The sequence below is a fragment of the Pseudomonas sp. Arb-4-2C genome, assembly GCF_055755015.1.
This window is the reverse complement of sequence record NZ_CM146899.1, coordinates 3,735,016-3,792,204: the sequence shown is the minus strand read 5'-3', so window position 1 is coordinate 3,792,204 and position 57,189 is coordinate 3,735,016. Positions and strand designations below refer to the sequence as shown.

General features: G+C 59.9%; 49 protein-coding genes (2 of these 49 cut by a window edge). 30 read left to right on the top strand and 19 right to left on the bottom strand.

Annotated features, from left to right (window positions below; all coding sequences use genetic code 11):
* Positions 1–799, bottom strand: the 5' portion of a protein-coding gene (locus AC0J41_RS17080) for an MATE family efflux transporter (RefSeq protein WP_473013118.1). 611 nt of this gene lie to the left of the window's left edge; 799 of the gene's 1,410 nt are visible here — the first part of the coding sequence; its start codon is at positions 797–799; its stop codon lies beyond the left edge, outside the window.
* Between the two features lie 158 nt (positions 800–957).
* Here AC0J41_RS17080 and pdxB point away from each other — a divergent pair, with 158 nt between their 5' ends.
* On the top strand, positions 958–2,100 hold the full coding sequence (gene pdxB, locus AC0J41_RS17075; RefSeq protein ID WP_473013117.1) for a 4-phosphoerythronate dehydrogenase PdxB: 1,143 nt from the start codon (positions 958–960) through the stop codon (positions 2,098–2,100).
* A 158-nt stretch (positions 2,101–2,258) separates the two neighbouring features.
* Here pdxB and AC0J41_RS17070 read toward each other — a convergent pair whose 3' ends face one another.
* Entirely contained in the window at positions 2,259–2,438 is a 180-nt protein-coding gene (locus AC0J41_RS17070) for a PA1571 family protein (protein ID WP_025111047.1), read from the bottom strand.
* Between the two features lie 256 nt (positions 2,439–2,694).
* On the opposite strand from AC0J41_RS17070, the gene AC0J41_RS17065 reads away from it, so the two are divergent.
* Positions 2,695–4,500, top strand: a complete 1,806-nt coding sequence (locus AC0J41_RS17065; protein ID WP_473013116.1) for an ABC transporter transmembrane domain-containing protein — start codon at positions 2,695–2,697, stop codon at positions 4,498–4,500.
* A gap of 82 nt (positions 4,501–4,582) precedes the next feature.
* Here AC0J41_RS17065 and AC0J41_RS17060 read toward each other — a convergent pair whose 3' ends face one another.
* Positions 4,583–6,511 carry a transglycosylase SLT domain-containing protein gene (locus tag AC0J41_RS17060; RefSeq protein WP_025111049.1) on the bottom strand — a complete coding sequence of 643 codons (1,929 nt, stop codon included), beginning with the start codon at positions 6,509–6,511 and terminating at the stop codon, positions 4,583–4,585.
* Between the two features lie 214 nt (positions 6,512–6,725).
* On the opposite strand from AC0J41_RS17060, the gene AC0J41_RS17055 reads away from it, so the two are divergent.
* Positions 6,726–8,645, top strand: coding sequence for an ATP-binding cassette domain-containing protein (locus AC0J41_RS17055; protein ID WP_025111050.1), 1,920 nt, complete (start codon positions 6,726–6,728; stop codon positions 8,643–8,645).
* A 189-nt stretch (positions 8,646–8,834) separates the two neighbouring features.
* Here AC0J41_RS17055 and AC0J41_RS17050 read toward each other — a convergent pair whose 3' ends face one another.
* Entirely contained in the window at positions 8,835–9,272 is a 438-nt protein-coding gene (locus AC0J41_RS17050; RefSeq protein WP_025111051.1) for a universal stress protein, read from the bottom strand.
* 104 nt (positions 9,273–9,376) lie between these two features.
* Here AC0J41_RS17050 and AC0J41_RS17045 point away from each other — a divergent pair, with 104 nt between their 5' ends.
* The 7 genes from AC0J41_RS17045 (at position 9,377) to AC0J41_RS17015 (ending at position 17,784) form a co-directional block, all read left to right on the top strand.
* Positions 9,377–9,814 (top strand): hypothetical protein, encoded by a 438-nt coding sequence (locus AC0J41_RS17045; RefSeq protein WP_025111052.1) that lies wholly within the window; start codon positions 9,377–9,379, stop codon positions 9,812–9,814.
* A 527-nt stretch (positions 9,815–10,341) separates the two neighbouring features.
* Positions 10,342–12,489, top strand: a complete 2,148-nt coding sequence (gene fadB, locus AC0J41_RS17040) for a fatty acid oxidation complex subunit alpha FadB (protein WP_473013115.1) — start codon at positions 10,342–10,344, stop codon at positions 12,487–12,489.
* A gap of 29 nt (positions 12,490–12,518) precedes the next feature.
* Positions 12,519–13,694, top strand: a complete 1,176-nt coding sequence (gene fadA, locus AC0J41_RS17035; RefSeq protein WP_025111054.1) for an acetyl-CoA C-acyltransferase FadA — start codon at positions 12,519–12,521, stop codon at positions 13,692–13,694.
* A gap of 99 nt (positions 13,695–13,793) precedes the next feature.
* Positions 13,794–14,030 (top strand): DUF1653 domain-containing protein, encoded by a 237-nt coding sequence (locus AC0J41_RS17030; protein ID WP_007961814.1) that lies wholly within the window; start codon positions 13,794–13,796, stop codon positions 14,028–14,030.
* Between the two features lie 114 nt (positions 14,031–14,144).
* Positions 14,145–16,775: a type I DNA topoisomerase gene (gene topA, locus AC0J41_RS17025; protein WP_473013114.1), complete on the top strand. Its 2,631-nt coding sequence runs from the start codon at positions 14,145–14,147 to the stop codon at positions 16,773–16,775.
* Positions 16,776–16,919: 144 nt separating this feature from the next.
* Positions 16,920–17,444, top strand: coding sequence for a DUF6586 family protein (locus AC0J41_RS17020; RefSeq protein WP_473013113.1), 525 nt, complete (start codon positions 16,920–16,922; stop codon positions 17,442–17,444).
* 106 nt (positions 17,445–17,550) lie between these two features.
* Complete coding sequence (locus AC0J41_RS17015) at positions 17,551–17,784, top strand: hypothetical protein (protein WP_003226592.1); 234 nt, start codon at positions 17,551–17,553, stop codon at positions 17,782–17,784.
* Between the two features lie 95 nt (positions 17,785–17,879).
* Here the strand turns inward: AC0J41_RS17015 and sulA are convergent, their stop codons facing one another.
* Both sulA and lexA read right to left on the bottom strand, forming a co-directional pair.
* Complete coding sequence (gene sulA, locus AC0J41_RS17010; RefSeq protein ID WP_473013112.1) at positions 17,880–18,353, bottom strand: SOS-induced cell division inhibitor SulA; 474 nt, start codon at positions 18,351–18,353, stop codon at positions 17,880–17,882.
* A gap of 10 nt (positions 18,354–18,363) precedes the next feature.
* Entirely contained in the window at positions 18,364–18,972 is a 609-nt protein-coding gene (gene lexA, locus AC0J41_RS17005) for a transcriptional repressor LexA (protein ID WP_003226590.1), read from the bottom strand.
* Between the two features lie 229 nt (positions 18,973–19,201).
* On the opposite strand from lexA, the gene AC0J41_RS17000 reads away from it, so the two are divergent.
* From AC0J41_RS17000 to AC0J41_RS16990, 3 genes are all read left to right on the top strand, one after another.
* Positions 19,202–19,909, top strand: a complete 708-nt coding sequence (locus tag AC0J41_RS17000) for a TetR/AcrR family transcriptional regulator (RefSeq protein WP_007961819.1) — start codon at positions 19,202–19,204, stop codon at positions 19,907–19,909.
* A 158-nt stretch (positions 19,910–20,067) separates the two neighbouring features.
* The gene (gene nagZ, locus AC0J41_RS16995; RefSeq protein ID WP_025111059.1) at positions 20,068–21,078 is read left to right on the top strand and encodes a beta-N-acetylhexosaminidase; all 1,011 of its coding nucleotides are present in this window, start codon (positions 20,068–20,070) and stop codon (positions 21,076–21,078) included.
* 13 nt (positions 21,079–21,091) lie between these two features.
* The gene (locus AC0J41_RS16990) at positions 21,092–21,829 is read left to right on the top strand and encodes an S-methyl-5'-thioinosine phosphorylase (RefSeq protein WP_473013111.1); all 738 of its coding nucleotides are present in this window, start codon (positions 21,092–21,094) and stop codon (positions 21,827–21,829) included.
* Between the two features lie 126 nt (positions 21,830–21,955).
* On the opposite strand, the gene AC0J41_RS16985 is transcribed toward AC0J41_RS16990, so the two are convergent.
* The 3 genes from AC0J41_RS16985 to mfd are packed head-to-tail and all read right to left on the bottom strand — an operon-like array spanning position 21,956 to position 28,684.
* Positions 21,956–24,646, bottom strand: a complete 2,691-nt coding sequence (locus AC0J41_RS16985) for an SNF2-related protein (protein WP_473013110.1) — start codon at positions 24,644–24,646, stop codon at positions 21,956–21,958.
* Between the two features lie 11 nt (positions 24,647–24,657).
* On the bottom strand, positions 24,658–25,224 hold the full coding sequence (locus tag AC0J41_RS16980; RefSeq protein ID WP_473013109.1) for a CsiV family protein: 567 nt from the start codon (positions 25,222–25,224) through the stop codon (positions 24,658–24,660).
* Between the two features lie 10 nt (positions 25,225–25,234).
* On the bottom strand, positions 25,235–28,684 hold the full coding sequence (gene mfd, locus AC0J41_RS16975; RefSeq protein WP_025111063.1) for a transcription-repair coupling factor: 3,450 nt from the start codon (positions 28,682–28,684) through the stop codon (positions 25,235–25,237).
* A 354-nt stretch (positions 28,685–29,038) separates the two neighbouring features.
* On the opposite strand from mfd, the gene AC0J41_RS16970 reads away from it, so the two are divergent.
* Positions 29,039–30,502, top strand: a complete 1,464-nt coding sequence (locus tag AC0J41_RS16970; protein ID WP_025111064.1) for a glyceraldehyde-3-phosphate dehydrogenase — start codon at positions 29,039–29,041, stop codon at positions 30,500–30,502.
* A gap of 185 nt (positions 30,503–30,687) precedes the next feature.
* Here the strand turns inward: AC0J41_RS16970 and tcuC are convergent, their stop codons facing one another.
* The gene (tcuC, locus tag AC0J41_RS16965) at positions 30,688–31,989 is read right to left on the bottom strand and encodes an MFS transporter (protein ID WP_025111065.1); all 1,302 of its coding nucleotides are present in this window, start codon (positions 31,987–31,989) and stop codon (positions 30,688–30,690) included.
* Positions 31,990–32,349: 360 nt separating this feature from the next.
* Here tcuC and AC0J41_RS16960 point away from each other — a divergent pair, with 360 nt between their 5' ends.
* Positions 32,350–33,366, top strand: a complete 1,017-nt coding sequence (locus AC0J41_RS16960) for an FAD:protein FMN transferase (protein ID WP_473013108.1) — start codon at positions 32,350–32,352, stop codon at positions 33,364–33,366.
* Between the two features lie 197 nt (positions 33,367–33,563).
* Positions 33,564–34,958, top strand: a complete 1,395-nt coding sequence (gene sthA / locus AC0J41_RS16955) for a Si-specific NAD(P)(+) transhydrogenase (RefSeq protein WP_007984277.1) — start codon at positions 33,564–33,566, stop codon at positions 34,956–34,958.
* 42 nt (positions 34,959–35,000) lie between these two features.
* Here sthA and AC0J41_RS16950 read toward each other — a convergent pair whose 3' ends face one another.
* Both AC0J41_RS16950 and AC0J41_RS16945 read right to left on the bottom strand, forming a co-directional pair.
* Positions 35,001–35,723, bottom strand: coding sequence for a glycerophosphodiester phosphodiesterase (locus AC0J41_RS16950; RefSeq protein WP_473013107.1), 723 nt, complete (start codon positions 35,721–35,723; stop codon positions 35,001–35,003).
* A gap of 14 nt (positions 35,724–35,737) precedes the next feature.
* Positions 35,738–36,319 (bottom strand): PilZ domain-containing protein, encoded by a 582-nt coding sequence (locus tag AC0J41_RS16945; RefSeq protein WP_003226578.1) that lies wholly within the window; start codon positions 36,317–36,319, stop codon positions 35,738–35,740.
* A gap of 94 nt (positions 36,320–36,413) precedes the next feature.
* Here AC0J41_RS16945 and AC0J41_RS16940 point away from each other — a divergent pair, with 94 nt between their 5' ends.
* From AC0J41_RS16940 to AC0J41_RS16930, 3 genes are all read left to right on the top strand, one after another.
* On the top strand, positions 36,414–37,664 hold the full coding sequence (locus AC0J41_RS16940) for a lipoprotein-releasing ABC transporter permease subunit (protein WP_025111069.1): 1,251 nt from the start codon (positions 36,414–36,416) through the stop codon (positions 37,662–37,664).
* Between the two features lie 7 nt (positions 37,665–37,671).
* Positions 37,672–38,355, top strand: coding sequence for a lipoprotein-releasing ABC transporter ATP-binding protein LolD (gene lolD, locus AC0J41_RS16935; protein WP_473013106.1), 684 nt, complete (start codon positions 37,672–37,674; stop codon positions 38,353–38,355).
* 63 nt (positions 38,356–38,418) lie between these two features.
* Positions 38,419–39,663, top strand: a complete 1,245-nt coding sequence (locus tag AC0J41_RS16930) for a lipoprotein-releasing ABC transporter permease subunit (RefSeq protein ID WP_473013105.1) — start codon at positions 38,419–38,421, stop codon at positions 39,661–39,663.
* A 108-nt stretch (positions 39,664–39,771) separates the two neighbouring features.
* Here AC0J41_RS16930 and AC0J41_RS16925 read toward each other — a convergent pair whose 3' ends face one another.
* Positions 39,772–41,121: a heavy metal sensor histidine kinase gene (locus tag AC0J41_RS16925; RefSeq protein WP_473013104.1), complete on the bottom strand. Its 1,350-nt coding sequence runs from the start codon at positions 41,119–41,121 to the stop codon at positions 39,772–39,774.
* Positions 41,121–41,801, bottom strand: coding sequence for a heavy metal response regulator transcription factor (locus AC0J41_RS16920; protein WP_473013103.1), 681 nt, complete (start codon positions 41,799–41,801; stop codon positions 41,121–41,123). Before AC0J41_RS16920 ends, AC0J41_RS16925 begins: the two co-directional genes overlap by 1 nt.
* 173 nt (positions 41,802–41,974) lie before the next feature.
* Between AC0J41_RS16920 and copI the strand changes: the two genes are divergently transcribed.
* The gene (gene copI, locus AC0J41_RS16915; protein WP_473013102.1) at positions 41,975–42,508 is read left to right on the top strand and encodes a copper-resistant cuproprotein CopI; all 534 of its coding nucleotides are present in this window, start codon (positions 41,975–41,977) and stop codon (positions 42,506–42,508) included.
* A 61-nt stretch (positions 42,509–42,569) separates the two neighbouring features.
* A complete protein-coding gene (queF, locus tag AC0J41_RS16910; RefSeq protein WP_473013101.1) occupies positions 42,570–43,400 on the top strand; it encodes an NADPH-dependent 7-cyano-7-deazaguanine reductase QueF in 831 nt (276 codons plus the stop codon).
* A 193-nt stretch (positions 43,401–43,593) separates the two neighbouring features.
* Here the strand turns inward: queF and AC0J41_RS16905 are convergent, their stop codons facing one another.
* Complete coding sequence (locus AC0J41_RS16905; RefSeq protein ID WP_473013100.1) at positions 43,594–43,857, bottom strand: DUF4404 family protein; 264 nt, start codon at positions 43,855–43,857, stop codon at positions 43,594–43,596.
* A 109-nt stretch (positions 43,858–43,966) separates the two neighbouring features.
* The gene (locus AC0J41_RS16900) at positions 43,967–44,587 is read right to left on the bottom strand and encodes a hypothetical protein (RefSeq protein WP_025111077.1); all 621 of its coding nucleotides are present in this window, start codon (positions 44,585–44,587) and stop codon (positions 43,967–43,969) included.
* A 198-nt stretch (positions 44,588–44,785) separates the two neighbouring features.
* On the opposite strand from AC0J41_RS16900, the gene AC0J41_RS16895 reads away from it, so the two are divergent.
* The gene (locus AC0J41_RS16895; RefSeq protein WP_025111078.1) at positions 44,786–45,475 is read left to right on the top strand and encodes an MlaA family lipoprotein; all 690 of its coding nucleotides are present in this window, start codon (positions 44,786–44,788) and stop codon (positions 45,473–45,475) included.
* Positions 45,476–45,527: 52 nt separating this feature from the next.
* Here the strand turns inward: AC0J41_RS16895 and AC0J41_RS16890 are convergent, their stop codons facing one another.
* Positions 45,528–45,827, bottom strand: coding sequence for a PilZ domain-containing protein (locus AC0J41_RS16890; protein WP_025111079.1), 300 nt, complete (start codon positions 45,825–45,827; stop codon positions 45,528–45,530).
* 274 nt (positions 45,828–46,101) lie between these two features.
* Between AC0J41_RS16890 and rssB the strand changes: the two genes are divergently transcribed.
* Together rssB and rssC are read left to right on the top strand one after the other, a co-directional pair.
* Positions 46,102–47,286 (top strand): two-component system response regulator RssB, encoded by a 1,185-nt coding sequence (rssB, locus tag AC0J41_RS16885; RefSeq protein ID WP_025111080.1) that lies wholly within the window; start codon positions 46,102–46,104, stop codon positions 47,284–47,286.
* Entirely contained in the window at positions 47,283–47,765 is a 483-nt protein-coding gene (gene rssC, locus AC0J41_RS16880; RefSeq protein WP_003226553.1) for an anti-sigma factor antagonist RssC, read from the top strand. Before rssB ends, rssC begins: the two co-directional genes overlap by 4 nt.
* Before the next feature lie 190 nt (positions 47,766–47,955).
* Here the strand turns inward: rssC and tal are convergent, their stop codons facing one another.
* Positions 47,956–48,882: a transaldolase gene (tal, locus tag AC0J41_RS16875; RefSeq protein ID WP_025111081.1), complete on the bottom strand. Its 927-nt coding sequence runs from the start codon at positions 48,880–48,882 to the stop codon at positions 47,956–47,958.
* 206 nt (positions 48,883–49,088) lie between these two features.
* A complete protein-coding gene (locus tag AC0J41_RS16870) occupies positions 49,089–50,039 on the bottom strand; it encodes a glycosyl hydrolase family 5 (protein ID WP_025111082.1) in 951 nt (316 codons plus the stop codon).
* Between the two features lie 291 nt (positions 50,040–50,330).
* On the opposite strand from AC0J41_RS16870, the gene AC0J41_RS16865 reads away from it, so the two are divergent.
* The 6 genes in view from AC0J41_RS16865 to AC0J41_RS16840 are tightly spaced (at most 40 nt apart) and all read left to right on the top strand, a layout consistent with a single transcriptional unit that may run on beyond the window.
* Complete coding sequence (locus AC0J41_RS16865; protein WP_081794885.1) at positions 50,331–50,771, top strand: low molecular weight protein-tyrosine-phosphatase; 441 nt, start codon at positions 50,331–50,333, stop codon at positions 50,769–50,771.
* Positions 50,772–50,810: 39 nt separating this feature from the next.
* Entirely contained in the window at positions 50,811–53,039 is a 2,229-nt protein-coding gene (locus AC0J41_RS16860) for a polysaccharide biosynthesis tyrosine autokinase (RefSeq protein ID WP_473013099.1), read from the top strand.
* A 40-nt stretch (positions 53,040–53,079) separates the two neighbouring features.
* Positions 53,080–54,162, top strand: a complete 1,083-nt coding sequence (locus tag AC0J41_RS16855; RefSeq protein WP_473013098.1) for a glycosyltransferase — start codon at positions 53,080–53,082, stop codon at positions 54,160–54,162.
* 14 nt (positions 54,163–54,176) lie between these two features.
* Positions 54,177–55,289 carry a polysaccharide pyruvyl transferase family protein gene (locus AC0J41_RS16850; protein WP_473013097.1) on the top strand — a complete coding sequence of 371 codons (1,113 nt, stop codon included), beginning with the start codon at positions 54,177–54,179 and terminating at the stop codon, positions 55,287–55,289.
* Complete coding sequence (locus AC0J41_RS16845) at positions 55,286–56,515, top strand: MATE family efflux transporter (protein WP_473013096.1); 1,230 nt, start codon at positions 55,286–55,288, stop codon at positions 56,513–56,515. The genes AC0J41_RS16850 and AC0J41_RS16845 overlap by 4 nt, the downstream gene beginning before the upstream one ends.
* On the top strand, positions 56,506–57,189 hold the 5' portion of the coding sequence (locus AC0J41_RS16840; protein ID WP_025111088.1) for a hypothetical protein. The gene runs 420 nt beyond the window's last position; only the first 684 of its 1,104 coding nucleotides appear in the window; it begins with the start codon at positions 56,506–56,508; its stop codon lies beyond the right edge, outside the window. The genes AC0J41_RS16845 and AC0J41_RS16840 overlap by 10 nt, the downstream gene beginning before the upstream one ends.

Sequence of the window (57,189 nt, the reverse complement as noted above, 5' to 3'; positions counted from 1 at the left end):
ACTCGGCAAACACCGCGATGCCGATTGGCAGGCCGATCGCCAGCAAACGCTTGATTACCGCCCATTGTGGCCAGTCGAAGCGGCTGAAGATCTCACTCGAACGATAGGCTGGCGCCCAGCGCTCCCAACCGGCCAGACCCAGCGCCATGACCCACATCACGATGGCCGTGGCCCAGCCGCAGCCGACGCCGCCCATGGCCGGCACGCCGAAGTGGCCATAAATGAAGATGTAGTTCAGCGGAATGTTCAGGGCCAGACCGCACAGACCCAGCACCATCGCCGGGCGGGTACGGCCGATGCCGTCACTGGTGCAGCGCAGCACGTGATAGAACGCCACCGCCGGCAGTCCGCTGGCAATGCCGTGCAGGTACTGCATGCACGGGCCGATCAGTTCGGGATCGACCTTCATCAGGTGCAGCACCGGCTCGGCGGCCACCAGCATCGCCGTCGCGATCAGGCCGACCACCAGCGCCAGCCACAACGCCTGACGAACGATCGGGCCGATCTCGCTGTGGGTGCCGGCGCCGAAACGCTGGGCGACTTTCGGTGTGGTGGCCAGCAGGGTGCCGGTCATCAGCAGAAACACCGGGACCCAGATCGAGTTACCCAGTGCGACTGCCGCCAAATCCTTGGGCCCGACGCGCCCGGCCATCACCGCATCGACGAAGCCCATGGCTGTGGTCGCCAGCTGCGCGATGATGATCGGCAGCGCCAGGGCGAGCAGGTTCTTGAACTCCAGGCGGATACGCGCGGGGCGGGTGAGAGAGACGGCGACAGGTTGTTCAGTTACAGAGTTCACAGGCAAAGCGTCCACAGGTGTTGATGCGCAAGGCGCCGCATTCTACGCCGCTGACGTGACAGTCAGGAAAAATCCTCTGTTGCGGATTTGTAATCGCAAGGCCTCTGGCCCAACCGCCCATCTGCACCTAAACTGCCGATCCGCTATAGGAGCCCGCCATGCTGATTGTTGCCGACGAAAATATCCCGTTGCTCGATGCCTTTTTTGCCGGTTTCGGCGAGATCCGCCGGGTGCCGGGCCGTTCCATCGACCGTGCGACGGTCGAACACGCCGATGTGTTGCTGGTGCGCTCGGTGACCAACGTCAATCGGGCGTTGCTCGAAGGCAGCCGGGTACGTTTCGTGGGGACGTGCACCATCGGCACCGATCATCTGGATCTCGATTACTTCACCGAAGCGGGGATCACCTGGTCCAGCGCTCCTGGCTGCAATGCCCGCGGTGTGGTCGATTACGTGCTCGGCAGCCTGATGACCCTCGCCGAAATCGAAGGCGTCGATCTGACGCAGCGCACCTATGGCGTGGTCGGCGCCGGTGAGGTCGGTGGTCGGTTGATCAAGGTGCTCAAAGGACTGGGCTGGAACGTGAAAGTCTGCGATCCGCCGCGTCAGGCGGCCGAGGGCGGCGACTACGTCAGCCTGGAACAGATCATCGAGCAGTGCGACGTGATCAGCCTGCACACCCCGCTGACCCGCAACGGAGCAGGGGCTACCTGGCATCTGTTCGATCAGCAGCGTTTGCAACAGCTTAAACCCGGTGCCTGGCTGATCAATGCCGCGCGTGGTCCGGTGGTGGATAACGCTGCACTGCGCGAGGTGCTGCTGCAGCGCGAAGACCTGCAAGCGGTGCTCGACGTTTGGGAGGCAGAGCCCGAAGTCGATGTGGCGTTGGCCGAGCTTTGCGTGCTGGCGACGCCGCACATTGCCGGCTACAGCCTGGACGGCAAACAGCGCGGCACGGCGCAGATCTATCAGGCGTACTGTGAATTTATCGGACAGCCGGCGAGCATCCAGCTCAGTGAGTTACTGCCTGCACCGTGGCTGTCACAAGTGACCCTGCACGCAGGCAGTGATCCGGCTTGGGCGCTGGCGATGTTGTGCCGTGGAGTGTACGACCCGCGCCGCGACGATGCGGATTTTCGCCGCAGTCTTGTAGGTAATGTCGGTGAGCAGCGTGCGGCGTTCGATGTGTTGCGCAAGCAGTATCCCGTGCGACGCGAGATTGAAGGCTTGCAGGTGCGAATCGAAGGGGACTCGCCGCAGTTGCAGCAGATCGTGGCGGCGCTGGGGGCGGTGGCGGTCTAGGACCGAGTCGGCCTTTTTCGCGAGCAGGGATCTCTCATTCAATGAAAATCCCCCCCTGTGGGAGCGAGCCTGCTCGCGAAGGTCGCACCAAAAATACCGAATCGGCACACAGAAAAAACCCGGCCAAAACGGGCCGGGTCAGGAAGACGGTGGCTATATCACTTTTGTTCGGCAGGCTTGACCAATCGCTTCTCCAGTTCGCGGCATGCGTCCTGGATCATGTCTTCAGTGATCGGTACTTCACGCCCATCCTTGTCAATAATGGAGCAACCCAGAGGTTGGCCGGGCTTGGTGCGGATCACTTGAATCTTGTCTTCGCTGCTGTGTTGCAAGGACATGGCCTGTCTCCTCATCAGGTTGTACGCGTAGATTAAAACCGCCACGTGACCAGGCTGTGACAACTCCCTGAGGTCTGTCAAAAGCGGCATCTCCACTCCAACAGAAATGACCGCTTGTCTCAACCGGGACATTAGACCAATAGCAACTATGGCCTAGTCTTTGGGGGCATATTTAACCTGACTCATTGTGATTTACAGAGTTCCGCCCCATAGAAGGTTTAGGCTAGCCCTTTCACCAACACGGATGTGTACCTGAATGACCCCGAAGCTTTCTTCACGACACCGTCGCGCTCTGCGTCTGACCAGTCGATTTCTGGCCCCTTACCGCTGGCAAGTCATCGGTGCGCTGCTGGCGTTGATCGTCACCGCCGCTGTCACGTTGTCGATGGGGCAGGGGATCAAGTTGCTGGTCGATCGGGGTTTCATGACCCAGTCGCCGCACCAGTTGAACCAGAGCATCGGCATCTTCATGTTGATGGTGCTTGGCTTGGCGATCGGCACGTTCGCGCGGTTTTACTGGGTGTCCTGGATCGGTGAGCGCTGCGTGGCCGATATCCGGCGCGAGGTGTTCAACCATCTGGTGTACTTGCACCCCGGTTTCTACGAGAACAACCGCAGTTCGGAGATTCAGTCGCGGCTGACCGCCGACACCACGTTGCTGCAATCGGTGATCGGCTCTTCACTCTCGATGTTTCTGCGCAACCTGCTGATGGTCATCGGCGGCGTCGTGCTGCTGTTCGTGACCAACGCCAAACTCACCAGCATCGTGGTGATTGCGTTGCCGTTCGTGGTTGCCCCGATACTGATTTTCGGTCGGCGGGTGCGCAATCTGTCGCGGTTGAGTCAGGACCGGGTTGCCGATATCGGCAGCTATGTTTCCGAAACCCTCGGTCAGATCAAGACCGTGCAGGCCTACAACCATCAGGTGCAGGATGAGCGACGTTTCGCCGCGACGGTCGAGGATGCGTTCGATACGGCACGCAAGCGTATTTTTCAGCGCTCATGGATGATCACCATGGTGATCGTGTTGGTACTGGGCGCGGTCGCGGTGATGTTGTGGGTCGGCGGCATGGACGTGATTGCCGGCCGCATCACCGGTGGCGAACTGGCTGCGTTCGTCTTTTACAGCCTGATCGTCGGCAGTGCGATCGGCACCTTGAGCGAGGTGATCGGCGAGCTGCAACGTGCGGCGGGTGCCGCCGAGCGCATCGCCGAACTGCTGGGTTCGCAGAACATCATCCTGCCCCCGACCACCGGGCTGGTGACCTTGCCGGAGCGCATCAGGGGCGAACTGCAATTGCAGGATGTGCGCTTTTCCTACCCGTCGCGTCCGGAGGGCTACGCCGTCAACGGCTTGAATCTGACTATCAAGGCCGGCGAGACGCTGGCGCTGGTGGGGCCATCCGGTGCCGGCAAGTCCACGGTGTACGACCTGTTGTTGCGTTTCTACGACCCGATTGAGGGGCAGATCCTGATTGACGGCGTGCCACTGACCAGCCTTGACCCGCTGGATCTGCGTCGCAACTTTGCCTTGGTCTCGCAATCGCCGGCGCTGTTTTTTGGCAGTGTCGAAGAAAATATCCGTTACGGTAATGCGGGCGCAACGCTGGAGCAGGTCAAGGACGCCGCGCGGATCGCCCACGCCCATGACTTCATCGAGAAAATGCCCAACGGTTACCAGACGCATCTGGGCGATGGCGGCCTCGGCCTTTCGGGCGGCCAGCGTCAGCGCCTGGCGATTGCCCGTGCGTTGTTGGTGGATGCGCCGATCCTGTTGCTCGACGAAGCCACCAGCGCCCTCGATGCGCAGAGCGAACACTTGATCCAGGAAGCCTTGCCCAGCTTGATGCAAAACCGCACCACGCTGGTGATCGCGCATCGTCTGGCCACGGTGAAAAACGCCGACCGGATCGCAGTGATGGATCAGGGCAAACTGGTGGCAATCGGTACGCATCAGGAGCTGATCGTGAGCAACCCGCTGTATGCGCGGCTGGCGGCGTTGCAGTTCAATGATGGTCAGAGCGCTACAACGAACTCGGTCACCGAACCTGTAATCGACTAAGTAACCGACCCGATGGCGCCTATAAAAAATGCCCTTATCTTGCGATAAGGGCATTTTTTGTTACTCGGTGTCAGCCATGTAATCACTGATCATCAAAATACCGCTCATGCCAATCCACCAGCGGTTGCGGCGAGTTGAGTTTCTGCCCGTAGATCACCGAGTAAGACAGCACGTTCTGCACGTACTGACGGGTTTCGTCGAACGGGATGCTTTCCACCCACACGTCGAAACTCAGGTGATCGGCGCCGCGCAGCCACTGGCGCACGCGGCCGGGGCCGGCGTTGTAGGCGGCGGAGGCAAGTACGCGGTTGCCGTTGAACTGGCTGTGTACCTGACTCAGGTACGCGGCGCCGAGCTGGATGTTTTTGTCCGGATCGAGCACTTGCTGCGGCGAGGCCAGCGGGATGCTGAATTTGCGCGCAGTTTCCTTGGCGGTGCCCGGCATCAGTTGCATCAGGCCGCTGGCGCCGACGCCGGAGCGGGCGTCGTCCATAAAGGCGCTTTCCTGACGGGTGATGGCGAATACCCAGCTGGAATGCAGGCCACGGACCTTGGCTTCACGCACGAGGGTGTCGCGGTGCGCCATCGGGAAGCGGATGTCCAGATCGTCCCAGTATTGCGCCTGACTGATGGTGCGGATCGCCGGGAAGTACCACTTCAGGTCGTAGGCCAGTTTGGCCTGCGCAACCATTTCGTCACGGTTGAAATGACGGCTGACGTGGTACCACTCGCGGCGACCGTCGACGATCTGTCCACGGGCATGGAATTCCAGGGCGCGACGCACGCCGGGGGTGTTGCGCACCTTGTTGATGGTCGCCTGGCTGAGTACCAGCGGCTTGTTGACCAGCGAGTAGGGCAGTTGCGAGCGGTCAGCGGCGAGGAAACCGTAGAAGTCACGTTCCTTCGCCAGATTCTTGTACAGCGTCTGCGCTTCCGGGTTCTGTGGCTGCGCCAGTTCCAGGCTGCGGGCCTGCCAGTAACGCCAGCGGTTGGTGGTCGCCAGATCCTGCGGCAGGCGACGGGTCAACTGATAGGCATCGTCCCAGCGTGCCAGGCGCAACAGCAGGCGCAGGCGCCATTCGGAAACGGTGTTGTCGCGCAGTTCCGGGTCGTATTTGGTCATCACGTCCAGCGCGCGGCTGTCGAAACGCCGGGCCAGGGTCAGGCCGATTTCCCGGGCGATCGCGACTTTCTCGTCACGGGAGAAGTGCATGCTGCTGGCGTAACCGTCGAGCAGGGCCATGGCCTTGTCCGGATCCTGACGGGCGAGACGGCGCAGGCCGAGGCTGACCACGTCGGACATTGGTTCATCTGCCGGGGTGAAACGCGACGGCTGATTCAGCAACTCTGGCTTCTGCGCCACATCCACCAGCAGGCGACCGCGCGGGGCGAGGGTGGTCAGGCCGTTGACCAGGCTGTTGGCGAGTGGATAGTTGCGCGCCTGGGCGGCGAGTTTCGTGCGTTCCCAGCGTTTCTGTTCGGTCAACTGACCGTCGGCGGCCCAGATGCCGAACAGCGCGTCACAGGCTGCCGGTTGTGATTTGCCGGTCAGCCACAGTTTGTCGGCGTTGGCGTAACCCTCGGCCTTGTGGCCGCTGCTGATCTGGTATTGCGCGTTGAGGCAGTCCAGTTCGGTGAAATTGAGTTTCGGGTCGTAATACTTGACGAAGGTTGCCCAGTCGCCACGGTCGGCGAGCCAGCGCAACCAGCGCAGCTTCATCCAGTTGGCCTGGGGCAGGTCACCGTGCTCGGCGAGGAACTTCTCGATCTCGGCATTGCTCGCGGACTTCAGGCGCGCGGTCAGTTCGTCGTAAGCCAGGTAAGGCTCCAGCGGATAATCGGCCAGGGCCTGGCTGTAACGGAAGTACGGGCCGGTATCGCCCTTGGCCAGGGCGCGCTTGGCTTCATCGTAATACTGGCGTTGGGTGGACAGGTCCACCGCCTGGGCGGATTGAGCGGCAGCGGCGGTAAGTAGCAAACAGGACAAGACACTGAAAAGGCGACTGCGCATGAGACATCCGGGCAGAGAAATCATGACAAGCACCGGCCGTGGCCAGCACTGAATTGTCTGTAGCTTAGCCTTTTGCCAGCAACGGGCGAAAGCTTTGCGGGTCTCGCAGCACAAGTTCGCAACAAATGTTGTGCAGAGTGCTTCGGCAGACAAATTGCCGGCCTGTTGAGGGCCTAACTCAGGTAGAATGCGCGCCCGGTTTTTGGAGAAGCTCATGACCCTGCTCAAATTCAGCGATGTGTCCCTTGCATTCGGCGCGATGCCGTTGTTGGACAAGGTGTCCTGGCAGATCGCCCGTGGTGAGCGGGTGTGCATCATCGGCCGCAACGGCACTGGCAAGTCCAGCATGATGAAACTGGTCAAGGGCGACCAGAAGCCCGATGACGGCTCGGTGTGGCGTGCCCCCGGTCTGAAAATCGGCGAATTGCCGCAAGAATTGCCGGTGGCCGACGAGCGGACCGTGTTCGACGTGGTTGCCGAGGGCCTCGATGGCGTTGGCGCCTTGCTCGCCGAATATCATCACCTGAGCCAGAACATCGTCACCGACGCCGATCTGGACAAGCTGATGCACGTTCAGCACGACCTCGAAGCCCGTGACGGCTGGCGTTTACAGACCCTGGTCGACAGCACACTGAGCCGCCTGCAACTGCCTGCCGACAAGACCCTCGCCGAGTTGTCCGGCGGCTGGCGTCGTCGCGTGCTGCTGGCACAGGCGCTGGTGTCCGAACCGGATCTGCTGCTGCTCGACGAACCGACCAACCACCTGGACATCGGTGCGATTGCCTGGCTCGAAGAAGCGCTGAAGGATTTCCAGGGCGCCGTGCTGTTCATCACGCACGACCGTTCCTTCCTGCAAAACCTTGCCACGCGCATCCTCGAACTGGATCGCGGCGGCCTGATCGACTGGAACGGCGACTACGCCAGTTTCCTTGTGCACAAAGAAGCCGCTCTGGCCGCTGAAGAAACCGCCAACGCGCTGTTCGACAAGCGTCTGGCTCAGGAAGAAGTTTGGATCCGTCAGGGCATCAAGGCCCGTCGTACCCGTAACGAAGGCCGCGTGCGCGCCTTGAAAGCCCTGCGTGTTGAGCGCAGCGAGCGTCGCGAACGCACCGGCAAGGCCAACATTCAGCTGGAAACTGCTGACAAGTCCGGCAAGCAAGTGATGGTGTTGGAAAATGTCAGCTTCCATCACCCGGACGGCCCGTTCCTGATCAAGGACTTCTCGATGGTCCTGCAGCGCGGCGACCGTATCGGACTGCTGGGCGCTAACGGTACCGGCAAGACCACCCTGTTGAAACTGATGCTCAACGGTCTGCAACCGACCAGCGGCAAAGTGGAAGAGGGCACCCGGATTGACGTGGCCTACTTCGACCAGTTGCGCCATCAGCTGGACCTGGAAAAAACCGTGATCGATAACGTCGCCGAAGGTCGTGACTTCATCGACATCGACGGCCAGAGCCGCCACGTGCTGAGCTACCTCGGTGACTTCCTGTTCAGCCCGCAGCGTGCCCGCACGCCGGTGAAGGCGTTGTCCGGCGGCGAGCGTGCGCGCTTGCTGTTGGCGAAACTGTTCAGCAAACCGGCGAACCTGCTGGTGCTCGATGAACCGACCAACGACCTCGACGTGGAAACCCTCGAACTGCTCGAAGAAGTGCTGCTGACCTTCAACGGCACTGTGCTGATGGTCAGCCACGACCGGGCATTCCTCGACAACGTGGTCACCAGCACGCTGGTCTTCGAAGGTGAAGGCAAGGTTCGTGAATACGTCGGTGGCTATCAGGACTGGATCCGTCAGGGCGGCTCGCCGCGCCTGCTGGGCGTGACCGAGAGCAAGTCCGGCAAGGCTGACCTGAATTCGGCGGTGGTCACCGCTGAGCCTGCGCCAGTTGCTGCACCTGCTGCTGCCCCCGCCGCCAAGAAGAAGCTGAGCTACAAGCTGCAGCGCGAGTTGGAAGCGTTGCCGGGTGACATCGACGCCAAGGAGCAGCAGATTGCTGCCGTCGAGGCTGAAATGGCCGAAGCCGGCTTCTACCAGCGCCCAGCGGCCGAGACTGCCAAGGTGATTGCTTCGCTTGAGCAGTTGCAGGCTGAGCTTGATGCATTGGTGGAGCGTTGGGCCGAGCTGGATGCCTGATTGATCCGCTAACAAAAAAGCCCGGCGCTCAGTGATGAGCGCCGGGCTTTTCATATGCAATGCGATCTACAGGCCAAGGTAGATCAAATGTGGAACAGGCTTGCTCGCGAAGGCGTTGTGTCGGCCGAGATCAATGGAAGGTGCGCCGACGCTTTCGCGAGCAATCCGGCTTCCACCGGTTCATGTGTTTCAGCGTTTGACCAGGTGTACGGCGAGTACGTCGCATGGCGCTCCGTGCAGCACATCATTCGCGGTCGAACCCAGCAGCAGCGCCAAGCCGTGACGGCCATGGCTGCCGACCACGATCAGGTCACACAGTTGCTCCTTGGCGAAGTGGTGGATCTCCTGGCGTGGCTGGCCGTAGGTCAGATGGCAGTTGGCGCCTTCAAGCTCGGTGTATTTGAGTTTCAGGCGCTCAAGGCGCTCCTTGGCCTGATCGAACTGTTGCTGTTGCAGTTGTGACAGATCCATTGGCACATCGCCGCCGAACGCCATGGCCATCGGTTCGACGATATGCACCAGCGACAGCTTGGCGCCATTGCTCACCGACAGCTCTCGGGCGCGGTGGATCACTGGGTCGCACTCTTCGGTCAGATCTACGGCGACCAGGATGTGGGAGTAGGGCATGAGGTGCTCCTCGTGACAGTTCAATATTGTTAAGTATGGCTGGTTTCAAGCGCATTGGTTCCAAAGTGACACAATGCGCTTACCTATAAGTCGGGAGTAGAGATATGACGGTCTGGTTGGTGGTGTCAATCCTGCTGGTGGTTCTGAGTCCACTGGCATGGTTGCGCCCATCGCGCGTGCAGAGCGGCCGTATGGCCCTGCGCATGGAGGCGCGGCGCATCGGGCTGGCCATGCAACTGGCGCCTCAGGAGTGGCCGCACTGGCTGTCTCAGGAGCCCCCGAGCCCGTGTGCGCAATACCATCGACCGCGGCGTGGCAGTCAGCCGGCGTGCTGGACCTATTGGCAGAAATCGCCGGGGGTGTGGGTCAATCAATGGCAGGAAGTCTGCGAAGACCGGGCGCTGCTCAATCATTTCGAAAAATTGCCAGGCAATGTCTTCAAGGTCGAGGCCGACAAGCAAATGATCGCCTTGTACTGGGGCGAGAAGGGTGAGGCCACGGTCTTGCAGGATATCGACGCGACTCTGAAAGCGCTGGCATGACTCACGGACTTTTCCCACTGCAAGGGTGGGGAGCGTCCGGCAGACGAGCAATAAAAAGCCCGACATGATTCATCGGGCGGGGTGGCCAGGCAGGCCGGTAACTGTTTTTATCGCTGACTCGACTTTGCGCGGTCAGCGAATCTCCCTGTAGTCCAGCCAGCGTAGCCTGTTAAACAAGGCCCGCGGTGAATTAGGGCGACTTTTCTAACTATTGATTCTATGAATGGCTTTGCATGCAGCGCCGTGTTGCAGCTCTGTATGCGACGGAAGTGACCGCAAAGTCGCATTTCAACCCGTATTTTGGGCGATTGACAATTGCTGGAAATTCCGTGAAGGTGACGTACCCAAATCAAACGGGCGTATGAATTGAGCGTTTGTCTTACAGACTGCTCCTACAGAATCCCGACTATCGCGTTGGCGGGTGTGCCGGGTGGATTGGCGTCAGCATCGACGAAAAAGCGTCCTGCCGAGCCATTTACCTGCGTCCGACGTGTACTGTTCAGCTTCCATATCGTGGAGATCAGTTGATGATTTACGAAGGTAAAGCCATCACGGTTAAAGCTCTTGAAAGTGGCATCGTCGAATTGAAATTCGACCTCAAGGGTGAGTCCGTCAACAAGTTCAACCGTCTTACCCTGAACGAACTGCGTCAGGCCGTAGACACCATCAAGGCAGATGCTTCGATCAAGGGCGTGATCGTCAGCAGTGGCAAGGACGTATTCATCGTCGGCGCCGACATCACCGAATTTGTCGACAACTTCAAGCTGCCGGATGCCGAGCTGGTTGCTGGCAATCTCGAAGCCAACAAGATCTTCAGCGATTTCGAAGACCTCAACGTTCCGACCGTGGCCGCGATCAACGGCATTGCCCTGGGTGGCGGTCTGGAAATGTGCCTGGCAGCTGACTATCGCGTCATGTCGACCAAGGCCAAGATCGGTCTGCCGGAAGTCAAACTGGGCATCTACCCAGGCTTCGGCGGTACTGTGCGTCTGCCACGTCTGATCGGTGTCGACAACGCCATCGAATGGATTGCCGCCGGCAAGGAAAACCGCCCTGAAGACGCCCTGAAAGTCAGCGCCGTCGACGCCGTGGTTGCTCCAGAGAAGCTGCAGGAAGCTGCCCTTGAACTGATCAAACGCGCCATCTCCGGCGAGTTCGACTTCAAGGCCAAGCGTCAGCCGAAACTTGAAAAACTCAAGCTGAACGCCATTGAACAAATGATGGCTTTCGAAACCGCCAAAGGTTTCGTGGCAGGCCAGGCTGGCCCGAACTACCCGGCGCCGGTTGAAGCGATCAAAACCATCCAGAAAGCCGCGAACTTCGGTCGTGACAAAGCGCTGGAAGTCGAAGCCGCCGGTTTCGTCAAACTGGCCAAGACCTCTGCCGCGCAGAGCTTGATCGGTTTGTTCCTGAACGATCAGGAATTGAAGAAAAAGGCCAAGGCCTACGACGAAATCGCCAAAGATGTGAAACAGGCCGCTGTATTGGGCGCTGGCATCATGGGTGGCGGTATCGCTTATCAGTCGGCCTCCAAAGGTACGCCGATCCTGATGAAGGACATCAACGAGCACGGTATCGAGCAGGGTCTGGCCGAAGCCGCCAAACTGCTGGTTGGCCGCGTTGACAAGGGCCGCATGACCGCTGCGAAAATGGCTGAAGTGCTCAACGGTATTCGTCCGACCCTGTCCTACGGCGACTTCGGTCACGTCGATCTGGTTGTCGAAGCTGTGGTCGAGAACCCGAAGGTCAAGCAAGCCGTGCTGGCTGAAGTTGAAGGTCAGGTCAAAGAGGACACAATCCTCGCGTCCAACACCTCGACCATTTCCATCAGCCTGCTGGCCAAGGCCCTCAAGCGTCCGGAAAACTTCGTCGGCATGCACTTCTTCAACCCGGTGCACATGATGCCACTGGTGGAAGTGATCCGTGGCGAGAAGTCCAGCGAGCTGGCTGTTGCCACCACCGTTGCCTACGCCAAGAAAATGGGCAAGAACCCGATCGTCGTCAACGACTGCCCGGGCTTCCTGGTCAACCGTGTGCTGTTCCCGTACTTCGGCGGTTTCGCCAAACTGGTCAGCGCCGGTGTGGACTTCGTCCGTATCGACAAGGTCATGGAAAAATTCGGCTGGCCGATGGGCCCGGCGTACCTGATGGACGTGGTCGGCATCGACACCGGCCACCATGGTCGTGACGTAATGGCTGAAGGCTTCCCGGATCGTATGAAGGATGACCGTCGTTCGGCCATCGACGTGCTTTACGAAGCCAAGCGCCTGGGCCAGAAGAACGGCAAGGGCTTTTACGCCTACGAGGCTGACAAGAAAGGCAAGCAGAAGAAAGTCGCTGATCCGTCGGTGCTGGAAGTGCTCAAGCCGATCGTTTACGAGCAGCGCGAAGTCACTGACGAAGACATCATCAACTGGATGATGATCCCGCTGTGCCTGGAAACCGTGCGCTGCCTGGAAGACGGCATCGTTGAAACCGCCGCCGAAGCCGACATGGGTCTGGTCTACGGTATCGGTTTCCCTCCATTCCGTGGCGGTGCGCTGCGCTACATCGATTCGATCGGTGTTGCCGAGTTCGTTGCCCTGGCTGACCAGTACGCTGATTTGGGCGCGCTGTACCACCCGACCGCGAAGCTGCGTGAGATGGCCAAAAACGGCCAGAGCTTCTTCGGTTAAGCGCCCCCAACTAGAGTGAGAGTGAACTTATGAGCTTGAATCCTAGAGACGTCGTGATTGTCGACTTCGGTCGTACTCCGATGGGCCGCTCCAAGGGCGGCATGCACCGCAACACCCGCGCCGAAGACATGTCGGCGCACCTGATCAGCAAATTGCTGGAACGCAACACCAAGGTCGATCCTGCTGAAGTCGAGGACGTGATCTGGGGCTGCGTCAACCAGACCCTGGAGCAGGGCTGGAACATCGCGCGCATGGCGTCGCTGATGACCCAGATCCCACACACTTCGGCCGGCCAGACTGTCAGCCGCCTGTGCGGCTCGTCGATGAGTGCGCTGCACACGGCTGCGCAAGCGATCATGACCGGTAACGGTGACGTGTTCGTGGTTGGCGGCGTCGAGCATATGGGGCACGTCAGCATGATGCACGGCGTCGATCCGAACCCGCACATGTCGCTGTACGCGGCGAAAGCTTCGGGCATGATGGGCCTGACCGCAGAAATGCTGGGCAAGATGCATGGCATCACCCGTGAGCAGCAGGATGCCTTTGGCGTGCGCTCCCACCAACTCGCCCACAAAGCGACTGTGGAAGGCAAGTTCAAAGACGAAATCATCCCGATGCAGGGCTACGACGAAAACGGCTTCCTGAAGCTGTTCGACTACGACGAAACCATTCGTCCGGAAACCACCCTGGAAAGTCTGGCGGCCCTCAAGCCTGCCTTCAATCCAAAGGGCGGCACCGTGACAGCCGGTACTTCGTCGCAAATCACCGATGGTGCTTCGTGCATGATCGTGATGTCGGCGCAGCGTGCTCAGGACCTGGGGATCCAGCCGATGGCCGTGATCCGTTCGATGGCAGTGGCGGGTGTGGATCCGGCGATCATGGGCTATGGTCCAGTGCCGGCTACTCAAAAAGCCCTGAAGCGTGCGGGCCTTGGCATCAACGATATCGACTTCTTCGAGCTCAACGAAGCTTTCGCCGCACAGGCCCTGCCAGTGCTGAAAGATCTGAAAGTACTCGACAAGATGAACGAGAAGGTTAACCTGCACGGCGGCGCGATCGCCCTGGGTCACCCGTTCGGTTGCTCCGGTGCCCGTATCTCCGGCACCTTGCTGAACGTGATGAAGCAGAATAGCGGCACCTTCGGGGTGGCCACTATGTGCATTGGTCTCGGCCAAGGCATCTCCACCGTCTTCGAACGCGTTTAAGCGTCTCGTCGATGGAAGCCGGGGCCAAGTGCCCCGGTTTTTGTTTTTGTGGATTTATTTTTGTATTTATTTTGAAAAAAATTGAGTGAGGGCCAAAACATGCCGATACAACCTGGGCTCTACCAACATTACAAAGGTCCGCAGTACCGCGTATTCAGTGTCGCGCGGCATTCCGAGACCGAAGAAGAAGTGGTCTTTTACCAAGCCCTGTATGGGGATTACGGCTTTTGGGTGCGCCCTTTGAGCATGTTTGTCGAGTCGGTCGAGGTTGACGGCGAGCAGGTGCCACGCTTTGCTTTGGTGCAAGCCGAACCGAGCCTTTTTTCCAAGGCATAAGGCGAGTGCGCACAGAACCCTGTGCTTGACCTCACCTTGTATCAACTATATATAGCGGTGCCGCGTCAGGCGCCAACCGCCTTTCACTTCTAGAATTCAGGAATTTTCTGATCCATGGGCAAATCGCTGGTCATTGTGGAATCCCCGGCTAAGGCCAAGACCATCAACAAGTATCTGGGTAACCAATACGTGGTGAAGTCGAGTATCGGCCATATCCGAGACCTGCCCACCAGCGGTTCGGCTAGCGCCAGCAAAGAGCCAGCCGCCAAGCGCGGTAAGGCTGCCGCGGGCGAAGGTCCGGTGCTCTCCCCTAAAGAGAAGGCGCGCAAGCAGCTGGTCTCGCGCATGGGTGTCGATCCCGATCATGGCTGGAAAGCCAAGTACGAGATCCTCCCGGGCAAGGAGAAGGTCATCGAAGAGCTGCGCCGGCTCGCCAAAGATGCTGACACCATCTATCTCGCAACCGACTTGGATCGCGAGGGGGAAGCCATTGCCTGGCACCTGCGCGAAGCCATCGGTGGTGACGACAGCCGCTACAAGCGCGTGGTGTTCAACGAGATCACCAAGAAGGCGATTCAGGAAGCCTTCTCCGAGCCTGGCGAACTGGACATCGATCGTGTAAACGCTCAGCAGGCGCGTCGCTTCCTTGACCGCGTCGTGGGTTACATGGTTTCGCCACTGCTGTGGTCGAAAATCGCCCGTGGCCTGTCCGCCGGCCGCGTGCAATCGGTTGCCGTGAAGCTGGTAGTCGAGCGTGAGCGTGAAATCCGTGCGTTCAACCCGGAAGAGTACTGGGAAGTTCACGCTGACCTCGGCACCGCCAAAGGCTCGACCGTGCGTTTCGAAGTAGCTCGCGAGAAAGGCGAAGCCTTCAAGCCGCTCAACGAAGCTCAGGCCATGGCCGCGCTGGAGAAGCTCAAGTCTTCCAGCTACAGCATCGTCAAGCGCGAAGACAAGCCGACAAGCAGCAAGCCTTCGGCGCCGTTCATCACGTCCACCCTGCAGCAGGCCGCGAGTAACCGCCTGGGCTTCGGCGTGAAGAAAACCATGATGATGGCCCAGCGTCTGTACGAAGCCGGCTACATCACTTATATGCGTACCGACTCGACCAACCTCTCGGCCGATGCCGTGGCGATGGCGCGTACCTACATCGAAGACGAGTTCGGCAAGAAGTACCTGCCGGAAACGCCAAACGTCTACAGCAGCAAAGAAGGCGCACAGGAGGCTCACGAAGCGATTCGTCCTTCCGACGCCAACACCACACCGAGCAAGCTTGCAGGCATGGAGCGTGATGCCGAGCGCCTCTACGAGCTGATCTGGCGCCAGTTCCTCGCTTGCCAGATGCTGCCGGCGCAATACCTGTCGACCACTGTCAGCGTAGGTGCTGGCGACTTCGAGCTGCGTGCCAAGGGCCGTATTCTGAAGTTCGACGGTTACACCCGCGTGATGCCGCAGATCGCCAAGCCTGGCGATGACGACGTTCTGCCGGACATGGCGCAGGGCGACGTGATGAAGTTGATCAAGCTTGATCCGTCCCAGCACTTCACCAAGCCGCCGGCACGCTACTCCGAAGCCAGCCTGGTCAAGGAAATGGAAAAGCGCGGTATCGGTCGTCCTTCGACCTACGCTGCGATCATTTCGACCATTCAGGATCGCGGCTATGTGACCCTGCACAACCGTCGTTTTTATTCGGAAAAGATGGGTGACATCGTCACCGAGCGTTTGTCGGAGAGCTTCTCGAACCTGATGGACTACGGCTTCACTGCCGGCATGGAAGAGAACCTCGATGACGTGGCCCAGGGCGAGCGCGACTGGAAAAACGTGCTGGACGAGTTCTACGGCGATTTCAAAAAGAAACTCGAAGTAGCCGAAAACCCGGATAGCGGCATGCGTGCCAACCAGCCGGTCATGACCGACATTCCTTGCACCACGTGCGGTCGTCCGATGCAGATCCGTACTGCATCGACCGGTGTGTTCCTCGGTTGCTCGGGCTACAGCCTGCCGCCGAAAGAGCGCTGCAAGGCCACTGTCAATCTGGTGCCGGGCGACGAGATTGCCGCAGACGACGAAGGCGAGTCGGAATCGTTGGTACTGCGTGGCAAGCATCGCTGCCCGATCTGCAGCACGGCGATGGACGCTTACCTGCTCGACGAGAAGCGCAAGCTGCACATCTGCGGTAACAACCCGGATTGCGCTGGCTACGAAATCGAAGAAGGCAGCTATCGCATCAAGGGCTACGAAGGCCCGAGCCTGGAATGCGACAAGTGCGGCAGCGAGATGCAGCTCAAGACTGGCCGTTTCGGCAAGTTCTTCGGGTGCACCAACCCGACGTGCAAAAACACCCGCAAACTGCTCAAGAGCGGTGATGCGGCGCCGCCGAAGATGGACCCGGTGAAGATGCCTGAGCTGAAATGCGAAAAGGTCAACGACACCTACATCCTGCGCGACGGTGCGTCCGGTCTGTTCCTGGCAGCCAGCCAGTTCCCGAAAAATCGTGAGACCCGTGCTCCGCTGGTGATCGAAATTCTGCCGCACAAGGACGAGATCGATCCGAAGTATCACTTCCTGTGCGAAGCGCCGCAGAAGGATCCTGATGGTCTGCCAGCCGTTATCCGCTACAGCCGCAAGACCAAGGAGCAATACGTGCAGACCGAGGTCGACGGCAAGCCTACCGGCTGGAAAGCTTACTACGACGGTGGCAAGTGGACCGTTGAAGACAAGCGCACGAAAGCCAAGGCTGAGTAAGCGCTAGTCCGATACACAAAAGGCCGCATGATGACCCTCGGGTTTTCATGCGGCCTTTTTGTTTTGTGCTTGCGGTGGGATCGGCTGATCCATGACACTGTCCGGCCTGTGTGACGCAATTATTTCGTTGTGGAGACTGCCGGCATGGCGTACGAACTCTATACCCGCACCAATCAGAAGATCTATTTTGCCGGCCTGTCGCTGGAAGCCCTGGCTCGCGCCGAAGAAGGCCGGGCGATGAACTCGTTGGCGTTGATTCAGGCAGGGCGTGAATCGGCGTTGTTCCACCTTTACGGAGCGCTTTTGGGGCTGTGTCATGAGATCGCCGGTTTCTACCGTTTGCCTCAGGCTAATGCGCCGCGGGCAGAAACGCTTCTGACTCGTGAGGTTCTGGAATCGATTGCGATCCCTGAGTTGGCGGAGATGGTTGAGCTGGCCGGCAATCCTGAAACCTGGCTGGCGAAACTGTTGGCGGCACATTCGGCGCTGTTCCAGCCACCACGGGTGCCACACAAGCCAAAGGGTGATGTGACACAGCCATTGATTCAGGCCGTTAATCTGGATGAAGAGGAGGCGCCGCAGGAGTTGAGTCGCGAAGAGTTGGAGAGCTGGCGGCAGAATCTCAAGGGGCTGGCCATTCGTTTTCGCGAAGGCTTGAACGAATGCTGAAGACAATTGACACGGTGGCAATCTGAAACATGCTGCTGGTCAAGATCCCGAGCGAAGCCCGAATGATGTCTATATAATCCCTGCCTTTCGTGGAGAACAGACCTATATGCCAACGTCCTTTCTAGAAATTGTCGAGTTACCAGACGGCCGAATCGAACTGCGCAGGGCTGAGGACGAGGGTTCTCTGGTGACGCTGGATTTCTCCGAGGATGCCAAGGCGTTCCTGCAAGGCCAGCACGTGGAAATCGCCAAGGCGATGTTGAGCGTCGGCGTGCAGATGGCCGGTCGTATGGTTGAAGGCGAATTTGATAAGGAAGAGGGGCCGCGGGTTCTTCACTGATCCCCTGCCTTTCGGCGTTAGCCGGTACTGTATCAAGTCGGCTTCTCTGTCCCTGGAGAAGCCATGCGCTTCACACAGCGCGCGTTACAAGTGAATCAACCCAATCGAATGTTCAAGCTCTGCGCGTCGCCTATGCGGGCAGCGCTGATCAGTTGTTGCCGTGAGCCGGTGTTCAGCGGGTTGAGCCAGGTCACGACCGTGTGGCTGCGACCCAGGCGCAGTGCTTCACACGCCAGTTGCTGAGCGCTTTGCGCGCCCCGTGGCTGCAGCAGCAGGATGCGTTCGCGGTTCAGGCCGGCCTCGCGCAGCCAGGTCTGGGTCAGGCTGGCAGGCGGGGCTATCAGTGTCAGCCAGCGTGCGTCCTGATCCTCGCTCAGTTCGCGAAGGATCGGGGCGAGCAGGTTCAGGCAGTTCCCTGCTGCACCGCGCAGTGACAGCTCACTGAATACTTCCGGTTCGGCAATCCAGGGGCGCTCGACCGCGTCTTTCAGGGTCGGCGCCATCGGTTGTGCCAGAAACGCTTCGAATAAAGGCAGTTGTGTTTGCTGAGGTGTGTGTGGGAACTGCATAAAGCCTCCTTTAGCGGCGGATTACGCCGACACTCAAGCCTTCGATCACCAGTTCCTGATCTTTCAGGTCCACTTCAATAGGGGCGAACTCGGGGTTTTCGGCAATCAGCCAGACCTTGCTGCCTTCACGCTTGAAGCGCTTGACGGTGACTTCGTCACCGATACGTGCAACCACGACCTGGCCATTGCGTGCCTCGCGGGTGGTATGCACCGCCAGCAGGTCACCGTCGAAAATGCCGATGTCCTTCATGCTCATGCCGTGCACGCGCAGCAGATAGTCGGCGCGGGGATGGAAGAAGGCCGGGTTGATGTTGCAGGATTCTTCGATGTGCTGCTGGGCGAGGATCGGTGCGCCGGCGGCGACCCGGCCAATGATCGGCAGGGTGGAGTCGTCAGCCTTGGCTTCGAAGCCCGGGATGCGAATGCCGCGCGAGGCGCCTGGGGTCATCTCGATGGCGCCTTTGCGGGCGAGCGCCTTGAGGTGTTCTTCAGCCGCGTTCGGCGATTTGAAGCCCAGCTCCTGAGCGATTTCCGCGCGGGTTGGCGGGTAGCCGTTGTCTTCAAGGCAACGTTTGATAAAGGCCAGAATCTCGGCTTGGCGTGGCGTCAGCTTTAGCATATTGATCGCTCTGTCTTTTTATACAGTGACTGGGATTATATACAGTGAAGCGGTCTTGGCAATGCCCGTTTTTTTGCAGGCCGCCGGACGGTCGGCGGCCACGCTTATTAATGGCGCGGGTGAGTGTGGTTAAATAGCTGACCGACCATTCCCAAAACGAACTGGCAGGCTTGACAAGGCACAGGCTGAAACGTATGTTTCAAACAAGTGTTTGTCAGGCGGAGTAGCCATGGCCCAGTCGGAAACCGTTGAACGCATTCTTGATGCTGCCGAACAGTTGTTCGCGGAGAAAGGTTTCGCGGAAACCTCATTGCGTTTGATCACCAGCAAGGCCGGCGTCAACCTGGCTGCGGTGAACTATCATTTCGGCTCCAAGAAAGCCCTGATCCAGGCAGTGTTCTCGCGCTTCCTCGGGCCGTTCTGCATCAGCCTCGATAAAGAGCTGGAGCGGCGTCAGGCCAAACCTGAAAACAAGCCGACGCTTGAAGAACTGCTGGAGATCCTCGTTGAGCAGGCGCTGGTGGTGCAGCCACGCAGCGGTAATGACCTGTCGATCTTCATGCGCTTGCTGGGCCTGGCGTTCAGTCAGAGCCAGGGCCACCTGCGTCGTTATCTGGAAGACATGTACGGCAAGGTGTTCCGCCGTTACATGCTGCTGGTCAATGAGGCAGCCCCACGGATTCCGCCTATCGAGCTGTTCTGGCGCGTGCACTTCATGCTCGGTGCGGCGGCGTTCAGCATGTCGGGGATCAAGGCCTTGCGTGCGATTGCCGAGACCGATTTCGGCGTCAACACCTCGATCGAGCAGGTGATGCGCCTGATGGTGCCGTTCCTCGCTGCCGGCATGCGCGCCGAAACCGGTGTCACCGACCCTGCGATGGCGACAGCCCAACTTCGCCCCCGCAGCAAATCGACCCCGGTGGCCGCCAAGGTTTAACCGCGCACGGGTGGGCGCGGCAGTTTACATCCGCTAAGCTAGCCGCCCATGTCGACTCTCGTTCTGAACCCGTTTCCCATGACCATCGCCAACCTGCCGGGCACTGCCCTCGGTGGCGATGTCGTGCGGGACGGGTTTTTCGTTTTCAAGGAATCTCTATGACTGCTGGCCTGCAAGGCTCGTTGATGGTGGACGTCGCCGGTACCTGGCTGACGGCCGAGGATCGCCAATTGTTGCGCCAGCCCGAAGTGGGCGGCCTGATCATTTTTGCCCGTAATATCGAGCATCCGCGCCAGGTGCGGGAGTTGAGCGCCGCGATTCGCGCCATTCGCCCGGACCTGTTGCTGGCGGTGGACCAGGAGGGTGGTCGTGTGCAGCGCTTGCGTCAGGGCTTTGTGCGCTTGCCGGCGATGCGCGCCATTGCTGACAATCCGAATGCCGAATACCTCGCCGAGCAATGCGGCTGGATCATGGCCACTGAGGTGCTGGCGGTCGGCCTCGACCTGAGTTTCGCCCCGGTGCTGGACCTGGACTACCAGCGCAGCGCCGTGGTCGGCACCCGGTCGTTCGAGGGTGACCCCGAGCGCGCCGCATTGCTTGCCGGAGCGTTTATCCGCGGCATGAACAGCGCCGGCATGGCTGCCACCGGAAAGCATTTCCCCGGTCATGGCTGGGCTGAAGCCGACTCCCACGTGGCCATCCCGAACGACGAGCGCAGTCTCGACGAAATCCGCGCCAACGACCTCGTGCCGTTCGCCAGGCTCAGCAAGCAACTGGCGGCGGTGATGCCGGCGCATGTGATTTATCCGCAAGTCGATTCGCAGCCTGCCGGTTTCTCCCGCCGCTGGTTGCAGGACATCCTGCGCGGCGAGTTGCAATTTGACGGTGTGATCTTCAGCGACGACCTGTCGATGGCCGGCGCCCACGTGGTCGGTGACGCCGCCAGCCGTATCGAGGCCGCGCTCAGCGCTGGTTGCGACATGGGCCTGGTGTGCAACGACCGTGCTGCGGCCGAACTGGCCCTGAGCGCTGCACAACGGATGAAGGTCAAACCGTCCGCGCGCATTGCGCGGATGCGCGGACAGGCGTTTGCCAGCACCGACTATCGTCAGGATCCGCGTTGGCTCACTGCCATCGGCGCGCTCAAAGACGCTCAATTGATCGATTAAGGACTCATTCGTTATGACGGTTTACGCAATCATCGGTGGCACCGGCCTGACTCAGCTTGAAGGCTTGAGCATTCGTCAGTCGTTGGCGGTGGATACGCCTTATGGTGCGCCGTCGGCTGAAGTGCAGGTCGGCGAGTACGCTGGCAAGGAAGTGCTGTTCCTCGCCCGTCACGGCCATCCGCACCGCTTCCCGCCACACAAGGTCAACTACCGCGCCAACCTGTGGGCCCTGAAGCAGGCCGGCGCCGAGGCGATCATCGCGGTCAACGCGGTGGGTGGGATTCATCCCGCCATGGGCACTGGACACTTCTGCGTTCCGCATCAGATCGTCGACTACACCAGCGGTCGCGAGCACACGTTTTTCGCCGATGATCTGGAACACGTCACTCACATCGACTTCAGCTTCCCCTACAGCGAGCCGTTGCGTCAGCAATTGATCGCCGCGCTGGCTGCTGAAGGCTGCGAGTACAGCGATCAAGGCGTGTATGCCTGCACCCAGGGCCCGCGCCTGGAAACGGTGGCGGAGATCGTGCGTCTGGAGCGCGACGGCTGCGACATCGTTGGCATGACCGGCATGCCGGAAGCGGCATTGGCCCGTGAGCTGGACCTTGATTACGCCTGCCTGTCGCTGGTGGTGAACCCGGCAGCGGGCAAGACCACGGCGGTGATCACCATGGCCGAGATCGAGCAGGCGCTGCATGACGGGATGGGCCAGGTGAAGTCGACGTTGGCGCGGGTGCTCAAGGGCTGAGTCTGGCTTCGGACCGAGTCGACCCATTCGCGAGCAGGCTCGCTCCCACACTGGATCTGTGGCAATCACAAATCCCCTGTGGGAGCGAGCCTGCTCGCGAAAGCTTTCTGACCAACACTGCAACGCTCAACGCTTGTCGAACTTGTCCGGCAGCGGCGCAAACAGCGCTTCAATATCATCACTCTGCAGTTTCCAGTCCCCGGCCTTGCGCCCATCCAGCACGCCCGCTGCCAAGTCGGATTTTTCCTTCTGCAGGTGCTGAATCTTCTCTTCCACTGTGCCCCGGGCAATCATCTTGTAGACGAACACCGGTTTTTCCTGGCCGATCCGATACGCGCGATCAGTCGCCTGATTCTCGGTTGCCGGGTTCCACCACGGATCGTAATGAATCACCGTATCCGCTTCGGTCAGGTTCAAGCCGACGCCGCCGGCCTTCAGGCTGATCAGAAAGATCTGACGCTTGCCGCTCTGAAATTCCTTCACCGGCGTGCGTCGATCACGGGTCTGCCCGGTCAGCAGTGCGTAGGCGACATTGCGCTTTTTCAGTTCGTCTTCGATCAGCGTCAGCATCGAGGTGAACTGCGAAAACAGCAAAATCCGTCGACCTTCCTCGAACAGCTCCTCGAGCATTTCCATCAGGCTGTCGAGCTTGCCTGAGCTGCTGCCACGAGCGGGCAGGGTGGCGTCGTTGACCAGGCGCAAGTCGCAGCACACCTGACGCAGCTTGAGCAATGCTTCCAGAATGATGATCTGGCTGCGCGCGACACCCTTGCGGGTGATTTCGTCACGGACTTTCTTGTCCATCGCCAGGCGCATGGTCTCGTAGACATCACGCTGGGCTTCGTTGAGTTCGACCCAGTGGATGATCTCGGTCTTGGGCGGCAGCTCGGTGGCCACCTGTTCCTTGGTACGGCGCAGCAGAAACGGTTTTATCCGACCATTGAGGTGCTGAAGTCTGACTTCGCTGGCGCGCTTTTCGATGGGCACGCGGTAGTCGGCATTGAAGCTTTTTATATCGCCGAGCCAGCCGGGCAGCAGAAAGTGGAACAGCGACCACAACTCACCGAGGTGGTTTTCCAGCGGTGTACCGCTCAGGCACAGGCGTTGGCGCGCGTTGAGTTCGCGGGCGGCCTGCGCTGCTTTGCTATTGGGATTCTTGATGTACTGCGCTTCATCCAGCACCAGCACGTGCAGCGGCTGTTGCGCCAGACGCTCGACGTCCTTGGGCAGCAGTGCGTAGGTGGTCAGGATCAGGTCGAAGTCAGCCAGATTATCGAAATGCTTTTTCCGGTTGGCGCCATACAGCGCGACCACTTTCAGTTGCGGCGTGAAGTGTGCAGCCTCATCGAGCCAGTTCGGGATCAGGCTGGTGGGCATGACCACCATGCATGGTCGATCCAGGCGTCCGGCGTTTTTCTCGCTGAGAATGTGCGCCAGGGTCTGCAGGGTTTTACCCAGACCCATGTCGTCCGCAAGAATCCCGCCTACCTCAAGCTGACGCAAGGACTGCATCCAGCTCAACCCTTCGAGCTGATAAGGGCGCAGCGTCGCATTCAAGCCCTTCGGTGCCTTGGCTGTGTAATCACGGATGTCGCGCAGGCGTTGGGCGAAGCTGCGGATCTGTTCGCCACCCTCCCACAGCAGTGGAATGCCTTCCAGCGAGTTGAGCCGTGTGGCGTCGGCCTTGCTCAGGCGCAGGGTGGTTTCGCCCGGCTCCTGCAAGTAAAACTCGCCCAGCGTCGCCAGTACCGGTTTCAGTCGGCCAAGGGGCAGGGCCACTTGCAGCGGTCCATGTTCACTGTTGCGTTGCGGAATATTGACCAGAATCAGCTCGTCATCGCGGCGGCGCGCCAGACGTTCCGGGTTGAGGATTTCCGTGTGCGAACGCATCAGATTGAGCAGGATCGGCAGCAGGCTCAGGCGTTCGCCATTGACGATGATCCCCAGTTCCAGATCGAACCAGTCGCGTTCCGGTGTCTGTTCGACCTTGGCGTACCAATCGTCGACAGCAGTCAGATCGAAGCCGAATTCCTCATCGATCTGCAATTCCCAGCCTTGGGTGCGCAGCTTCGGCAGTTCGTTGAGGGTGAACGTCAGCCAGGCGCTGTCGTTGACCATCTCGTACAGCTCGCCGGCGCTTTCCGGCAGGGCTTTGCTCTGGCGGGTGGCGATACGAAAGCCGAGGATGCGTAACTGTTCGCGGTAGGACTGTTCCACTTCGGGGTGGCGTTTTATCCGCAGGGTCTGTGCTTCCTGGCGGATCAGGATGTCGCTGTTTTTCTGTCCGCTGACGTATTCATCCAGATAGCTGAACGACAGCGCCGCCCGGTGCTGGATGTACCGCTGCATCTTGCCGTTGCGCGGCTCGAACGCGCTGAATTCGACGCTTGCCAGCCACAGGCGCGGCACCGGTTGCACATTGTCCACCAGCACTTGCGGCGGCGCCTTGGGGCTGCGGTTTTCGAGGACGGCCTGGAGCTTTTCCAGCAGTTCGGCGTCTTTCGCGGCGGCAGGGTATTCGAGGGTTTCCTGCACTTGCAGCAGCACCGCTGCGCAATGTTTGCAGTTGCTGCGCACCGGGCAGGTGCAAGCGGCGTCAACCAGCAGCAGGGTGCCTTTGGCTGACTCGCGCAGGTGAATGGTCTGACGGTAGACATTGCCGCCAGAGCCTTCGCAGCTGGCGGTGATGGTGGCATCGCCCACTTGGGCTATGCGTACTCGATTCTCCAGGGCGTAGCGGCGGCCACGCTCCAGGCTCTGTTCCTTGAATCGGCTGACCCAGGAGGGTGCCAACGGTTTACTCAGGGGCGGGGACATAAGGACTTCGATCAGTCCGGAATGGCTTCAGGCGCTTCCCGTGGCGCAGGCGCCGTCAGGGAAGTGATCTTGATCAGCAGGGCCAGATGGCCGTTGTCGAGATAGTTGAGTTGGCCGTTTTTGGTGTGGCTGTCCTGCTTCAGGCGTTCGCTGGCGGTGACCATGCCGTTGGTGTCGATCTGGTTGACCCAGAAGTCGGCGTTCACATCGGTGAAGCGTCCCAGTTTCAGTTCCAGGGTGCCCTCGATCGGGAATTGGCCGAACTGTTCCTTGCCGTCGCTGACCGCCACCTTGGTCGGCGCCTCGCCGAGGGTCTGCTGCCAAGCCTTGTGCAGCAGTACGCTGTACTCGCCGCTGGCGGTGAGTTTGCTGGCAACCTCACCCAGTGCAGGCGTGCGCTGGCTGGCAGCGTCCAGTCGTTGAGCGCCGGCGGCCCAGTCTTCCGGGGCGGCACGGCTGACGATCGCCGGTACAGCGTTCTGCCGGACCAGAATCATTTCGACCTGATACAGGTCATCGGCAAACGCCATCGGTGCTACGAAGGTCAGTAGCAAAGTCAGTGAGCGAAACAGGCGCATGCGGCGTCCTTCAAACAGTTTTCGGGAGGAGACGCTCGAACAGCGCCTCTACAGTATTAAAGCGCTCTTCCGGGCGCTCCATCGGCACCTGGAACTTGAACATCGTGGCGCCTTCGAATTTGTAGCGTTTTGGCTGAGTCTGGATCAGTTTGATCAAGGTCATCGGGTCGACCGGCGTTTGGGCGGCGAACTCGATGCGTCCGCCTTGCGGGCCGCCATCGACCTTTTTGATACCCAATTGCTCGGCCTGCAACTTGAGCGCAGTGATGCGCACCAGGTTCTTCGTAGGCTCCGGCAGCAGGCCGAAACGGTCGATCATCTCGACTTGCAGATCCTTCAGGCCTTCCTCGTCGGTGGCCGAAGCGATGCGCTTGTACAGAATCAGGCGCGCATGCACATCCGGCAGATAGTCTTCCGGAATCAGCGCCGGCACGCGCAGGTTGACCTCAGGGCCACCGCCGAGTGGTTGATCGAGGTTCGGTTGCTCGCCCTTGCGGATCGATTTCACCGCGCGCTCGAGCATTTCCATATACAGCGTGAAACCCACGGCCTGAATCTGACCGCTCTGACCGTCGCCGAGCAGTTCGCCAGCGCCGCGGATTTCCAGGTCGTTGGTTGCCAGTACGAAACCGGCACCGAGGTCCTGAGTATTGGCAATCGCTTCAAGACGTTTTTCGGCGTCCGAGGTGATTTGCTGGCGCGGCGGGGTCAGCAGGTAGGCGTAAGCCTGGTGGTGACTGCGGCCGACGCGACCACGTAACTGGTGCAGTTGCGCCAGCCCGAACTTGTCGGCGCGCTCGATGATGATGGTGTTGGCGCTCGGCACGTCGATGCCGGTCTCGATGATGGTCGAGGCAATCAGCACGTTGAAGCGCTTGTGGTAGAAGTCGCTCATCACCTGTTCGAGTTCGCGCTCGCGCATCTGCCCGTGGCCGATGCCGATCCGTGCTTCCGGCACCAGTTCGGCGAGATCCGCCGCGCACTTCTCAATGGTCTTCACGTCGTTGTGCAAGTAGTAAACCTGACCACCGCGCAGCAGTTCACGCAGCAGGGCCTCTTTGACCGTGCTCTTGTTCTGCTCCATGACGAAGGTGCGTACCGACAGGCGTCGCGCCGGTGGCGTGGCGATGATCGACAGATCGCGCATGCCCGACACTGCCATGTTCAGCGTGCGCGGAATCGGCGTGGCGGTCAGCGTAAGAATGTCGACTTCGCTGCGCAGGGCCTTGAGCTGTTCTTTCTGACGGACACCGAAGCGGTGTTCTTCGTCGATGATCACAAGGCCAAGGTTTTTGATCTTCACGTCGTCGGACAGCAGCTTGTGCGTGCCGATGACGATGTCGATCTTGCCTTCCGCCAAGTCGGCGATTGCCGCGTTGACTTCCTTGGCCGATTTGAAGCGGCTCATCACTTCCACGGTCACCGGCCAGTCGGCGAAGCGGTCGCGGAAGCTGTTGTAGTGTTGTTGGGCGAGCAGGGTGGTCGGCACCAGAATTGCCACCTGACGACCGCCATGCACGGCGATGAACGCTGCGCGCATCGCCACTTCGGTCTTGCCGAAACCGACGTCGCCGCAGACCAGGCGGTCCATCGGTTTTGGCGCGAGCATGTCTTCGCGCACCGCTTCGATGGTCGACTGCTGGTCCGGGGTTTCTTCGAACGGGAAGCCGGCGCTGAACGTGGCGTAATCGGCCTTCGGGTCGGCGAACGCGTAGCCTTCGCGGGCGGCGCGACGGGCGTAGATGTCGAGCAGTTCGGCGGCGACGTCGCGAACCTGCTCGGCCGCTTTGCGCTTGGCTTTCTGCCAGGTTTCGGAGCCGAGGCGGTGCAGTGGCGCCAACGCGTCATCGCTGCCGGTGTAGCGTGCGATCAAATGCAGGTTGGCCACCGGCACGTACAGCTTGGCGTTCTCGGCGTATTCCAGGGTGAGGAACTCGGCGGCCTGGCTGTCGATCTCCAGAATCGTCAGGCCCAGATAACGTCCGACACCGTGATCGATATGCACCACTGGCGCGCCTTCGCGCAGCTCGGTGAGGTTTTTGATCACTGCGTCGTTGTTGCCGTCTGCACGCTTCTCGCGACGCCGACGCTGCATCACGCGCTGCCCGAACAGCGGGCTCTCGGCCACAAGCGCCAACGCCGGGTCGTCGAGCATCAGGCCTTCGTCGAGCGGCGCAATGGTGATCGCCAGGCGATCTTTGCTGCTGACGAAGTCCGGCCAGCTCTCGACGGTTTTCGGTCGTAGCTTCAGGCGTTCCAGCAGCTCCAGCAAGACTTCGCGACGGCCCGCCGATTCGGCAGTGAACAGCACGCGCCCGGGGAATTCGTCGAGGAATGCCGAAAGCGCCGCCAGCGGCTGCGTGGCCTTGGCTTCGATTGCCAGATTTGGCAGAGCCTGCGCCGGGAAACGCTCACGGCCGGCGCCGGGTTCCACATCCTGTTGGCTGGCGACCACGCGTGGCCAGCTCTTGAGGCGGGCAAAGCAGTCTTCCACCGGCAGGAACAATTCTGCGGGTGGCAATAAAGGACGCGAAGGATCGACGCGGCGTTCTTCATAACGATTGCGCACGTCGTTCCAGAAATTTTCCGCCGCTTGTTCGATGCCCGGCAGCGAGAAGACCTGGGTGTCCTGCGGCAGGTAGTCGAAGAGGGTCGAGGTTTCGTCGAAGAACAGCGGCAGGTAGTACTCGATGCCGGCCGGGGTAATGCCGCTGCTCAGGTCCTGGAAGATCGGGCAGCGACGGAAGTCGACGTCGAAGCGCTCGCGAAAGCGCGCCTTGAAGCGGGTGACCGCATCTTTCTGCAGCGGGAATTCGCGGGCCGGCAGCAGCTTGACCGAATCGACCTTGTCGATGGAACGCTGGTTTTCCGGATCGAAGGTGCGCAGGGTTTCGATTTCGTCGTCGAACAGGTCGATGCGATACGGCAGCTTGCTGCCCATCGGGAACAGGTCGATCAGTGCGCCGCGTACGGTGAACTCGCCGTGCTCATAGACCGTGTCGACGTAGCGATAGCCACTGGCTTCAAGCCGCGAGCGCATCTGTTCGACGTCGAGCTTCTGCCCGACATCCAGCACCAGACTGCTGCCGAGCAGGAATTTGGTCGGCGCCAGACGGTGCAGCGCGGTGGTGATCGGCACCACCAGTACGCCGTGTGCCAGCTCCGGCAATCTATACAGGCTGGCAATACGCTGGGAAATGATGTCCTGGTGCGGCGAGAACAGGTCGTAGGGCAGGGTTTCCCAGTCGGGAAAATGCAGGACGGGCAAATCCGGGGCGAAGAAGCTCAGCTCCTGTTCCAGCCGTTCGGCACTCTGGCTGTCGGCGGTCAGTAGCAAGGTGAAGCGCTTGGCAGCGCTGGCAGCCTCGGCAATCGCGAGGCTGAGGGCAGCACCGGGCAGGTTGCCCCAATGCTGTTTACCTGCCGCGGCAGGGAGAAGCGGTAGACGCAGAACGGGCACGGAAGGTTGAGCTCCAGGCTTTGCGACAAAGTCGGTAATTGTAGCGGCGTCCGGTGCCGCCTGTCAGTTGCAGACTGCGTCTATCTTCGCTGTTTGCGCGAAATGTAGTGGTAACCATAAAAACGAGCACTTTTTTTGCGGTTATGTAGTGCCGAAATCGACTGGTGTTACGGAGGGTTACAGACATCGTCTAACAGTCGTCGAAAAATTGACTGTGCTGAAAGCCCCGGTTTTACTGGGCTGGCGCGGGGCGTAATTTTTTTGAACGGAATTTTGTTACCGATTGCGCGACAAGCGCGCATTGCTACGCGAGGTTCTCGGCGGCATAATGTAGCCCCTTTTTTCTGCCCCTACATGTGGAAGGTTACCGTGACTCAGAAGCCCGACCAGTGTCTTGGTGAATGGATCGACCGTGAAGCTCTCGCAGAAGCGATGATTCCGCTTATCGGTCAGCTCTACCGCAATAACAACGTGGTGAGCTCGATCTATGGCCGCAGCCTGATCAACCAGTCTGTCATCGCGATTCTCAAAGCTCACCGCTTTGCTCGCCACCGTTCTTCCGACGACAGCGAACTCTCCGTCCACGAAACATTCCCACTGCTCAAGGCCATGAGCGAGCTCAAGCTCGGCGCGGCTTCGGTAGACCTGGGCAAGTTGGCGTTCAAATTCCGCAGCGAAGGCAATGGCCGCAGTGCCGAGCAGTTTGTTCGCGAAGAACTGGCTGACGTGGTTGGCCAGCAAAACGCTTCGGCCCGTAAAGGCACTGACGTTGTCCTGTACGGCTTCGGTCGTATCGGCCGTCTGCTGGCGCGCATCCTGATCGAGAAAACCGGTGGTGGCGACGGTCTGCGTCTGCGTGCCATCGTCGTGCGCAAAGGCGCCGACAATGACCTGACCAAGCGCGCCAGCCTGCTGCGTCGCGATTCGGTACACGGTCCGTTCAACGGCACCATCGTCATCGACGAAGAAAACAACACCATCACCGCCAACGGTAACCTGATCCAGGTGATCTACGCGAAGAACCCGACCGAGGTGGATTACACCCAGTACGGCATCAAAGACGCGCTGCTGGTGGACAACACCGGTGTATGGCGTGACGCCGATGGTCTGGGCCAGCACCTGCAATGCCCGGGTGTCTCCCGCGTTGTTCTGACCGCGCCTGGCAAAGGCAAACTGAAGAACATCGTTCACGGTATCAACCACAACGAAATCACCGCTGACGACAAGATCGTGTCTGCCGCTTCCTGCACCACCAACGCCATCGTGCCGGTGCTCAAGGCTGTGAATGACAAGTTCGGGATCATCAACGGTCACGTCGAAACCGTTCACTCGTACACCAACGACCAGAACCTGATCGACAACTTCCACAAGGGTGATCGTCGTGGCCGTAGCGCCGCGCTGAACATGGTAATCACCGAGACCGGTGCTGCCACCGCTGCTGCCAAGGCCCTGCCTGAGCTGGCTGGCAAGCTGACCGGTAACGCGATCCGTGTTCCGACGCCAAACGTGTCGATGGCCATTCTCAACCTGAACCTTGAGAAAGCCGCCACCCGTGAAGAGATGAACGAGTACCTGCGCTACATGGCGCTGCACTCCGATCTGCACAAGCAAATCGACTTCGTCAACTCGCAGGAAGTGGTTTCCACTGACTTCGTGGGTTCGCGTCACGCCGGTGTGGTCGATGCTGAAGCGACCATCGTTCAGGACAACCGCGTTGTTCTGTACGTCTGGTACGACAACGAGTTCGGCTACAGCTGCCAGGTTGTTCGCGTGATGGAAGACATGGCCGGTGTAAACCCGCCAGCGTTCCCGCGCTAAGCACTCGCTGCAAATGAAAACGCCCCGACTTAGGTCGGGGCGTTTTTGTTTGTGTGGCTGGTAAATCTTTATTGCCTGTACCGGCCTCTTCGGGAGCAAGTCCCCTCCCACAGGTTTTCGTGGTATTCACAGGTTTCTTGTGCGACACAAAACCCAGTGGAAGGGGGCTTGCTCCCGAAGGCGTCCTAGCGGGCGCCGCCGACTATCGAAGCTTGCGCGGTGCGCAGTTCATGCTTGTTGCCCCGGAACAGCACCAGCGTCGCAATCAACCCCAGCACCGCCGCACCGCTGAGCCAGATCCCCGGCGCAGCCTTGTTGTCCAGCACATGAATCAGGTAAGTACACGCCGCCGGCGTGAAGCCACCGAAGGTCGCAGTCGCCAGGCTATAGGCCAGCGAGAACCCGGTGGTTCGTACGTCCACCGGCATGATTTCGGTCAGTGCCACCACCATCGCGCCGTTGTACGAGCCGTACAGGAACGACAGCCAGAGTTCGACGATCAGCAGATGGCTGAAGCTCGGATTCGCCACCAGCCACGACAGGGCAGGGTAAGCGGTCAGGATCGCCAGAATGGTCGCTGCCAGCAGCAGGGGTTTGCGACCGATCTTGTCCGACAGCGAGCCCATCACCGGCAGCCAGAAGAAGTTCGACAGACCGATGCACACCGTCACCAGCAACGCGTCGAAATCTGACAAATGCAGTTCAGCCTTGCCGAAGGTCGGGGTGTAGGCGGTGATCAGGTAGAACGACACCGTGGTCATCACCACCAGCGCCATGCCGGCGATGACGATGCCAAAGTTCTGACCGATCGAGCGAACGATTTCCCGCAGGGTAGGGCGATGTTTGCGCGCCTGGAATTCCGGAGTTTCCTCCAGCGAACGACGAATGACGAAGATCACCGGAACGATCATGCAGCCGATCAGGAACGGCACGCGCCAGCCCCAGTCACCCATCTGCTCCGGGCTCAGCCAGTGGTTGAGGCCAACACCGAGCAGGCCGGCAAACACCACTGCTGCCTGCTGGCTGGCGGACTGCCAACTGACGAAGAAGCCCTTGCGGCCCGGCGTGGCGATTTCCGCCAGGTACACCGAGACCCCGCCCAGCTCGACGCCGGCCGAGAAGCCTTGCAGCAAGCGGCCGAACAGCACGATCAGTGGGGCGGCAACGCCAAGGGTGGCATAACCGGGGACGCAGGCGATCAGCACCGTACCGGCAGCCATCAGCGCCAGCGTGATGATCAAGCCCTTGCGACGACCATGCCGGTCAATGTAGGCGCCGAGGAAAATTGCCCCCAGCGGACGCATCAGGAAGCCGGCACCGAACGTTGCCAGGGAGAGCATCAGGGAGGCGAAGGCGCTGTCGGCCGGGAAGAAGGTTTTGGCGATGGCCGTGGCATAGAAGCCGTAGACCATGAAGTCGAACATCTCGAGAAAATTGCCGCTGACAACGCGAAAAATCGCTTTGCCTTTGCCCGTGGTGGAGGACATTGGTTCGTACTCTCTGTTGGCTGTCTTATTGGATATCCCTGATCTAGACACGTCCTCGCCGTCACGCGGCAAACTCAGGCAGTACCCGTGAACAGTTTTGTAACCATATGTGTATAAAGATCGTTAGGCAACAACTGGTTAGGTCACTGCTTAAACGATATAGCCATTACGAAGGCCAGCATGACGCTATCAAGTGAATGAAAAATCTGTAGGAGTGAGCCTGCTCGCGATAGCGTCGTATCAGCCAATAGATCTTTTGTTGGGCTACCGCTATCGCGAGCAGGCTCACTCCTACAGGGTTTCGCGCATAATCTTCAGCCTGGTGCTGTGTCAGAGGGTTCGTTGTGGGGAGTAGGGGATTTGTCTAAAGAGCGGCTGATTGGCCTGTTGCTGCTGGTGGGCGCTTTGTCCGGCTGCGGCAATGGCGATTCGCTGGAAAGCATCGGTGGCCCGACCATGGGCAGCACTTATTCGATCAAGTATGTGCGCCACGCCGGCCTTCCAGAACCCGCGCAGGTTCAGCGTGAAGTGGAAAAAATCCTCACCGACGTCGACCTCCAGATGTTGACCTATCGCAGTGACTCCGACATCGAGCGCTTCAACGCTTTGCCGGCAAACAGCTGTCAGACGATGCCGGCCTCCGTGCTCGAACTGGTCCGGGTTGGCGAACAACTGTCAGTGCAAAGCGAAGGCTCCTACGACCTGACCGTCGAACCGCTGATGAATCTGTGGGGGTTCGGCCCGCAAGGTCGGGAAGAAAAAGTCCCCAGCGCCGCCGCCGTGGCCGAAGCCCTGCAGCGGGTCGGCTACCGCCATTTGCATATCGACGCTGACCGCTTGTGCAAGGATGCGCCGGTCGAAGTCGACTTCAACAGCATCGCTGCCGGTTACGCGGTGGACACCATTGCCGCTCGCCTCGAGTCCATGGGTATCCGCGACTATCTGGCCGAAGCCACTGGCGAGTTGAAGGCCAGGGGCAAAAAGCCTGACGGCTCGGCATGGCGCATCGCGCTGGAGGAACCGCGCGATGATCAGCAGGTGGCCGAGCGCGTTATCAATGTCGATGGCTACGGCGTTTCCACTTCCGGTGATTACCGCAATTATTTCCTGCAGGGCGGTCGGCGCTATTCCCACACCTTCGATGCGCATAGCGGGGCGCCGGTCCTACACAACCTGGCGTCGGTCACGGTAATTCATCCTTCAGCGTTGATGGCCGATGGACTATCGACGCTGTTGCTGATTCTCGGGCCTGAACGGGCGTGGGACTATGCCGAAAAACATGACATTGGTGCATTCTTCGTGATTCGTGCCGATACAGGTTTCGTCATCCGCACCAGTCAGGCTTTCGAGCGCCTCAGTGGCGCAAAAGTTGACTGAGAACAGTACGAAAGCTGGCGTTGTAGTGCAGGCAAAAGTAGCCTACGACGCGACCAAGGGTTAATGTGCGCGGCGTTGACGCTTCTATAGACTGTGTCCGGGTTCTTTACTGGCCCCCAATTGTTCCTTCGCGCCGCGATTCGGCGTGATTTAGCCGCCGGTGCTGCTGGCACCGCGGCCTGTTCTGAGGAGTACGCATGGCTGTCTACAACTACGACGTGGTGGTGTTGGGTTCCGGCCCGGCGGGAGAAGGCGCGGCAATGAACGCCGCCAAAGCAGGGCGCAAGGTGGCGATGGTCGACAGCCGTCGCCAGGTCGGCGGTAACTGCACCCACCTGGGAACCATCCCGTCCAAGGCCCTGCGTCACTCGGTCCGGCAGATCATGCAGTTCAACACCAACCCGATGTTCCGGGCGATCGGCGAGCCGCGCTGGTTCTCCTTCCCGGACGTGTTGAAAAGCGCCGAGAAAGTCATTTCCAAACAAGTCGCTTCGCGTACCGGCTACTACGCCCGTAACCGCGTCGACGTGTTCTTCGGCACCGGCAGCTTCGCTGACGAACAAACCATCGAAGTGGTCTGCGCCAACGGCGTGGTCGAGAAACTGGTGGCCAAGCACATCATCATCGCCACCGGTTCGCGTCCGTATCGCCCGGCGGACATCGATTTCCACCACCCGCGTATCTACGATAGCGACACCATCCTCAGCCTCGGCCACACCCCGCGCAAACTGATTGTTTACGGCGCCGGCGTGATCGGCTGTGAATACGCCTCGATCTTCAGCGGTCTGGGTGTACTGGTTGAGCTGGTGGACAACCGCGGTCAGTTGCTGAGCTTCCTCGACTCGGAAATCTCCCAGGCGCTGAGCTACCACTTCAGCAACAACAACATCACCGTGCGCCACAACGAAGACTACGACCGTGTCGAAGGCGTGGACAACGGCGTGATCCTGCACCTCAAGTCCGGCAAGAAGATCAAGGCCGACGCCTTGCTCTGGTGCAACGGCCGTACCGGTAATACCGATCAGCTCGGTCTGGAAAACATCGGCGTCAAGGTCAACAGCCGTGGTCAGATCGAAGTCGACGAGGCCTACCGCACCTGCGTGCCGAACATCTACGGTGCAGGCGACGTGATCGGCTGGCCGAGCCTGGCCAGTGCCGCCCACGACCAGGGTCGTTCGGCAGCCGGCAGCATCGTCGATAACGGTAGCTGGCGCTTTGTGAATGACGTGCCGACCGGCATCTACACCATTCCGGAGATCAGCTCGATCGGCAAGAACGAGCAGGAACTGACCCAGGCCAAAGTGCCGTACGAAGTGGGCAAGGCGTTCTTCAAGAGCATGGCGCGGGCACAGATCGCCGGCGAGCCGCAAGGCATGCTGAAGATCCTGTTCCACCGTGAAACCCTGGAAGTGCTGGGCGTTCACTGCTTTGGTTATCAGGCCTCGGAGATCGTGCACATCGGTCAGGCGATCATGAACCAGCCGGGCGAACTGAACACGTTGAAGTACTTCGTCAACACCACGTTCAACTACCCGACCATGGCCGAAGCCTATCGGGTAGCGGCGTACGACGGCCTCAACCGGCTTTTTTGACGGGCTCCGGCCGGTGGCCTGAGCCGGCCGGGGAGACCGATTTCAGCAACTCTCAAGGGTGGCAGTGGCCAAACCGGGAAAGTCTGTAATCAGGCTGTCAACGCCGAAGTCGGCGAGTCTGCGCATCAGCGCAGGCTCGTTGACGGTCCATACCGACACATGCAGCCCCTGACGCTGCGCCTTCTGCAGGCGTTCCGGCGTACACAGCGTCCAGTTCAAAGCCAGAATCTCACAGCCATAGCTGGTCGCGACCTTCAGTGGGTCGAGCCAGGCGTATTCGGCTACCAATCCCCGTGATACGTCCGGTACCAGATCCAGCGCCGCTTTCAGCACTTCCCGTGAACTCGAGGTGATCGTCACCTTGTCCAGCAGGCCATGACGCTGAGCCATTTCGCGAATCGCCAGCACGGTGGTCGCTGCGCGGGTGCGCGAAGCACTTTTGACTTCCAGTTGCCAGTGCTCGAAATCGCACTTCTCGAACAATTCTTCCAGCGTCGGAATCGGGCATGGCTTGATCCAGCCCGGGCCGCCCTTGCGCGCGTCGTAGGTCACCAGCTCGGCAGCGGTGTGCTCGACGACTTTGCCGCGACGGTCAGTGGTGCGCTTGAGGGTCGGGTCGTGGATCACCATCAACTCGCCGTCCTTGGACAGGTGCAGATCCAGTTCGCAACGGCGCACGCCGTGTTTGAGACATTCCTGAAAACTGCTCAGGGTATTTTCCGGTGCTTCGCCCTTGGCGCCGCGGTGGCCGTAGATGAGGGTCACGGTGCTTCCTTAATTTAAATGCCGGATTCGTTCTGTTCGCGAGCCAGGCGTCGTTCCTGGGCCTGCTTCTGCAAGATATAACGGGCGAGCAACTGGCGCTGGGCGTCGGTCAAGTGTTCGAACTCGGTGCCAACGTCGTAGCCGTCGCCCTTGCGGTCGCAATGGGTGACACGGGCGCGCAGCAGCAGGCCGAGCGCCTGGGGCATCAGCACCAGTTTGACCGACAGGTGCGCGCCGGTGGCGAGCGCTGTGGGGTGCTGAAAGTCGATCCCGCCTTCGGAAATGATCACCGGTTGCGGCTCGCCTATGTGGCCGAGCACGGTCAGGGCGACCACCTGGCTGAGCAGGTCGATGCGCTTGTTCTGGGATTTGAGGAACGCGGCAATGGCCCGATCACGCTCGCTGATCTGGCGCAACAGGTGCTGCGACTCGAATTCGCTCAGGTGCAGTTCGCTGAGCAGGTTGAACAGCGGGGAAGCATCCTGCAACACTTCCTGGCCTGCGGCTTCGGGAGCGGACAGGGGCCGAATTTCCAGTGCGATCGTGTCCTCGATACGGTAGTATTCGCGGCGATCTTCTTCATCTAATGTCGACATGGCGAACCCATGGTAGCGGCGGTGGTCTGAGTGTAAAGCTGGTTATCGACCCCCGCCACAAGGACGTTCCTTTTCCCTCCGAACAAGCCCCGACATGTTCAGACCTCTCTTCGTATTTATCGGCACGCGTTATACCCGTGCAAAGCGTCGCAATCATTTTGTGTCATTCATTTCCCTGACTTCGATGATCGGGCTCGCCCTTGGCGTGATCGTGATGATCGTGGTGCTATCGGTGATGAACGGCTTCGATCATGAGATGCGCACCCGCGTGCTGGGCATGGTGCCCCACGCGACCCTTGAATCTGGCGAGCCGATCAACGATTGGCAAAGCCTGGCCGCCAAGGTCAAACGCAACCCGGAGGTGACGGCCGTTGCGCCGTTCACCCAGATGCAGGGTTTGCTGACCAACAACGGTCAGGTGTCCAAGGTGTTGCTCAACGCCATCGACCCTGCGCTTGAGCGCAACGTGTCGATCATCGACAACTTCATGAAGCAGGGCAAACTCGACGACCTGACGCCGGGCAGCTTCGGCATCGTCATCGGCGACAAGGCCGCGACCAAGCTGGGCGTGGGCCTCGGTGACAAGGTCACCTTCGTCGCGCCGGAGGTCAGCGTGACCCCGGCCGGGATGTTCCCGCGCATGAAGCGCTTTACCGTGGTCGGCATTTTCCATGTCGGCGCCGGTGAGCTGGACGGCTATCTGGGTGTCACCAACCTGCAGGATCTGGCGAAGATGCACCGCTGGAAGCCTGATCAGGTGCAGGGCATCCGGATGAAGTTCGATGACTTGTTCCAGGCGCCACGCGTGGCCTGGACCATCGCCCAGCAGCTGGGCGAAGACCATTACTACGCCCGCGACTGGACCCGCACCCACGGCAACCTGTATCAGGCGATCCGCATGGAAAAAGCCATGATCGGCCTGCTGTTGCTGCTGATCGTCGCGGTGGCCGCGTTCAACATCATTTCCACGCTGGTGATGGTGGTGAATGACAAGAAGGGCGACATCGCCATTCTGCGTACCCTTGGCGCCACGCCGGGGACGATCATGCGCACGTTCATGGTGCAGGGCACGGTGATTGGCGTGGTCGGTACGGCCATCGGCGCCGTGGTCGGGATTTTTGCCGCGTTGAACGTCAGCGCCGCGATTTCGGCGCTGGAAGGGCTGATCGGCCACAAGTTCCTCAACGCCGACGTGTACTTCATCGATTACCTGCCGTCGCAGGTGCAGAGCCAGGACGTGGTCATGGTCTGCGCCGCCGCGTTGGTCCTGAGTTTCCTCGCCACCCTGTATCCCGCCTGGCGTGCTGCGCGCACCCAGCCGGCGGAGGCGCTACGTTATGAGTGAGTCGGGCATGAGTGATAAAGCAATCTTGAGCTGCCGCAACCTGGGCAAATCCTACGAGGAAGGCCCGGAGTCGGTGCAAGTGTTGGCCGGTCTGCAACTGGAGTTGCACCCGGGCGAGCGTGTCGCGATCGTCGGCAAATCCGGTTCGGGCAAAAGTACTTTGCTCAACCTGCTGGGCGGTCTCGACACGCCGACCGAGGGCAGCGTCTGGCTCGACGGCGAAGAACTGTCGGCGCTGAGCGAGAAGAAGCGTGGCCTGCTGCGTAACCGTGCTCTCGGGTTCGTGTACCAGTTCCACCACTTGCTGCCGGAGTTCACCGCACTGGAAAACGTCTGCATGCCGCTGTTGATCGGCAAGACCGCGATCCCTGAAGCGCGTCAGCGTGCCACGGCGTTGCTCGAGCGAGTAGGGCTGGGCCATCGCCTGGAACACAAACCGGCGGAACTGTCCGGTGGCGAGCGCCAACGTGTGGCCATTGCCCGGGCACTGGTGAACAATCCAGGCCTGGTGATGCTCGACGAGCCGACCGGCAACCTAGACTCGCACACCGCCGAAGGCATTCAGGATCTGATGCTGGAACTCAGCACCTCGATGCGCACCGCGTTCCTGGTGGTGACTCACGACATGAACCTGGCTCGCCAGATGGACCGCGTCCTGCAATTGCAGGAAGGCTGCCTGACGCCCATCTGACCGACCGAAACCCGCTGCCTGTGAAGGCATCGGGTCTTTTATTTTTATACGGTGCCCCAGCGAATGTTCAGACCGTTATCGATCTTTATCGGCACGCGCTATACCCGCGCCAAGCGCCGCAATCGCTTTGTTTCGTTCATCTCGATGACCTCGATGATCGGTCTCGCCCTCGGCGTGCTGGCGATGATCGTGGTGCTGTCGGTGATGAACGGCTTCCAGCGCGAAATGAGCTCGCGCATCCTTGGCATGGTGCCGCACGTGACCATCGTCGGCGTAAAGCCGATTGATGACTGGCAGCCGGTAGCCGCCGCCGCGCTGAAGAATCCTGAAGTGACCGCCGCCGTGCCGTTCACCGAAATGGAAGGCATGCTGTCCTACAAGGGCTTGATGCAGCCGATCCAGATCAGTGGCGTCGACCCGGCCCAGGAAGGCAAGGTATCGATCGTCGCCCAGCACATCGTGCAGGGCCGTCTCGATGACTTGAAGCCGGGCGAATTCGGCGTGGTGATCGGTGAAATCACCGCGCGCCGCTTCCGCCTCAATGTCGGCGACAAGATCACCCTGATCGTGCCGGAAGTCAGCACCGCGCCGGGTGGCATCACCCCGCGCATGCAGCGCCTCAACGTGGTTGGAGTGTTCAAGGTCGGTGCCGAACTGGACGGCTCCATGGGTCTGATCCACGTGGCCGACGCGGCAACCATGCAGCACTGGGAGCCGAATCAGGTGCAGAGCGTGCGTCTGGCGGTCAAGGATTTGTACGCCGCGCCGAAGGTTTCTTCGGACATCGCCGCAGGCCTGGGTGCCGAGTTCAAGGCTGACGATTGGACCCACACCCAGGGCAGCCTGTTCAGTGCGATGAAAATGGAAAAAACCATGATCGGCCTGCTGTTGCTGATGATCGTCGCGGTGGCCGCGTTCAACATCATCGCCACGCTGATCATGGTGGTGAACGACAAGGGCGCGGACATCGCGATCCTGCGCACCATCGGTGCCACGCCACGGCAGATCATGGCGATCTTCATGGTGCAGGGCACGGTGATCGGGATTGTCGGCACCATCATCGGCGGCGTGCTCGGCGTGATCGCGGCGCTGAACGTCAGTGAGATGGTCGGCTGGGTCGAGCGCGTCACCGGGCAGCATATCTTCAGTTCCGACGTGTATTTCGTCAGTAACCTGCCTTCGGAGTTGCAGGGTGGGGATGTGCTGTTGATCTGCTCGGCGGGCTTTATTCTGAGCTTCCTGGCAACGGTGTACCCGGCGTTGCGGGCGGCGAAGATCGAGCCGGCTCACGCGCTGAGATATTCGTAAGCGGATACACCGCTTTCGCGAGCAAGCCCGCTCCCACAATGGATCTGTAATTCAGCTCAATCCACTGTGGGAGCGGGCTTGCTCGCGAAGAGGCCGGAACTGCTGGCCTCAATCCCCATTGGGCAACTCGATCACAAACCGCGTCCATCCCGCCTCTGACTCGCAACGAATCCGCCCACCATGGGCCCGGACGATCGATTGCGTAATCGCCAAGCCCAACCCCGCATGCTCGCTGCTGCCTTCCTGCCGCGCCGGATCCGCCCGATAAAACCGGTCAAACAACCGCGGCAACAGTTCGGCTGAAATCCCTTCGCCACTGTTCTCGACCAACACCTGCACGGCATCCGGTTGATCGACGATGGACAGCCGCACGCTGCCCGCCGCCGGGGTAAAGCGCAGCGCGTTATCCAGCAGATTCGACAAGGCCCGACGCAGCATGCTGCGATCACCCTCTATACGCGCGTGACCTTTGCGACTGAGCGTCACGCCGGCGTCCTCGGCCAATGGCGCGAAAAACTCCAGCAGCACATCGCTCTCTTCCGCCAGTTCCAGCGCTTCACGTTTGGGCATCAGCAAGCCGTGGTCTGCCTTGGCCAGGTACAGCATGTCGTTGACCAGTTGCGCCATCCACTGCAACTCTTCGAGGTTGCTGTGCAGCGCTTCGCGGTAATCTTCGAGCGGGCGCGGGCGGGTGAGGGTGACTTGGGTATGAGTCAGCAGGTTCGACAGCGGCGTGCGCAGTTCATGGGCGATGTCGGCCGAGAATGCCGACAGTCGCTGAAACGAGTCGTCGAGGCGTCCGAGCATGGCGTTGAAGCTGTGGGCCATTTCCGCAAGCTCTGGCGGCATTCGCGCTTCCGGCAGTCGGGCATTCAGCGATTGTGCGGAAATCCCGCGGGCGACCGCACTCATGCGCCGCAGTGGACGCAGACCGCTGCGCGCAGCCCAGGCACCGAGCAACGCGGTGGCCAGCGCCGACAGCCCGACAGTCAGCCAGATCAGATGCTGCATGCGCTGCAGGAAATGCTGGTGGTGGGTGATGTCCAGCAATAGCGTCAATTGTGGCGAGTCGGTCTTGTCCGGGTAGAGCGGGGCGTTGAGCACCCGATAATCAGTGCCTTCCTGACTCACGGTCGCCAGGCCGGACTGTTTCGGCAGCGCCGTGGGGATCTGCGTCGAACTGTCGTACCAGCGCTGGCCGTCACTGCCAGTAATGCGCAGTGCCAGATCGGCCTGGCGGCTCAATTCATCCGCCAGCCGTGCCTCGCGTTGACCGGGTTGCACATCCTGCAAGGCCCGGCGCAGGCCGATCAGCTTGCCGTCCAGCAGTTGCTGGTCGAGCTCAACGAAGTGCGCTTCGCTGGCGCGGCTGAACAGCACCCCGGCAAACAACGAGACCACGGCGGTGCAGGCGGCGAACAGCAAGGCCAGACGCGAACTCAAGGACAGGTAACGCATCAGGCAGGACGCTCTTCAAGCACGTAGCCCATGCCGCGTACGGTGTGAATCAGTTTGTCGGGGAAATCATCGTCGATCTTCAGGCGTAAACGGCGGATCGCCACTTCGATCACGTTGGTGTCACTGTCGAAGTTCATGTCCCAGACTTGCGAGGCAATCAGTGATTTTGGCAGCACTTCACCCTGACGGCGCAGGAGCATTTCCAGCAAGGCGAACTCCTTGGCGGTCAGGTCGATGCGCTGGCCACTGCGTTCGACGCGACGGCGAATCAGGTCCAGGCGCAGATCGGCCAGTTGCAGGCTGGTTTCCTGTGGCGTGACGCTGCCCCGACGCAACAGGCTGCGCACCCGGGCCAGCAGTTCGGAGAAGGCGAACGGTTTGACCAGGTAGTCGTCGGCGCCAAGTTCGAGGCCATGGACCCGGTCTTCCACGGCATCCCTGGCGGTCAGAAACAGCACCGGCGTGTCGAGACCGGCGCTGCGCACCGCTTGCAGGATCTGCCAGCCACTGCGTCCGGGCAGCATCACGTCGAGGATCAGCAGCGCATAATCACCGCTCAGGGCCAGTTGCTGGCCGCTGTTGCCGTCGGCCACCAGTTCTGTGTTGAACCCGGCCTCGGTCAGGCCCTGGCGCAGGTAGTGGCCGGTTTTCGGTTGGTCTTCGACGATCAGCAGTTTCATGGGAGGCTCGGGTTTTCGCGGTGATTCGGTGTTTTGCAAACGAAAGCTTTATACCGTGAGAGAGGGCGACGGGCGCCAACCTGACAAAGTTGTAATCTGCCTGTCAGGTAGCTGCCAGCGCAGGCGGGCTAGAGTTTCCCACAGGCTGAACCTTATCTTGTTGGAGTATGACTATGTTTTTGCGCAACCCTCTGGCCGTCGCCGCCTGTTTGCTGGCGCTGAGTTCACCTGTCTGGGCGGCGCCCGCGCACACTTATGACTTCGGTCAACCGGCACCGGCGGCCAAGGCCACCCGTAGCATAGAGGTGGTGCTGAACGACATGTCGTTCGACCCGAAGGCGATTCAAGTCAAGGCCGGTGAGACCGTTCGCTTTGTGTTGGTGAATAAAGGCCAGTTGTTGCATGAATTCAACCTCGGTGATGCGGCGATGCATGCTCAACACCAGCAGGAAATGCTGCAGATGCAGCAAAGCGGCATGCTAACGCCTACTGCGATGAAAGAAATGTCCCACGACATGACGGGCATGGATCACTCGGCCATGGGGCACGGCATGAAGCACGACGACCCGAACAGCGTGCTGGTCGAGCCGGGCAAGACCGCTGAACTGACCTGGACCTTCAGCAAGGCCACCAGCCTTGAGTTTGCCTGCAATATTCCAGGGCATTACCAGGCAGGCATGGTTGGCAAACTGACTGTCAGTCAGTAAGCACTCAAAGGCGTGAGCAAAGGCTGGTAGAATCCGCTGATTCTTCAGTCAGGTTTCCGCCATGCATCCCGCAGCCGAACATTCGCCGCTGGGCAAATCCAGCGAATACATCGCCACGTACACGCCGTCCCTGTTGTTCCCGATCCCGCGCACCGCGAAGTGGGCCGAACTGGGCCTGACCGCCGAAACCCTGCCGTACCAAGGCGTGGATTTCTGGAACTGCTTCGAACTGTCGTGGCTGCTGCCGTCGGGTAAACCGGTGGTGGCGATTGGTGAATTCAGTATTCCGGCCGATTCGCCAAACATCATCGAATCGAAGTCGTTCAAGCTGTACCTGAACTCGCTGAACCAGACGCCGTTTGCCGACATCGCCAGCCTGGAAGCGACGCTGGTCAAGGACCTGTCTGCCGCGGCCGGCAAGCCAGTGGGCGTGCGGGTGCGCAGCCTGAAGGATGTCGAAGCCGAAGGCGTCGTGGCATTGCCGGGCGTGTGCATCGATGACCTGGACATCAGCGTCAGCAACTATGAGCATCCGCGTCCGGAACTGCTGCGTTGCGATGATTCGAAGATTGTCGAAGAGAGCGTGCACAGCCATCTGCTCAAATCCAACTGCCCGGTGACCAGTCAGCCGGACTGGGGCAGCGTGGTGGTGGAATATCGCGGCGCGGCGCTGGATCACGCCAGCCTGCTGGAGTACATCGTCAGCTTCCGCCAGCATTCGGATTTCCATGAACAATGTGTGGAGCGGATTTTCCTCGATCTGCAGCGCTTGCTGAAGCCGCAGAAGCTCACGGTATTTGCACGGTATGTGCGGCGTGGCGGCCTGGACATCAACCCGTATCGCAGCACTGAATCCGTGCAGTTGCCGAACCACCGTCTGGTGCGTCAATAAAATACCCGAGTGTGGACGCTCCAATCTGGGAGCGAGCCTGCTCGCGAATGCGGTCTGTCATTCAACGATGATGTCGACTGACACGACGCCTTCGCGAGCAGACTCGCTCCCACAGGAGGCGGTGTTGCAAATCGTAGAAATGAAAAAGCCCTGCCAGTGATGGCAGGGCTTTTTGCATTTCAGCGCAGGGCGATCAGATCCCCATGCTGCCCAGCGCATTGACGATGTTGCGCAGGGTGCCGGCGATGGCCGGGTGTTCGAGTTCGAAGCGGTTGACCGCCAGGTTTACGCCGTCGGCGATGCTGGCGTCCTGCGTGGCACTCTCCAGTTTGATTTCCGATTCGATCTGCGCCATCAGCGCATGCAGATCTTCACGCTCGGCTTCGGACAGCGGCGGATTCTGCTCCAATTGCTCGCGCAGGGTGTCGAGTTGTTTTTGCAGTTCTTGGGCGGGCATGGTGTGGTTCCTTTTATCAAGAGGCACTGGCATTGACCGCAGCCGCGCGCCAAAGGTCTATGGCTGACCTTTAGATTAATCCACTCTGCTCCAGCCTGCATGATCCCGATCAGGGCTTTTCGCCTTTGAGGCGGCGCAGGCTGATGTCGGCCAGACAGGTATCGAGTTCGCCCAGATGATCGATCACCGAATGCACGCCCAGACCAAACAACTGCAGGGTCGCCTTGGCGCGGCGCTGTTCGCGTTCCTTCTGGCTCAGGGCTTGCCACTCGCTCGGCGACAGGCCGCACAGCGAGCCGCAGGACGCCAGGCCAATGGTCCACAACCCGGCGTTGAGGCCCGATTGCAACAATCGCGGCTCGCCGCTGACCAGCACGCAGCCATCCAGACGACCCACGTTCAGCCCCATCAGTGCTTGCCAACAGGCGTTCGGCGCCGGCCATGGATTGATTGTTGCTGAATATTGCGTCGGTTTGATCCACGCCGGCAGCAGGGCCGACAGCGGTTGCGCGAGGGCAGGGGGCAACTCATCGATCCACGCACAGGGAATCTGCTGGCGCTGCAAACTGAGCAGGCTGTCGAGGGCGCCGGGTGTGGCGTCGGCGTGCTCGGGCAGCGCGCTGGCGTGTTGATGGGCACGGGCACCGAAATCCACCAGACATCCGCTGAGTCCGAACAGCACGGCGGTCAGGCCGGGTGCGGCGACAGGCAAGGCTTCAGCGTGTGTCATGAAAACGTCCCTGAAATAGTCATGAGGCTAGGGGGCGTCGGTGACAGTTGGATGACAAGCGTATGAAAGGGGCTTCAGGAAACGTCCTACATTACTGCTCACGGGTGGACTGCCTAAAATAGCTTTTGCGCTTATACTAGCGGTCTTGATGCTTGGGCCGACGGTGCCCGCGCCAGTAAAAATCCAAGGAGCTTTTCTATGCGCTGGAGCAACCCTCTCGCTCAGCTATGTGTATGTGCCAGCGTCTTGCTGGTTCCGTTTGCCGCCAACGCCGCAACGGAAGAAGACCCTTGGGAAAGCGTCAACCGCCCGATCTTCCAGTTCAACGACTTCGTCGACACCTACGCACTCAAGCCGATTGCGCAGGGCTACGAATACGTGACGCCGCAGTTCCTCGAAGACGGCATTCACAACATGTTCCGCAACGTCGGTGATGTCACCAACCTGGCGAACAACATTCTGCAGGCCAAACCTGCAGCGGCCGGCGTCGATACCGCACGAATCATTTTCAACACCACCTTCGGCCTGCTGGGCTTCTTCGACGTCGGCACCAAGATGGGCCTGCATCGCAGCGACGAAGATTTCGGCCAGACCCTCGGCTACTGGGGCGTCAGCAGCGGTCCGTACGTGATGCTGCCGTTGCTCGGTCCAAGCACCCTGCGTGATGCGCCTTCGAAGTATGTCGACAGCTACACTGCCCCGTACCGCTACATCAACGACATCCCGGTGCGTAACTCGACGTTCGGCCTGAACATCGTCGACACCCGCGCCAGCCTGCTGTCGAGCGAGAAGCTGATCAGCGGCGACAAGTACACCTTCATCCGCAATGCGTACCTGCAGAACCGCGAGTTCAAGGTCAAGGATGGTCAGGTCGAAGACGATTTTTAATCTCGACCGATAAAGAGAAGGCGGCCCTTGGGGCCGCCTTTTTTGTGTGCGCTTATTTCATCTTCAGAATGGTCAGGCCAAGCTTCTGGCTGTCGCCTTCCTGGGCCTTGACCCAGACCACCTCGGTCTCCGCTTCCAGCCCGCTGAGTGCTGCGTGATCGGAATCGATGCGCACGCTCAAGCGGTCGCCAACCGCGAACTGGCGCGGCGCTTCAACCTGCATGCCACTGCTGGAGAGGTCAATGCACACGCCCGACACCTCGTCCCCTTCATGAATCAACACGACATCGGCATCGACCCGCATACGGATGAAATCGCGCTTTTCGCTGTAGTCTCGACCGGTTTGACTCATGGCTTTGTCCTTCCATTGGGTTACGGTTTGAGCTGTTCTTATAACTCTCGGTGATTTGACAAGTAAAGTCGTCAAGCGACCATCGGCGCATGCTTGAAACGCCCCGCGGATGGGAGTACCGTCTGCGCCTTAGAAGGGCACCTCTGGTGCAATCGCGTTCCGGGCCAATGCTCGAAAGCGGTGCAGCAGAGAGGCTAGAAAGCGAATCCAGTAGTCTGAGCCGGGCCAATGCCCCGCCTGCTACGCCAACCTAATTCTGGCGCCGTTTGCCCACATGCCAAAAACCAGTGCCACGCTGCTGATAATCGATGATGACGAAGTAGTGCGCGCGAGCCTCGCGGCCTATTTGGAAGACAGTGGTTTCAGCGTCCTGCAGGCCAGCAACGGCCAACAGGGTCTTCAGGTATTCGAGCAAGACAAGCCCGACTTGGTCATCTGCGATCTGCGCATGCCGCAGATGGGCGGTCTCGAACTCATCCGTCAGGTCACCGAGCGGTCACCGCAAACGCCGATGATCGTCGTTTCGGGTGCCGGCGTGATGAACGACGCGGTCGAGGCGCTGCGCCTGGGTGCGGCGGACTACCTGATCAAGCCTCTCGAAGACCTGGCCGTGCTCGAGCACTCTGTGCGTCGGGCGCTGGATCGTGCGCGCCTGCTGCTGGAGAACCAGCGCTACCGCGAGAAGCTGGAGAAGGCCAACCGCGAACTCGAAGCCAGCCTGAACCTGCTCCAGGAAGACCAGAACGCCGGTCGCCAGGTGCAGATGAACATGCTGCCGGAAAGTCCGTGGCGCATCGACGAGTTCCAGTTTGCCCACCAGATCATCCCGTCGCTGTACCTGTCGGGTGATTTTGTCGACTATTTCCGGGTCGACGAGCGTCGGGTCGCGTTTTATCTGGCCGACGTGTCAGGCCATGGCGCCTCTTCGGCGTTCGTCACCGTGCTGCTGAAGTTCATGACCACGCGCCTGCTGTTCGAGTCCAAACGCAACGGTACGTTGCCGGAATTCAAGCCTTCGGAAGTTCTTGGTCATATCAACCGGGGGCTGATCAGTTGTAAGCTGGGCAAACACGTCACAATGGTCGGTGGAGTCATCGACGAGGAGACCGGTTTGTTGACCTATAGCATCGGCGGCCATCTGCCGTTGCCTGTGTTGTACACGCCTGACAGTGTTCGTTACCTCGAAGGCCGTGGTTTGCCGGTGGGCCTGTTCAATGAGGCCACCTACGAAGATCACGTGCTTGAGCTGCCTGCGACCTTCAGCCTGACGCTGATGTCCGACGGCATTCTGGATCTATTGCCAGAACCTACGCTCAAAGAAAAAGAAGCTGCTTTGCCTCAACGGGTGAAGTCGGCGGGCGGCAGCCTGGATGGTCTGCGGCAAGTGTTTGGATTGGCCACGCTAGGGGAGATGCCGGATGATATCGCCCTGTTGGTGTTGAGCAGGAACCTTCAATGAGTACCGGTAGAATCCAGTTCGCCGAGCAGGACGGCACCTTCGTCCTGAAGTTCGTCGGTGAAGTTCGCCTGACCCTGTGTTCGGCGTTGGATGCGACTATTGAGAAAATCTTCACCGCGTTGAATTTCAACGCGATCGTGATCGATTTGACCGAAACCCGCAGCATCGACAGCACCACCCTGGGCCTGTTGGCCAAGCTGTCGATCCTGTCGCGGCAAAAGGTCGGCCTGCTGCCGACCGTCGTCACCACCCACGAAGACATCACGCGTCTGCTGCAGTCGATGGGCTTCGAGCAGGTGTTCAACATCGTCAACCACCCGGTGCCGTGCCCCGAGTGCCTGGACGACTTGCCGGATCAGGACCAGTCCGAAGAAGTGGTGCGGATCAAGGTGCTGGAAGCGCACAAGATCCTCATGGGGCTGAACGATTCCAATCGCGAAGCCTTCCACGACCTGGTGAATGCGCTCGAGCGGCATTGATCTGGTGAAGTGATGTTGTCTGGGCCGGCCCCTTCGCGAGCAAGCCCGCTCCCACATTTGAAATGCATTCCCTCTGTGGGAGCGGGCTTGCTCGCGAAGGCGAGAGTTCGGACGATGCGTCTTCCAGCGCGAGCGAAAAAAAAGGGCGAACCCGTGAAGGTTCGCCCTTTTTGCATTCCAGTGGCTCAGATCACAGCTTGGCCTGCAGCAGCGCCTCAAGCTTCTCCTGGTCACGGGCAAACTGACGAATACCCTCGGCCAGTTTCTCGGTGGCCATCGCGTCTTCGTTGGACAGCCAGCGGAATTGCGCTTCGTTCAGGCTCAGGCGGGCTTCGCCAGCATGGCCCGGGGCGAGTTTGCGCTCCAGTTTGCCGGTGTCTGCCGCCAGCTTGTCGATCAGGTCCGGGCTGATGGTCAGGCGGTCGCAACCGGCCAACTGCTCGATCTGGTTCAGATTGCGGAAGCTGGCGCCCATGACCACGGTCTTGTAGTCATTGGCCTTGTAGTAGTTGTAGATGCGGGTGACCGACTGCACGCCCGGATCATCGGCGCCGGTGTAGTCATTGCCGTTGGCCTTTTTGTACCAGTCGTAGATACGGCCCACGAACGGCGAGATCAGGAACACCCCGGCGTCGGCGCAGGCAGCGGCCTGGGCAAAGGAGAACAGCAGGGTCAGGTTGGTCTGGATGCCTTCTTTTTCGAGAATCTCGGCAGCGCGGATGCCTTCCCAGGTCGAAGCGATCTTGATCAGCACGCGGTCACGGCCGATGCCGGCCTTGTCGTACAGCTCGATCAGGCGATGCGCACGCTTGAGCACGGCGTCCTGGTCGAACGACAGGCGCGCATCCACTTCGGTGGAAATACGGCCCGGGATCACTTTGAGGATTTCCTGGCCCACGGCGACGCCAAAGCGGTCGCTGGCCAGGCCCACATCGCCCTTGCAGTCGCTGACGCAAGCGTTCAGCAGTTCGGCGTAAGCCGGAATGGCCGCTGCTTTGAGCAGCAGGGAAGGGTTGGTAGTGGCGTCGACCGGCTTGACCCGGGCAATCGCTTCGAAGTCGCCGGTGTCGGCAACCACGGTGGTCATCTGTTTGAGTTGTTCCAGCTTGGAAGTCATGGGTGTGCTCTGTCCTGTGGGTTTGACGACATTACCCGAGCGCTGACAGCCACTCAAGGGCATCAAGGCGTATCGGGTTCCCCGGTGGCAACAACCTGAGAACGGCTGTTTGAAAGGTGGGGCGCGGTATCGATGAATACGATGCCAAAATCGGCCGCAGGTTCAACGCATCTGACGGTCAGCGCCCCTTGAGCACATGGAGGAGCTTATTGCTGACTCAGTTGGGTTCTGACGGCGGTTTCCGCCGGTTTCGGCTGACCGTCGGAGGTCAGCAGGCCGAAATTCTTCTCGCGGTCGTTGCTGCCGGTGTCGCTGTTTTTCCATTCATAGATGGAGGTCAGCGCAATGTTGCGGGTTTTGATATCGGCGACAAACGCACTGATTTTACTGGCCTGACCTTCTGTCCCACCGTTGGAGCTGAGCGCCGAGATGCCCCATTCGCTGATCACCCCCGGCAGATGGAAGTTTTGCTGGATAAACGCCTGGGCGTTACTGATCTGCGTGCCCGTCATGCCATAGGGATGATAGGAAATCGCGTTGAGGCATTTAGGGTATTGGCTGACGATTCGGTTGAGGGCCACCGTGGACGCCGAGCCGGCAGTCGGCGGCCGGGCGAAACCGAAGCCGATCACCGGCGTGGCCTGAGGCTTGTCTTGCAGTGTCTTGCACGCTGCGCTCATGAATGGCACGAAGGTCGTGTCGAAATTCCCGGTCGGCCAGTAGGCGTCGAGATCCGGCTCATTCCACAGTTCAATGGCAACCAGTTGCGAGCCGTAGGTTGTCGCCAGGCTGGCCAACGCGTTGGCGTACGCGACGCCTGCGGCTGCCAGATCACTGGTATTTAGTGGCTGAGTCGTGCGCAGGGTCATCAATACCGGCAGGCCAGCGGCTCGTGCCACGGCGAAGGCGTCGCTGACCTGCTGTTGATAGGCCTGGGTGTTCAGGCTGTCGGTCCAAACGCCAAAGCGCACGAAACTGAAGCCGGTGGTCTTGATCAGTTGGGCGTCTGCGGCAGAGAAGTTCTGGACCTTGACCTGCACGCCAATGGTTTTATGGGTGGGCAATGCCGGGAACAGCTCGCTGGCGTTGACTTGGCTGGCTGTACTGAGCAGCAGCAAGGTCAAAAGGCTCAATCGTTTGAGATGTGCTGACTTCATGTCGGCTCTCCGGGTGAGAAGTGACAACGGCGAATAGGTATCTCGTGATACCTCATTCGAAACTAACAGTGTCACTAAGTGCGTAAATGTTATTTTTTGTCAGGAAATCAAGAACTGAAAATCACAGTTATTTTTAGTCCGGTAATTCCGTTTGGGCGACTTTTGGCGCTGTGGTACTTAATACGCTGGTACTAACAGGGCGAATCTATTTCTGAGTGCAGGATGATCTAGTGGGTTCATTAAGATCCGCACTAGATGTTGGCAGAATGATATTACACAGGAAAGTAAACCTTGTTCAGAAATATCCTTGTCGTGTGCGTTGGCAATATTTGCCGAAGTCCGACAGCAGAACTTCTGCTGCGTAACGCGCTGACCCCCTCAACGATCTCGGTGACCTCCGCAGGCCTCGCGGCCCGGGTTGGCGAAGGCATGGAAGCTTCGGCGCGCCAGGTTCTGGAAGATCACGGGCATAGCGCCGAGGGCTTCACCGCCCGGCAATTGACCGCCGATATCGTCAATCAATCGGACCTGATTCTGGTCATGGAAAAACAACATATGAATCAGGTACTGAAGATCGCCTCGCACGCGAGAGGCAAAGTGTTCCTTCTTGGCAAGTGGCAGAGCGAACGCGAAATACAGGATCCCTATCGTCAAGGTAAGGCCGCTTTTATTCATGCCCATGCATTGATTGAAGATGCTGTTAGCTCGTGGGCGCAGCGCCTCGGACATTGATGAATATTCTTCAGATCAGTGAATGGTAAGAACAGACTTATGCAGTTACCGTCAGTAATCGCCAACCGTGATAACGATCAGGACAGTATTGATCTTCTCGGCATATTTGGCAGTTTGATCGACCAGAAATGGCTGATTGGTGCATTCACCGGTGCCTTCATGGCCGCGGGTGTTGCCTATGCGGTATTGGCGACGCCGGTGTACCTGGCGAACGCGCTGGTGCAGGTCGAACCGAAAAAGAACGACATGCTCGGGTTTTCCGACCTCAGCAGCATGCTCGGCGGCCAATCGCCGTCGGTGACCGAAATCGGCATCATCAAGTCTCGCGCGGTGATCGGCAAAACTGTCGATGACCTGCGCCTGGATATCGACGCCACCCCCAACACCTTCCCGGTCATCGGCGGTTTTCTCGCCAGGCGCTATCGCGGCGAAACCGAGTTCAGCGTGGCGCCGCCGCGTTTTGGCTTTAACAGTTACGCCTGGGGTGGCGAGCGTCTGGAGTTCGCCCGGCTCAATCTGCCCAAAGAACTGTTGGGCAAGAAACTGACACTGGTGGCGGGAGAACAGCAGCGCTTCCAGTTGCTCGATGACAACGGCAACGTGCTGGTCGAGGGCGTCGCGGGTGAAACCTTCGCGCAGGACGGCGTAGAGGGGCAGGTTGCGCAATTGTCGGCCAACCCGGGCACGCGTTTTGAAGTGGTGCGCAATCCGCGAATCGTGACCATTCAGGGTTACCAGGATGCGCTGGATATTTCCGAGCAAGGTAAAGAGTCGGGGATTATCCGTCTGGCACTGGCCAGCGCCGATGCCCCCGAGGCGGTGAAGATCCTCAACAAGATCGCTGCGCTGTACGTCGATCAAAACGTGCGTCGCACTTCGGCAGAAGCAGCGCAGAGCCTGGCGTTCCTGCAAAGCCAGTTGCCGCAGGTCAAGCGCGATCTGGCCAAGGCCAGCGATGCGCTTAACGCCTACCAGACCCACGGCAAGACCGTGAACATCTCCCTGGAAACCCAGTCGGTGCTCGGTCAGTCCGTTGCGCTCGAAACGCGGATTTCCGAGCTGAAAATGCAGCAGGCCGAGATGGATCGCAAGTTCACCAAACAGCATCCGGCGTATCGCGCCCTGATGTCACAGATCGGTGAGTTGACCCAGCAGCAGAAGTCGCTGGAAGGCAAGGTCGGGGATCTGCCAGCCACGCAACAGGAACTGCTCAACCTGACCCGCGATGTGGAAGTGGCTTCGCAGATCTACACGCAGTTGCTGAACAAGTCGCAGGAACTGGACATCGTCCGCGCTGGTGCGGTGGGCAACGTGCGTTTGATCGACCCGGCAGATGTCGACCTGACCAGCCCGGTCAAGCCGAAAAAAGCCCTGATTGTGTTGATCGCAACGTTCCTCGGCGCTTTTGTCGGCGTAGCGCTGGTGCTGCTGCGCAAATCCCTGAGCAAAGGCCTGGAAGGACCGGAAGCCATTGAGCAGCTCGGGCTGCCGGTGTACGCCTCGATTCCCTACAGCACATTGCAGCGCGAAGAGGACAGTAAAAAAGTGCGGGTCAAAAGCACGGCTGAAACGCCGGCCTATCTGCTGGCCCTGCGCAATCCGACCGACCTGTCCATCGAGTCGATTCGCAGCCTGCGCACCTGCCTGCATTTTGCCGCGCTGGATTCGACCAACAACCGGATCATGATCTCCGGTCCCAGCCCGCAGGTCGGCAAGACGTTCGTCTCGTCCAACCTCGCAGCGGTCATGGCGCAAAGCGGTCAACGCGTGTTGCTGATCGACGCCGACATGCGCAAGGGCCACCTGCACAAGTCGCTGAACGTGCCGATCGCCAATGGCCTGTCGGACCTGTTGGTCAAGCGTTGCAGCATCGAGCAGGCCATCAACACCGTGGAAATCGACAACCTGCACTTCATCAGCCGTGGGCAGGTTCCACCCAATCCTTCGGAGCTGTTGATGCACGCCAACTTCCGCGACCTGCTGACCGAACTCAGTGAGCGCTACGACGTGGTGATCATCGATACGCCGCCGCTGCTGGCGGTGACCGACGCAGCGATTGTCGGGCGCGAAGCAGGGATCAGCCTGATTGTCACCCGTTTTGCGGTGAACCCGGCCAAAGAGATTGAAATGACCATTCGGCGCTTCGCCCAGAACGGCATCGAGCTCAAGGGCGCAGTGTTCAACGGCGTCGAGAAGCGCGCGGCCAGCTACTACGGCAATGGCAGCTACGGTTATTACAACTACGAATACGCGTCGGACAAATCCTGAGTTTCAGGGACGTTCCAACAGGCATGAAAGTGGGTGGGTTGTGAAAAAAATACTGCACGTGGCTGAAACGATAAAAGGTGGGGTCGCCACCGTTATTCGTACCATCTCGGCTTCCCCCGAGGATCAGGAGTCGAACTACGAGCTGGTCTATCTGGTGCCGCTCGACCAGAAAAAAGAGCTGCACGGCATCGACGAACGACAGATTCGCACGTTCGAACGCAGCGGCCGCGATGTGCGTTCACTGCTGCGTTTTGCCTGGCAGTTGACCCGGGTGATGCTCAAGGAAAAACCCGATGTGGTGCATTTGCACAGCACCTTTTCCGGGGTGATCGGCCGGGTGGTCTGCGTGCTTCTGCGGCCGTGGCGCAAACCGAAAATCGTTTACTGCCCGCACGCGTTTTCGTTCCTGATGGAAAGCTCGCCGACCAAGCAAAAGATCTACGCGTGGATCGAACGGGTCCTGCAGCGAGTCACCGACGTGATCATCTGCGTCAGCCGCTACGAAATGGACAAGGCGGCGCGTTTCGGCATTCAGCGCAAGCGCATGAAGCTGATCTACAACGGCATTCATCAGCGTGACGAGGCGCCGAAGGCTCAGAGCCCCGAGCCGATTCATCTGCTGTTCGTCGGTCGTCTCGACTACCAGAAAGGCTTCGATGTGTTGCTCAAGGCCTTCGCCAAAGTGCAGCGCAGCGATCTGAAACTGACCGTGGTTGGCAGTGCGGTCAACGAAGACACGGTCGAGTGTCCCGAGATGGACGCTGTCCAGTACCTGCCCTGGGTCACGCCGGCCGAGGTGCACGCGCTGTATCAACAGGCCGACGCGCTGATCGTCCCGAGTCGCTGGGAAGGATTCGCCATGGTGCCGCTCGAAGGCATGGCCATGGGGTTGCCGGTGATCGCCAGCAATTGCACATCGTTGCCCGAACTGGTCACCCATGAGGTGTCCGGTTATGTCTTCCCCACCGGTGACCACCAGGCGCTGGCCGATGTGCTGGCGCGAATCCAGAAGCCGCGGTTGCTCGACCTCGGCAGCGAAGGCCGCAACATCGTGCGCGAACGCTTCAGCGCCGCGCTGATGATCCGCCAGACCTACGACGTGTATTGCGCTCCCACTTATTAAGTAGAACTCAGCTTATGAACGTAACGATTTTGCATGGCTACAGTGCCTCCAACTCCGGTGACGGCCTGCTCGTTGATCTGGCCATTGCGCTGGTGCAGCGCAACTTTGGCGAAGACACCGCGATCAATGTCGTGGCGTCCGATCCGCAGTCTTTCGACTATTTGCCGCACCCGCGTTTTGACGCGCCGGTGATGGCGGCCAAGGGTCTGGGCCGAGTCAAGCAGGCGGTGTTCCTCAATCAGTCGTATGCCGGCCTCGCGGATCTGTTGCAGAAGACTGATCTGATCGTCGGTGTGGGTGGCGGTTACATGCGCTCCAAAAGCGCCTTCGAACACATCAAGTTGAAGCTTGGCCACGCCAAGCAACTGGAAACGGCGATCCTCAGCAAAGTGCCCTCGGTGTACCTGCCGCAAAGCATCGGCCCGTTCCATGGCGAGAGCCGCAAGATCGTCGAGCACTACGCCAGTGCTGATGCGGTGTTCGTGCGCGATAACCGCTCCTTGGCGATGTTCGATGCCTGTGAAAACGTCTACCGCGCGCCGGACCTGGCGGTGCAGTCACTGGCGAGCAAGATCCTTATGCAACCCAAGTTCACCCGCTGCGCCGCATCGCCGGCCACTGTCTGCGTGGTCCTGCGCAAGCCGCCGGAGTGGAGCAAGGACAAGAAGGTCGCCTACGTCGCCAACCTGAAGCTGCTGCTGCAGCGCCTGAAGAACAAAAGCAAAGTGGTCTGCGCAGTACAGAGCGCCGTTCGCGGCAATGATGACGGGGCGTTCTATCGCGAGTTGGGTATCACCGAAGACCTGCTGTCGCTGAAGGCCACGATTGCCCAATATCAGCCCGACCTGGTGATCTCGGTGCGCCTGCACGGCGCCATCGAGTCGCTGCTGTCCGGTGTTCCGGCGTACCACATCAGCTATGAGCGCAAGGGCTTCGGCGCCTATCAGGACATGGGCGTGGAGGATTGGGTGATCAATGGTGGCGACATCAATGTCGACACCATCATCGACACCGTTTACGCGCCCAACGCACTGTCGAATTTCGGCAAGCGCCTGACCGACACCTGCCGCGAAATCGAGGCAAAAACCGTGGCCATGGACGAGATCATCAAAGGGATCGTTCGATGATATTTCGCCTGCTGCTGCGCGGTGGAGCGTTAGGCGCGAAGTTTCTGCTGGTGTTGGCCATCACCCATTACCTGGGTTACGAAGCGCTGGGTTTTTATGGGGTGGTGGTCGCGGCTTCGCTGATCGCCTCAAAGTTTTACAGCGTCGGGTTCAGTTCCGAGATCAATCGGTTGATCAGCGTCGGCGGCAGTTCGCGGCGGGTGGTCGACAAAGTCCTGTTGCTGTACCTGGCGGTAGGGCTGCTGCTGTCGCTGCTGACGGTGGGGATCTACTCGCTGTTTCAGCAGGTCGAGGCGAGCACTGCGCTGATCCTCTGCGTGACGCTGGTGCTGCTCACTGAACACCTGTCGTTCGAAATCAACTCGTTCGTGTTTTCCGCGCAGAAAGCCACGGCGGGCGCGCTGCTGTTTTTCATCAAGACCGGCCTCTGGGCGCTGCTGGCGGTGGGCGGGATGATGCTCGACCGGGTGTCCGGCATCGCCAGTGTGCTGTGGCTATGGGTGGCAGCCAACGTGCTGGTGATCATCGCCGGTTACCTGATCGTGGTGAATGTGCACAAAGGCCGGGTCAGCGCGGCGCTGACGACCGCGACCGTATGGAAAGCCGGGTTGCCGTTCTATTTCGGTACGGGGCTGATCGCCTTGAGTCAATACGCCGAGCGCTTTCTGATCGCCGACCTCGAACCCTACGCCAGCCTCGGTAAATACGTGTACGCGTGGTCGGCGGCGAACACCTTGCAGGCGCTGTCTTACGCGGTGGTGGCGGTGGTCGGCATTCCGGTGCTGGCCAAGCGATTTCAGGCCGATCAACAGGCGTTCACGGTCCGGCAATTGTTCGTCAACAAATGGGTAATGCGCTCGCTGGTGGTGTCGGCGGCAGTGGCGGTGCTGATTTATCTGTTCTTCAACTTGGTGCTCGATTATGTCGCCACCAGCGTGCCGCGTCCGGATAACGCGATCCTCGGCGTGCTGATTTTTTCCTTCGCCCTGCGGGCCATCGGCGACATCGTCTGGGGCGGTCTGATCGCCTCGAAAAACAGTCGGGTGTCATTCGCCAGCGCGGCAATCTGCCTGCTGGTGTCGGTGCCGGTCAGCTATGGGCTGATCAAGCACTATTCGATTTATGGCGCGGCGTGGGGCAATGTCTTCGCGATCATCGTGCAGCTCGGCGTGATTGCGCTATTGACCCGTGCGACCCGTGCAAAAGGGGCGCTGGCATGGGGTTGAAGCTGCCGTGCATCGAGTTTCGCGGACGCAGACTCGATTCCTCGCTGTCTTTCCTGATTCTGTTCACCGGATTGTTTCTGTCGGTGGCGATGCCGCTGCTGATCCCGCGTGACCCGGGCCCGGATGCGATGACGTTGTGGTCGTCCTACGCGCGCGCCGACAACTGCAACTTTTGGAACCCGTTCTCGCCGGACCGCTCTTCCTACGAATGTTCGGCGTTCCTGCTGCGGCCCACCGGGATCAACCTGACCAACGCCTGGGCCTACGGGATGTTCTGCAATTTTTTCCTTACGGCGATCCCGGTGGTGGTGTTCCGGCGCATGCCGCTGGCGATCTTCGGCACCCTGTGCCTGTGGGGCGTGGTGCGGTCGTTCTTTCTGGAAAACCTGACCAAGGAAATCATTGTGTCGGTGGCGGTGTTGAGCATTTTGTTCAGCTCGTTGACGCGTAAATACCGCAGCGGTTTTTTCCTCTCTGCGGTGATTTACGGTGTGCTGATCCGGCCTTACTGGATTCTGTTTTCGCTGTCGTGGTTTGGCGTCTGCGTAATGAAAAAGTACGTGTCGCGTTTCACCTTCTTCCTGATGCTGTTCCTGTTTTATCTGGCGGTGGCCATGGCTATCCAGTTGGCGCTGGGGTTTCCGGTGTCGTCGATTCGCGCGAGCAACAACGAG

Excerpts from the sequence above, each read along its gene's own strand:
- pdxB (WP_473013117.1), top strand. The coding sequence starts at position 958 with ATGCTGATTGTTGCCGACGAAAATATCCCGTTGCTCGATGCCTTTTTT.
- AC0J41_RS17070 (WP_025111047.1), bottom strand. The coding sequence starts at position 2,438 with ATGTCCTTGCAACACAGCAGCGAAGACAAGATTCAAGTGATCCGCACC.
- AC0J41_RS17065 (WP_473013116.1), top strand. The coding sequence starts at position 2,695 with ATGACCCCGAAGCTTTCTTCACGACACCGTCGCGCTCTGCGTCTGACC.
- AC0J41_RS17060 (WP_025111049.1), bottom strand. The coding sequence starts at position 6,511 with ATGCGCAGTCGCCTTTTCAGTGTCTTGTCCTGTTTGCTACTTACCGCC.
- AC0J41_RS17055 (WP_025111050.1), top strand. The coding sequence starts at position 6,726 with ATGACCCTGCTCAAATTCAGCGATGTGTCCCTTGCATTCGGCGCGATG.
- AC0J41_RS17050 (WP_025111051.1), bottom strand. The coding sequence starts at position 9,272 with ATGCCCTACTCCCACATCCTGGTCGCCGTAGATCTGACCGAAGAGTGC.
- AC0J41_RS17045 (WP_025111052.1), top strand. The coding sequence starts at position 9,377 with ATGACGGTCTGGTTGGTGGTGTCAATCCTGCTGGTGGTTCTGAGTCCA.
- fadB (WP_473013115.1), top strand. The coding sequence starts at position 10,342 with ATGATTTACGAAGGTAAAGCCATCACGGTTAAAGCTCTTGAAAGTGGC.
- fadA (WP_025111054.1), top strand. The coding sequence starts at position 12,519 with ATGAGCTTGAATCCTAGAGACGTCGTGATTGTCGACTTCGGTCGTACT.
- AC0J41_RS17030 (WP_007961814.1), top strand. The coding sequence starts at position 13,794 with ATGCCGATACAACCTGGGCTCTACCAACATTACAAAGGTCCGCAGTAC.
- topA (WP_473013114.1), top strand. The coding sequence starts at position 14,145 with ATGGGCAAATCGCTGGTCATTGTGGAATCCCCGGCTAAGGCCAAGACC.
- AC0J41_RS17020 (WP_473013113.1), top strand. The coding sequence starts at position 16,920 with ATGGCGTACGAACTCTATACCCGCACCAATCAGAAGATCTATTTTGCC.
- AC0J41_RS17015 (WP_003226592.1), top strand. The coding sequence starts at position 17,551 with ATGCCAACGTCCTTTCTAGAAATTGTCGAGTTACCAGACGGCCGAATC.
- sulA (WP_473013112.1), bottom strand. The coding sequence starts at position 18,353 with ATGCAGTTCCCACACACACCTCAGCAAACACAACTGCCTTTATTCGAA.
- lexA (WP_003226590.1), bottom strand. The coding sequence starts at position 18,972 with ATGCTAAAGCTGACGCCACGCCAAGCCGAGATTCTGGCCTTTATCAAA.
- AC0J41_RS17000 (WP_007961819.1), top strand. The coding sequence starts at position 19,202 with ATGGCCCAGTCGGAAACCGTTGAACGCATTCTTGATGCTGCCGAACAG.
- nagZ (WP_025111059.1), top strand. The coding sequence starts at position 20,068 with ATGACTGCTGGCCTGCAAGGCTCGTTGATGGTGGACGTCGCCGGTACC.
- AC0J41_RS16990 (WP_473013111.1), top strand. The coding sequence starts at position 21,092 with ATGACGGTTTACGCAATCATCGGTGGCACCGGCCTGACTCAGCTTGAA.
- AC0J41_RS16985 (WP_473013110.1), bottom strand. The coding sequence starts at position 24,646 with ATGTCCCCGCCCCTGAGTAAACCGTTGGCACCCTCCTGGGTCAGCCGA.
- AC0J41_RS16980 (WP_473013109.1), bottom strand. The coding sequence starts at position 25,224 with ATGCGCCTGTTTCGCTCACTGACTTTGCTACTGACCTTCGTAGCACCG.
- AC0J41_RS16970 (WP_025111064.1), top strand. The coding sequence starts at position 29,039 with ATGTGGAAGGTTACCGTGACTCAGAAGCCCGACCAGTGTCTTGGTGAA.
- tcuC (WP_025111065.1), bottom strand. The coding sequence starts at position 31,989 with ATGTCCTCCACCACGGGCAAAGGCAAAGCGATTTTTCGCGTTGTCAGC.
- sthA (WP_007984277.1), top strand. The coding sequence starts at position 33,564 with ATGGCTGTCTACAACTACGACGTGGTGGTGTTGGGTTCCGGCCCGGCG.
- AC0J41_RS16945 (WP_003226578.1), bottom strand. The coding sequence starts at position 36,319 with ATGTCGACATTAGATGAAGAAGATCGCCGCGAATACTACCGTATCGAG.
- AC0J41_RS16940 (WP_025111069.1), top strand. The coding sequence starts at position 36,414 with ATGTTCAGACCTCTCTTCGTATTTATCGGCACGCGTTATACCCGTGCA.
- lolD (WP_473013106.1), top strand. The coding sequence starts at position 37,672 with ATGAGTGATAAAGCAATCTTGAGCTGCCGCAACCTGGGCAAATCCTAC.
- AC0J41_RS16930 (WP_473013105.1), top strand. The coding sequence starts at position 38,419 with ATGTTCAGACCGTTATCGATCTTTATCGGCACGCGCTATACCCGCGCC.
- AC0J41_RS16925 (WP_473013104.1), bottom strand. The coding sequence starts at position 41,121 with ATGCGTTACCTGTCCTTGAGTTCGCGTCTGGCCTTGCTGTTCGCCGCC.
- AC0J41_RS16920 (WP_473013103.1), bottom strand. The coding sequence starts at position 41,801 with ATGAAACTGCTGATCGTCGAAGACCAACCGAAAACCGGCCACTACCTG.
- copI (WP_473013102.1), top strand. The coding sequence starts at position 41,975 with ATGTTTTTGCGCAACCCTCTGGCCGTCGCCGCCTGTTTGCTGGCGCTG.
- queF (WP_473013101.1), top strand. The coding sequence starts at position 42,570 with ATGCATCCCGCAGCCGAACATTCGCCGCTGGGCAAATCCAGCGAATAC.
- AC0J41_RS16905 (WP_473013100.1), bottom strand. The coding sequence starts at position 43,857 with ATGCCCGCCCAAGAACTGCAAAAACAACTCGACACCCTGCGCGAGCAA.
- AC0J41_RS16900 (WP_025111077.1), bottom strand. The coding sequence starts at position 44,587 with ATGACACACGCTGAAGCCTTGCCTGTCGCCGCACCCGGCCTGACCGCC.
- AC0J41_RS16895 (WP_025111078.1), top strand. The coding sequence starts at position 44,786 with ATGCGCTGGAGCAACCCTCTCGCTCAGCTATGTGTATGTGCCAGCGTC.
- AC0J41_RS16890 (WP_025111079.1), bottom strand. The coding sequence starts at position 45,827 with ATGAGTCAAACCGGTCGAGACTACAGCGAAAAGCGCGATTTCATCCGT.
- rssB (WP_025111080.1), top strand. The coding sequence starts at position 46,102 with ATGCCAAAAACCAGTGCCACGCTGCTGATAATCGATGATGACGAAGTA.
- rssC (WP_003226553.1), top strand. The coding sequence starts at position 47,283 with ATGAGTACCGGTAGAATCCAGTTCGCCGAGCAGGACGGCACCTTCGTC.
- tal (WP_025111081.1), bottom strand. The coding sequence starts at position 48,882 with ATGACTTCCAAGCTGGAACAACTCAAACAGATGACCACCGTGGTTGCC.
- AC0J41_RS16870 (WP_025111082.1), bottom strand. The coding sequence starts at position 50,039 with ATGAAGTCAGCACATCTCAAACGATTGAGCCTTTTGACCTTGCTGCTG.
- AC0J41_RS16860 (WP_473013099.1), top strand. The coding sequence starts at position 50,811 with ATGCAGTTACCGTCAGTAATCGCCAACCGTGATAACGATCAGGACAGT.
- AC0J41_RS16850 (WP_473013097.1), top strand. The coding sequence starts at position 54,177 with ATGAACGTAACGATTTTGCATGGCTACAGTGCCTCCAACTCCGGTGAC.
- AC0J41_RS16845 (WP_473013096.1), top strand. The coding sequence starts at position 55,286 with ATGATATTTCGCCTGCTGCTGCGCGGTGGAGCGTTAGGCGCGAAGTTT.